The 57,671-nt window shown below is 39.3% G+C and carries 54 protein-coding genes, 1 tRNA gene, 1 pseudogene and 1 riboswitch (2 of these 57 only partly in view); of the genes and pseudogenes, 8 read left to right on the top strand and 48 right to left on the bottom strand.

Translation table 11 applies throughout. The features are described 5' to 3' along the window. From rexB to HMPREF8571_RS07205, 3 genes are all read right to left on the bottom strand, one after another. On the bottom strand, nt 1-307 hold the 5' end (the start) of the coding sequence (gene rexB / locus HMPREF8571_RS07215; protein WP_000772317.1) for an ATP-dependent nuclease subunit B. 2,969 nt of this gene lie to the left of the window's left edge; 307 of the gene's 3,276 nt are visible here — the first part of the coding sequence; it begins with the start codon at nt 305-307; the stop codon falls past the left edge of the window. 106 nt (nt 308-413) lie between these two features. Continuing rightward, nucleotides 414-833 carry an EVE domain-containing protein gene (locus tag HMPREF8571_RS07210; RefSeq protein ID WP_001138499.1) on the bottom strand — a complete coding sequence of 140 codons (420 nt, stop codon included), beginning with the start codon at nt 831-833 and terminating at the stop codon, nt 414-416. After that, entirely contained in the window at nt 826-1,287 is a 462-nt protein-coding gene (locus HMPREF8571_RS07205; RefSeq protein ID WP_000049863.1) for a MarR family winged helix-turn-helix transcriptional regulator, read from the bottom strand. The genes HMPREF8571_RS07210 and HMPREF8571_RS07205 overlap by 8 nt, the downstream gene beginning before the upstream one ends. A 146-nt stretch (nt 1,288-1,433) precedes the next feature. Here HMPREF8571_RS07205 and HMPREF8571_RS07200 point away from each other — a divergent pair, with 146 nt between their 5' ends. The 3 genes from HMPREF8571_RS07200 (at nt 1,434) to HMPREF8571_RS07190 (ending at nt 4,057) form a co-directional block, all read left to right on the top strand. Beyond that, nucleotides 1,434-2,243, top strand: coding sequence for a Cof-type HAD-IIB family hydrolase (locus HMPREF8571_RS07200; RefSeq protein ID WP_000593584.1), 810 nt, complete (start codon nt 1,434-1,436; stop codon nt 2,241-2,243). Nucleotides 2,244-2,385: 142 nt separating this feature from the next. Beyond that, nucleotides 2,386-3,294, top strand: coding sequence for an ABC transporter ATP-binding protein (locus tag HMPREF8571_RS07195; RefSeq protein WP_000859674.1), 909 nt, complete (start codon nt 2,386-2,388; stop codon nt 3,292-3,294). Between the two features lie 10 nt (nt 3,295-3,304). Then, a complete protein-coding gene (locus HMPREF8571_RS07190; protein WP_000581974.1) occupies nt 3,305-4,057 on the top strand; it encodes an ABC transporter permease in 753 nt (250 codons plus the stop codon). A gap of 38 nt (nt 4,058-4,095) precedes the next feature. On the opposite strand, the gene HMPREF8571_RS07185 is transcribed toward HMPREF8571_RS07190, so the two are convergent. From HMPREF8571_RS07185 to HMPREF8571_RS07035, 32 genes and pseudogenes are all read right to left on the bottom strand, one after another. Then, a complete protein-coding gene (locus HMPREF8571_RS07185; protein WP_000639365.1) occupies nt 4,096-4,974 on the bottom strand; it encodes a sensor histidine kinase in 879 nt (292 codons plus the stop codon). Continuing rightward, a complete protein-coding gene (locus HMPREF8571_RS07180) occupies nt 4,974-5,672 on the bottom strand; it encodes a response regulator transcription factor (protein WP_000146580.1) in 699 nt (232 codons plus the stop codon). Before HMPREF8571_RS07180 ends, HMPREF8571_RS07185 begins: the two co-directional genes overlap by 1 nt. 106 nt (nt 5,673-5,778) lie before the next feature. After that, on the bottom strand, nt 5,779-6,516 hold the full coding sequence (locus tag HMPREF8571_RS07175) for a TraX family protein (RefSeq protein WP_000759205.1): 738 nt from the start codon (nt 6,514-6,516) through the stop codon (nt 5,779-5,781). Nucleotides 6,517-6,660: 144 nt separating this feature from the next. Next, nucleotides 6,661-7,536 carry an N-carbamoylputrescine amidase gene (gene aguB / locus HMPREF8571_RS07170; protein WP_001246742.1) on the bottom strand — a complete coding sequence of 292 codons (876 nt, stop codon included), beginning with the start codon at nt 7,534-7,536 and terminating at the stop codon, nt 6,661-6,663. 9 nt (nt 7,537-7,545) lie between these two features. Beyond that, nucleotides 7,546-8,631, bottom strand: a complete 1,086-nt coding sequence (gene aguA, locus HMPREF8571_RS07165; RefSeq protein WP_000969478.1) for an agmatine deiminase — start codon at nt 8,629-8,631, stop codon at nt 7,546-7,548. Beyond that, nucleotides 8,628-9,755, bottom strand: a complete 1,128-nt coding sequence (gene nspC, locus HMPREF8571_RS07160) for a carboxynorspermidine decarboxylase (RefSeq protein ID WP_000764373.1) — start codon at nt 9,753-9,755, stop codon at nt 8,628-8,630. Before nspC ends, aguA begins: the two co-directional genes overlap by 4 nt. Beyond that, on the bottom strand, nt 9,755-11,014 hold the full coding sequence (locus HMPREF8571_RS07155) for a saccharopine dehydrogenase family protein (RefSeq protein WP_000088769.1): 1,260 nt from the start codon (nt 11,012-11,014) through the stop codon (nt 9,755-9,757). The genes nspC and HMPREF8571_RS07155 overlap by 1 nt, the downstream gene beginning before the upstream one ends. After that, a complete protein-coding gene (gene speE, locus HMPREF8571_RS07150) occupies nt 11,011-11,871 on the bottom strand; it encodes a polyamine aminopropyltransferase (RefSeq protein WP_000366713.1) in 861 nt (286 codons plus the stop codon). Before speE ends, HMPREF8571_RS07155 begins: the two co-directional genes overlap by 4 nt. After that, the gene (locus tag HMPREF8571_RS07145; protein ID WP_000732153.1) at nt 11,872-13,332 is read right to left on the bottom strand and encodes an aminotransferase class I/II-fold pyridoxal phosphate-dependent enzyme; all 1,461 of its coding nucleotides are present in this window, start codon (nt 13,330-13,332) and stop codon (nt 11,872-11,874) included. Between the two features lie 641 nt (nt 13,333-13,973). Further along, complete coding sequence (locus tag HMPREF8571_RS07140) at nt 13,974-14,528, bottom strand: hypothetical protein (RefSeq protein WP_000411073.1); 555 nt, start codon at nt 14,526-14,528, stop codon at nt 13,974-13,976. A gap of 190 nt (nt 14,529-14,718) precedes the next feature. After that, complete coding sequence (locus HMPREF8571_RS07135; protein WP_000708294.1) at nt 14,719-15,432, bottom strand: alpha/beta fold hydrolase; 714 nt, start codon at nt 15,430-15,432, stop codon at nt 14,719-14,721. A gap of 3 nt (nt 15,433-15,435) precedes the next feature. Next, the gene (locus HMPREF8571_RS07130) at nt 15,436-15,747 is read right to left on the bottom strand and encodes a hypothetical protein (RefSeq protein ID WP_000420549.1); all 312 of its coding nucleotides are present in this window, start codon (nt 15,745-15,747) and stop codon (nt 15,436-15,438) included. An 83-nt stretch (nt 15,748-15,830) separates the two neighbouring features. Beyond that, nucleotides 15,831-17,609: a glycoside hydrolase family 13 protein gene (locus HMPREF8571_RS07125; protein ID WP_000423957.1), complete on the bottom strand. Its 1,779-nt coding sequence runs from the start codon at nt 17,607-17,609 to the stop codon at nt 15,831-15,833. 176 nt (nt 17,610-17,785) lie between these two features. After that, nucleotides 17,786-18,277: a nucleotidyltransferase domain-containing protein gene (locus tag HMPREF8571_RS07120; protein ID WP_001086578.1), complete on the bottom strand. Its 492-nt coding sequence runs from the start codon at nt 18,275-18,277 to the stop codon at nt 17,786-17,788. A gap of 63 nt (nt 18,278-18,340) precedes the next feature. Beyond that, a complete protein-coding gene (locus HMPREF8571_RS07115; protein ID WP_000710094.1) occupies nt 18,341-19,222 on the bottom strand; it encodes a diacylglycerol/lipid kinase family protein in 882 nt (293 codons plus the stop codon). Nucleotides 19,223-19,362: 140 nt separating this feature from the next. After that, a pseudogene (locus HMPREF8571_RS11445) lies at nt 19,363-19,452 on the bottom strand (hydrolase); the annotation flags it as partial. A gap of 17 nt (nt 19,453-19,469) precedes the next feature. Continuing rightward, nucleotides 19,470-20,087 carry an SAP domain-containing protein gene (locus HMPREF8571_RS07110; protein ID WP_000573116.1) on the bottom strand — a complete coding sequence of 206 codons (618 nt, stop codon included), beginning with the start codon at nt 20,085-20,087 and terminating at the stop codon, nt 19,470-19,472. A 631-nt stretch (nt 20,088-20,718) separates the two neighbouring features. Beyond that, nucleotides 20,719-22,161 carry an LlaJI family restriction endonuclease gene (locus tag HMPREF8571_RS07105; protein ID WP_000843547.1) on the bottom strand — a complete coding sequence of 481 codons (1,443 nt, stop codon included), beginning with the start codon at nt 22,159-22,161 and terminating at the stop codon, nt 20,719-20,721. Between the two features lie 5 nt (nt 22,162-22,166). Then, nucleotides 22,167-24,584, bottom strand: a complete 2,418-nt coding sequence (locus tag HMPREF8571_RS10995; protein ID WP_000579591.1) for an AAA family ATPase — start codon at nt 24,582-24,584, stop codon at nt 22,167-22,169. Beyond that, a complete protein-coding gene (locus HMPREF8571_RS07095) occupies nt 24,574-25,743 on the bottom strand; it encodes a DNA cytosine methyltransferase (RefSeq protein WP_001286132.1) in 1,170 nt (389 codons plus the stop codon). Before HMPREF8571_RS07095 ends, HMPREF8571_RS10995 begins: the two co-directional genes overlap by 11 nt. Next, nucleotides 25,736-27,112, bottom strand: a complete 1,377-nt coding sequence (gene dcm, locus HMPREF8571_RS07090; protein WP_000649651.1) for a DNA (cytosine-5-)-methyltransferase — start codon at nt 27,110-27,112, stop codon at nt 25,736-25,738. Before dcm ends, HMPREF8571_RS07095 begins: the two co-directional genes overlap by 8 nt. A 403-nt stretch (nt 27,113-27,515) precedes the next feature. Beyond that, nucleotides 27,516-28,874, bottom strand: coding sequence for a 23S rRNA (uracil(1939)-C(5))-methyltransferase RlmD (gene rlmD, locus HMPREF8571_RS07085; protein WP_000914610.1), 1,359 nt, complete (start codon nt 28,872-28,874; stop codon nt 27,516-27,518). A gap of 74 nt (nt 28,875-28,948) precedes the next feature. Beyond that, a complete protein-coding gene (locus tag HMPREF8571_RS07080; protein WP_001227373.1) occupies nt 28,949-29,923 on the bottom strand; it encodes a DUF1002 domain-containing protein in 975 nt (324 codons plus the stop codon). 86 nt (nt 29,924-30,009) lie between these two features. Next, nucleotides 30,010-30,612: a lysozyme family protein gene (locus HMPREF8571_RS07075; protein ID WP_004240129.1), complete on the bottom strand. Its 603-nt coding sequence runs from the start codon at nt 30,610-30,612 to the stop codon at nt 30,010-30,012. Then, entirely contained in the window at nt 30,612-31,586 is a 975-nt protein-coding gene (locus HMPREF8571_RS07070) for a nucleoid-associated protein (RefSeq protein ID WP_000356098.1), read from the bottom strand. Before HMPREF8571_RS07070 ends, HMPREF8571_RS07075 begins: the two co-directional genes overlap by 1 nt. Before the next feature lie 7 nt (nt 31,587-31,593). After that, nucleotides 31,594-32,850, bottom strand: a complete 1,257-nt coding sequence (gene glyA / locus HMPREF8571_RS07065) for a serine hydroxymethyltransferase (protein ID WP_000575495.1) — start codon at nt 32,848-32,850, stop codon at nt 31,594-31,596. Between the two features lie 61 nt (nt 32,851-32,911). After that, on the bottom strand, nt 32,912-33,343 hold the full coding sequence (locus HMPREF8571_RS07060; RefSeq protein ID WP_000942955.1) for a GNAT family N-acetyltransferase: 432 nt from the start codon (nt 33,341-33,343) through the stop codon (nt 32,912-32,914). A gap of 1 nt (nt 33,344) precedes the next feature. Next, nucleotides 33,345-33,947 (bottom strand): L-threonylcarbamoyladenylate synthase, encoded by a 603-nt coding sequence (locus tag HMPREF8571_RS07055; RefSeq protein ID WP_000969286.1) that lies wholly within the window; start codon nt 33,945-33,947, stop codon nt 33,345-33,347. Then, the gene (prmC, locus tag HMPREF8571_RS07050) at nt 33,931-34,767 is read right to left on the bottom strand and encodes a peptide chain release factor N(5)-glutamine methyltransferase (protein WP_000761889.1); all 837 of its coding nucleotides are present in this window, start codon (nt 34,765-34,767) and stop codon (nt 33,931-33,933) included. Before prmC ends, HMPREF8571_RS07055 begins: the two co-directional genes overlap by 17 nt. Continuing rightward, entirely contained in the window at nt 34,767-35,846 is a 1,080-nt protein-coding gene (gene prfA / locus HMPREF8571_RS07045; protein WP_001028815.1) for a peptide chain release factor 1, read from the bottom strand. Before prfA ends, prmC begins: the two co-directional genes overlap by 1 nt. Nucleotides 35,847-35,855: 9 nt before the next feature. Further along, the gene (locus tag HMPREF8571_RS07040) at nt 35,856-36,335 is read right to left on the bottom strand and encodes a GNAT family N-acetyltransferase (protein ID WP_000151340.1); all 480 of its coding nucleotides are present in this window, start codon (nt 36,333-36,335) and stop codon (nt 35,856-35,858) included. Next, nucleotides 36,325-36,924, bottom strand: a complete 600-nt coding sequence (locus HMPREF8571_RS07035; RefSeq protein ID WP_000068148.1) for a thymidine kinase — start codon at nt 36,922-36,924, stop codon at nt 36,325-36,327. The genes HMPREF8571_RS07040 and HMPREF8571_RS07035 overlap by 11 nt, the downstream gene beginning before the upstream one ends. A 122-nt stretch (nt 36,925-37,046) precedes the next feature. Here HMPREF8571_RS07035 and HMPREF8571_RS07030 point away from each other — a divergent pair, with 122 nt between their 5' ends. Both HMPREF8571_RS07030 and mnmE read left to right on the top strand, forming a co-directional pair. Further along, on the top strand, nt 37,047-37,229 hold the full coding sequence (locus tag HMPREF8571_RS07030) for a 4-oxalocrotonate tautomerase (RefSeq protein WP_001117401.1): 183 nt from the start codon (nt 37,047-37,049) through the stop codon (nt 37,227-37,229). Nucleotides 37,230-37,361: 132 nt separating this feature from the next. Then, complete coding sequence (gene mnmE / locus HMPREF8571_RS07025) at nt 37,362-38,735, top strand: tRNA uridine-5-carboxymethylaminomethyl(34) synthesis GTPase MnmE (protein ID WP_000632759.1); 1,374 nt, start codon at nt 37,362-37,364, stop codon at nt 38,733-38,735. Nucleotides 38,736-38,779: 44 nt separating this feature from the next. Here mnmE and dapA read toward each other — a convergent pair whose 3' ends face one another. The 4 genes from dapA to HMPREF8571_RS07005 all read right to left on the bottom strand — a co-directional run bounded on the left by dapA (nt 38,780) and on the right by HMPREF8571_RS07005 (nt 41,870). Then, nucleotides 38,780-39,715 carry a 4-hydroxy-tetrahydrodipicolinate synthase gene (gene dapA / locus HMPREF8571_RS07020; RefSeq protein WP_000121868.1) on the bottom strand — a complete coding sequence of 312 codons (936 nt, stop codon included), beginning with the start codon at nt 39,713-39,715 and terminating at the stop codon, nt 38,780-38,782. A gap of 51 nt (nt 39,716-39,766) precedes the next feature. Further along, nucleotides 39,767-40,843 carry an aspartate-semialdehyde dehydrogenase gene (locus HMPREF8571_RS07015; RefSeq protein WP_000542459.1) on the bottom strand — a complete coding sequence of 359 codons (1,077 nt, stop codon included), beginning with the start codon at nt 40,841-40,843 and terminating at the stop codon, nt 39,767-39,769. Nucleotides 40,844-41,182: 339 nt separating this feature from the next. Further along, nucleotides 41,183-41,255, bottom strand: a tRNA-Thr gene (locus HMPREF8571_RS07010). A 105-nt stretch (nt 41,256-41,360) separates the two neighbouring features. Then, entirely contained in the window at nt 41,361-41,870 is a 510-nt protein-coding gene (locus tag HMPREF8571_RS07005) for a QueT transporter family protein (RefSeq protein ID WP_000737308.1), read from the bottom strand. Then, nucleotides 41,868-41,964: riboswitch (PreQ1 riboswitch) on the bottom strand. (Overlaps the previous gene by 3 nt.) Nucleotides 41,965-41,992: 28 nt before the next feature. On the opposite strand from HMPREF8571_RS07005, the gene HMPREF8571_RS07000 reads away from it, so the two are divergent. Then, entirely contained in the window at nt 41,993-42,445 is a 453-nt protein-coding gene (locus HMPREF8571_RS07000) for a GtrA family protein (protein WP_004240123.1), read from the top strand. Between the two features lie 64 nt (nt 42,446-42,509). After that, nucleotides 42,510-42,890 (top strand): large conductance mechanosensitive channel protein MscL, encoded by a 381-nt coding sequence (mscL, locus tag HMPREF8571_RS06995; protein ID WP_000910201.1) that lies wholly within the window; start codon nt 42,510-42,512, stop codon nt 42,888-42,890. 41 nt (nt 42,891-42,931) lie between these two features. Here the strand turns inward: mscL and hemH are convergent, their stop codons facing one another. The 6 genes from hemH to pitA all read right to left on the bottom strand — a co-directional run bounded on the left by hemH (nt 42,932) and on the right by pitA (nt 50,468). Beyond that, a complete protein-coding gene (gene hemH, locus HMPREF8571_RS06990) occupies nt 42,932-44,026 on the bottom strand; it encodes a ferrochelatase (RefSeq protein WP_004240118.1) in 1,095 nt (364 codons plus the stop codon). Between the two features lie 77 nt (nt 44,027-44,103). Further along, nucleotides 44,104-44,976: a class B sortase gene (gene srtB, locus HMPREF8571_RS06985; protein ID WP_000858438.1), complete on the bottom strand. Its 873-nt coding sequence runs from the start codon at nt 44,974-44,976 to the stop codon at nt 44,104-44,106. A gap of 75 nt (nt 44,977-45,051) precedes the next feature. Further along, on the bottom strand, nt 45,052-46,050 hold the full coding sequence (gene srtB, locus HMPREF8571_RS06980) for a class B sortase (protein ID WP_000695086.1): 999 nt from the start codon (nt 46,048-46,050) through the stop codon (nt 45,052-45,054). Nucleotides 46,051-46,066: 16 nt separating this feature from the next. Continuing rightward, nucleotides 46,067-47,332, bottom strand: a complete 1,266-nt coding sequence (locus HMPREF8571_RS06975; RefSeq protein ID WP_004240116.1) for a DUF7601 domain-containing protein — start codon at nt 47,330-47,332, stop codon at nt 46,067-46,069. Continuing rightward, nucleotides 47,332-47,883, bottom strand: a complete 552-nt coding sequence (gene sipA / locus HMPREF8571_RS06970) for a PI-2 pilus system signal peptidase SipA (protein ID WP_000924792.1) — start codon at nt 47,881-47,883, stop codon at nt 47,332-47,334. Before sipA ends, HMPREF8571_RS06975 begins: the two co-directional genes overlap by 1 nt. Further along, nucleotides 47,883-50,468 carry a PI-2 pilus tip adhesin PitA gene (gene pitA / locus HMPREF8571_RS06965; protein WP_001020811.1) on the bottom strand — a complete coding sequence of 862 codons (2,586 nt, stop codon included), beginning with the start codon at nt 50,466-50,468 and terminating at the stop codon, nt 47,883-47,885. The genes sipA and pitA overlap by 1 nt, the downstream gene beginning before the upstream one ends. 357 nt (nt 50,469-50,825) lie before the next feature. Here pitA and pepT point away from each other — a divergent pair, with 357 nt between their 5' ends. After that, nucleotides 50,826-52,049: a peptidase T gene (pepT, locus tag HMPREF8571_RS06960; RefSeq protein WP_000222020.1), complete on the top strand. Its 1,224-nt coding sequence runs from the start codon at nt 50,826-50,828 to the stop codon at nt 52,047-52,049. A gap of 36 nt (nt 52,050-52,085) precedes the next feature. Here the strand turns inward: pepT and HMPREF8571_RS06955 are convergent, their stop codons facing one another. The 3 genes from HMPREF8571_RS06955 to HMPREF8571_RS06945 form a co-directional block, all read right to left on the bottom strand. Beyond that, a complete protein-coding gene (locus tag HMPREF8571_RS06955; protein ID WP_000694275.1) occupies nt 52,086-55,139 on the bottom strand; it encodes a pneumococcal-type histidine triad protein in 3,054 nt (1,017 codons plus the stop codon). 7 nt (nt 55,140-55,146) lie between these two features. Then, entirely contained in the window at nt 55,147-56,064 is a 918-nt protein-coding gene (locus tag HMPREF8571_RS06950; protein ID WP_000747435.1) for a metal ABC transporter substrate-binding protein, read from the bottom strand. 196 nt (nt 56,065-56,260) lie between these two features. Then, nucleotides 56,261-57,671 carry the 3' portion of a pneumococcal-type histidine triad protein gene (locus HMPREF8571_RS06945; RefSeq protein ID WP_000700237.1) on the bottom strand. Its footprint extends 1,127 nt past the window's final position, so only the last 1,411 of its 2,538 coding nucleotides appear in the window; its start codon lies beyond the right edge, outside the window — the gene reads right to left on this strand; it ends in the stop codon at nt 56,261-56,263.

The raw sequence follows: 57,671 nt of genomic DNA, 5'->3' as shown, positions 1-57,671 counted from the left end.
GTAACTCTTTGGGATCAAGTTCCGCAAGGCACTTATAAAAAGCCATCCCAAGCCCGATGTCATCAAGACTGGTCTTAGCAGGCAAATCATTTAAAACCAGGTAACGAGCCATTTGAGCGAAACGCGTGACGGTAATCGCAAAAGAAGCCTGCTGGGACAAGCATTCCAGCACGGCGCGTTCCTTTTCAAATGAAAGAGAGTTGGGGGCGATGTAGAAAACCCGCTTGCCTGCAGCAACTAGCTCTTCTGCCTCTCTCGTTAAAATTTCAGTCAAAGAAGTCCGAATATCAGTATAAAGTAATTTCATCTCAGCCTCGTTTGCTTTATCAAAGTTTCTTACTCTATTATAGCAAAGTTCGCTTCACAGTCCAAATCCAAAATTCTAGTTGACAATCATTTAATTAGCAAATCAATCATGCTTCATCATCCACTTTCATATGCTGAAAGATATAGAGGAAAAAGTCTTTGGAAACTTCAAAATGTCCATAACGAAGTCGAGAAGTATAGTCTTTCCATTCAGGATGTCGTCTGGCTATTTCTATGGAACAATCTTTGACTGGTTGATAATACTCGACATTTCGTCTAAAGGGAAAAAATCCTTCAAACTGCTCTACTTGATAAGCTTTGTCATCTGTAATTTTACCTACGGCCACAAAAGCCTGTAACTTATCTTGACCGTTCATATCGTATTTTGGACTATAGTATAAAAGATAGTCACCTTTTTTCATACGGTTTAAGGGGCCACCCTTTCCATGACAGACCTGACAAAAATTCCCTTCAACTCCTCTTAAAACATGGTTCTTCGAAACAACTCCGACCCAATATCTAGGCATTTTTACCCTCCAACTCTACTAACATGCGATTAAAACTTTCTCTATCGTTAGAAAGTTTTTCAAAAAAATCTTCATCAACCCCTTCTACTAAAGGTAAAGCTAGATTGACCTTCTCCGCGCCAGACTTCGTCACTGAGACCAGTTTTGCCCGACTATCCTTTGGGTGTTGATCACGTTTAATGTAGTCTTTCTTCTCTAATAGTCTAACAATCTGGGAAACCGTCATAACATCCATACCGGTGAAGCGAGCAATATCAACTTGCGTTACATATTCCTCTCTATTAGACAGAAACAAAAGCGAAGTCAAAACGATAAATTGGGGCAAAGTGAGATCAACTGATTTCAAGACTCTTTTCAAATTGCTTTCCCACTTGTTGTAGACTTTGATGAAAAGAAGACCTGTAGACTCTGTTTCATCATTTTTGTAAATTGAATTAAATTGATACTTTGACATTATTTCTCCTTGAATATTAAGTATACATATTATATAAGAATTTATTTTGTTTTTCAAGAAAAGGAAAGTCGAATGTTACAATTCTGTCAGACATTTTATAGTCTATATGCTATAATAAAAGCAAAACACCTAGAAAAGGAAGTCTTATGATTAAACTACTAGCCTTGGATATGGACGGAACCCTCCTCAATGAAGCCAAGGAAATCCCACAAGCTCACATTACTGCCATTCACCAAGCTATTGAAAAAGGTGTCAAACTGGTTCTCTGTACAGGTCGCCCGCTTTTCGGTGTCCTTCCCTACTATAAAAAACTAGGACTGGACCTTCAGAATGAGTACGTCATTGTCAATAATGGTTGTTCAACTCACCAGACCAGTGACTGGGCTCTAGTTGACTGGCAAGAACTTAGTCCAGCTGACATTGAATACCTCTATGACTTAGCAGAAAAAAGCGACGTCCAGTTAACTCTTTTTGATGAGAAACATTATTTTGTCCTCGGTGGCAAGCCTAATCAAATCGTTCAAAATGATGCTAAGCTAGTCTTTTCAGACCTGACTGAAATCTCCCTTGAGGAAGCGACCAGTGGAAAATATCGAATGTTCCAAGGTATGTTTTTAGGAACCAAAGAGCAAACAGATGATTTTGAGCAACGGTTTGCTGAGGAACTCTGCCAACGATTCAGTGGAGTTCGTTCGCAGCCTGTTATTTATGAAGCCATGCCACTTGGAACGACAAAGGCTACTGCTCTTTCTCGACTAGCAGAGATTTTGAAGATCGAGCCCTCAGAGATTATGGCCATGGGCGATGCCAATAACGATATTGAAATGCTTCAGTTTGCAGGGCTTGGCATTGCAATGGGAAATGCCAGTGACCATGTCAAATCCTTAGCCAATGACGTTACAACCAGCAATGAAGAAGACGGCGTTGCGCGTGCCATTGAGAAGTATATCTTATAGTAAAAAAGCCCAGTTCAATGTCAACTGGGTTTTGTTTTTTTAAGAATCACAAAACTTTAGAAACTCTTTAGAATTACTTGATATTTCTTTGATTTCTATACCTTATACTAAAGTTAGTAAAACAAATCAAAAGGAGAAAATCATGAAAACAGTACTCGAAATTCATGGACTGACCAAACAATTTGGTAACCAAGCTATTCTTCAAGATCTTAGTCTAACCATAAAAGAGGGAGATATTTATGGACTAATCGGAAAAAACGGAGCTGGTAAAACTACTCTTATTAAAATCATTACACAATTATTGTTTGCGGACAAAGGTACAGTTTCCCTCTTTTCTAGCCAAGAAGAAAATGAGTGGACCAAGGCTTTATCTCGAGTTGGTTCTGTTATCGAATCACCTGTAGCCCATAATCACTTAACAGCTTATCAAAATCTGAAATATTATTGTATGATTCGTCATATCCCAAATGCTGATAAGGTGATTCATGAGACCTTGGACTATGTTGGCTTGTCAGATACAGGGAAAAAAGTCTTTCGTGATTTCTCACTAGGAATGAAACAAAGACTTGGCATCGCCATTGCCCTCCTATCAAAACCCGACTTCCTGATTCTTGATGAACCTATTAATGGTCTCGATCCGATTGGAATCAAAGAATTTCGTCTCATGATCCAGCGGCTCAATCAAGAAAAAGGCATAACTATCCTCATCTCTAGCCATATCTTGTCAGAGCTCTATCTCCTAGCTAATCGCTTTGGTATTCTGGATCAAGGTAAGATTATCCGTGAAATCAGTAAAGCTGAGTTTGAAACACTGAGTGAGGATTATATTGTGCTTAAAACAAGCGACAAAGAAAGAGCTTGTCAGGTATTGAAAGAACAAATCCAACTCCAGTTTAAGGTTGTCAATCCTGACAATGAAATCCATATCTTTGGTAATGAACAAGATGTCAAACAGATTCTTAAGCAACTAACTTTGTCCGATGTTGCTATTGATGAGATTTACTTTGCCCGTCAAAACCTAGAAGAATACTTCACCCAATTGGTAGAATAGGAGAAAAATCATGATACATACTATTCAAGCAGATTTTTACCGTCTTTTCCGCTCCAAAGGATTCTGGATTACAGAATTCATTCTCTTTGTACTTATGTTACTGGGTGCTACTATTGGCGCTACAGGACATCTAATGTCAGTTCAAACAGCACCACCTGAGACTCCTACCCATGGTTGGAATGGGATAGAAGCTCTAATCAACGCGTCAAATAACGGCTCAAACCTCGTTTTCCTCTGTATTATTCTAGTATGTTTAGTTCTTGGGGTCGATCTAATCGGCAAGCTCTATAAAAATAGTTTGACAGTCGGCGTTTCTCGTACAGAATTTTTCCTTGCTAAATTCTTTGTACTAGCAAGTATCGCTCTCTTACAACTCATCACCAGTCTTGTGATTGCCTTTATTCCCGCGACTCTACTAAATGGACTTGGTACGATACCTGATGGTTTTGTTACTAATCTCCTCTTGACGATTTCCCTTCAATTTCTCTGCCTTCTAGCTTGGCTTTCGATTGTCTCCTTTATTCTCTACCTAACTCATTCTTATCTTGCCGTATTTATTGGTTATCTGATTAGCTCTATTGTCGTTTCTATTCCAATTCTTGTTTTCCCAGACATTGAAATTCTACGATATTTAATTCTAGATTTTGCCTATGCTATGACTACTAATAGTCAAGCTATTCTCTATACCATCACGGTTTGCGTAACAGTCATACTTTTCTTCTCTTTCAGTGGACTGATTATTTTCAAGAAGAAAAGCTTATAAAAAGGACCTCCTCTAGGATATAGAGGAGGTTTCTTCTGTTAAAGATAAATAAAGACTGAAAACCATTCTCCATCAGTGGCTAGCTTAATTTCCGCTCCAAGAAGATGAACTAATTCCTCGGTAATATAGAGACCTAAACCAGAGGATTCTTCAGTATCTGACATATTTTCAGAATAAAAACGATTGCTGAGATTGTCAATATTCTTGATAGATTTTTTGACAAGATTATCAATTTCCAAAACAAGCCTATTGTCTTCCTTCTTCAAAGAAAGTCGAGCCTTCTCCTTGCCGTGCTTGAGAACATTTCCAAGGAGGTTTTGTATAATTCGATCAAGCAAGTCCTCATCAGTCGTCGTTTTCAATCCTGGTTCAACATTAAAATCAAGAACAATCTGTGAAGATTGAAAAACGTCGTAATAAGCTAAAGTCTTTTTCGTTATAAAAGTTGATAAATCAAGTTCTTCCAGTTTCGGTTTGACTGCTCCTTCCATCAAATGACGGTATTCGAGGAGAGCCTCCAACCGTTTGGAAACCAAATCCTGATGATGGGCTATTTTATTTAAGGTTTCTGAACTATTATCGGGGTGTTTTATTAGTTGCTGAGTATATCCTGATGCGATTGTCAAAGGTGTCCGAATATCATGAGCAATGTTACTGATTGCCATATCTAGGGTGCGTTTTTCACGCTTCATGATTAGCTGGTTTTGCTCCACTTCTTGAAATAGATTCTCAATTTGGTTATGTAGATGCAAAATGGTCTTTGAAAAGAAATTTACCCCGATCCTCTTCATGCTACCAGAGCGAATCTTTTCTTCTATTTGTCTGCTTAAATCTCTAATTGCTATATGATAGCGAATCAAAGAAATCGCCAAAATGATGTTAATGAGGAGTAATATTGATATCAAAATGTAAATCATTACTTGTCTCCTTTTAATCGAACACCAACTCCCCAAATGGTTTCGATGTACTCATGATTTGGATCTAGTTGGTGCAGTTTTTTACGGAGATTGCTTAGATGAGTGTTGAGCGTATTGTCTCCAGGCAGGTAACTTTCTTCCCAAATCAATTCATAGAGTTCTTCTTTGGTGAAGATTTTTTTAGGATGCTGGAGCAACATTTGGAGAATCTGACACTCCTTCTTTGCAAGGCGAATGGTTTCAGTTGTGCTACTTATTTCAAAACTATCCGCATCGAACTGGATATTTTTAAAGTTTTGTACGAGGTTATCAATTTCTCTTCGATCTTCTGACTGATGTTCACCACTTTGGCGTAATTGCACGGTGACTCTGGCAAAGACTTCGTCCAAATCAAAAGGTTTTACTACATAATCATTGGCACCATCTAAGAGATATTGGCTGATGAGCTTTTTATCACCCAAAGCAGTAAGCATGATGACCGGAGTCTGACTAGTTTGTCGAATAGCTTGCAAGACTTGGTCGCCATTTTTCCCAGGGAGCATGATATCTAGCAAAACGAGATCGATGCCACCTTTATCAAATTGCATGATACCTTCTGTCCCAGAAAATGCTTGAATCACCTCGTGTTCCTCTGCAAGAAGGGTTCTTAAAATTTCCTGGATTTCATTATTATCTTCAACTACAAGTATGCTCGCCATAAACCTCGTCCTTTCTAAAACTATTATAACATGTTTTGTTGGGAATTCCAGATACAGAAAAGCTCCTCTCGCATTTTAAGCAAGAAGGAGCTAATGAATATTGAATCTACTTAACCAAATAAGCAATCAGGGTAATAATCCATAAATGAGCTGGGTAGAAAATATAAAAGAAAAATTTACTCCAACTAGTTTCTTTCCCTCGCTGTCCATTATACAAGGCCATAAAAGGAAATACGGTGATAAAGAGCCAGTCAGAATTGAAAAGCATCATTTCCAGTGTTTGGTACCATGTGTCGTATATTTGGATGGAAGTCACTAACAGAAAGGCCCAGAGAAAAGCATAAAGGAGATTTCGCAATCCCTTACAATTTCGGCAAGAGTAACTAATCAAGAGAAATGGCAGCATGGTGATACCACCCTCAGTAAAAAGACAACCGAAAATCAAGAGACCAGCAACCCCAATCCGACGCCACAACTTCTCCTTTTTATCCAGCGCTTTGCTGGGAAAACCAAGCCAAAGCATGGTGACACCGATGGCCAAAGTAAAGAAAATATTATTATTGACCATTACTCCTTTGGATGCAAATAGGGCGTTGAGTAGGCTATTTCCAGCAAACATGATAAGCGCCCAAGACCAGAGACGGATGAGGTAGTTTTTCAAATTTCGAGTATGGATGAAGCCTTCCATAGCCATATAGGCAAACCAAACTCCCACACAACGGGTCAAGGCGTGAAAGATACCTTCCCACAAAGGAGAAACGATTCCGGTAATATGCGGAATATGGTCTAGAACCATTACTGCCGCCATCAGATACTTCAACTGTGTCGCATTCCATTTTTTCATAATAAACCTCTTTCTTTTTGATCTACATAGAGTATAGCATACATTTCCGCGTATAATCGTACACCTATCTTACATTTAAAAAGCCTATCTTACATTTTTGTAAGACAGGCGTGAATATCAAAAGTTTATTATGAAAGTTACCTTCTAGTCCGTAATTCGTTGGTACATTTCTGGTCTTCTATCACGAAACAGTCCCCAGTTGAGGCGTTCACTTGCTCCCTTATCAAGGTCATAAGTTGCTAACAGAACAGCTTCTCCTTGTCTTTCAGCTCTCTCTAGAATAGCTCCTGTTTCATCCGTCATAAAGGAGGAACCGTAGAAGTCAAGACTGGAACTCTGTCCACCATTTTCCTCACTAGGAGTGACTTCTTCCAAACCGTAACGATTGGCTGCAATGACTGGGACAATATTTGCTGCTGCGTGCCCTTGCATGGTACGTTGCCAGTGACCACAACTGTCTGTATCCAAAATTGGCTCTGAACCGATAGCGGTTGGATAAAAGAGCAATTCAGCCCCATTCAGAGCAAGACAGCGCGCTGTTTCAGGGAACCATTGATCCCAACAGATACCGATCCCAATTTTAGCGTAGCGAGTATCCCAGACCTTGAAGCCAGTGTTACCGGGCGTAAAGTAAAACTTTTCTTGATAATAATGGTCATCTGGTATGTGGGTCTTCCGATAAACGCCAAGAACCTCACCATCTGCATCAATAACGGCAATAGAGTTATACAAGACATTGCCATCTTTTTCATAGAAACTGATTGGTAAAACAACCTGTAGTTCCTTAGCAATCGCTTTAAAATGCTGAATGGCTGTATTTTCTGTCACCGACTGGGCATACTGGTAGTAGTCATACTGACGCTCCTGACAGAAATAGGGACGTTCAAATAATTCAGGCAAGAGAATGATTTGTGCGCCTTGTTTTGCAGCTTGGCGAACTAAGCGTTCCGCTGTTTGGATATTTGTTGCCACATCCTTAGCACATTGCATCTGGATCGCTGCAACTCTTACATTTCTCATCTTTTTCTCCTATTCTGGGATTTGTTGGGTGATACAGTGGATATTGCCACCACCTAACAGAATATCTCTGGCTGGTATTCCGACAACTTTACGGTCTGGGAAACACTTGCTGAGAATATCTAGGGCCACTTGGTCGTTTACATCCTCAAATTGGGGCACTAAGACAGCCTTGTTGGCAATATAGAAATTGACATAGGAAGCTGCAAGACGTTCGCCTGCATAACGCTCCTCTTCGCCTTCTTCATAAGTATAGCCCGGCAAATCCTCCTCTGTAACTACTTGATGAATAGCTGGGATTGGAAGTTTATGGATGGTGAAACTCCGGCCTTTTGCATCCCTTTCCTTCTCTAAAAGAGCTAAATCAGCTGCAGACATGGCATACTGGGGATCGTCTTGGTCGTCTGTCCAAGCTAAAACAAGCTCTGCAGGACCAACAAAGGCAGCAACATTATCGACGTGTTCATTTGTCTCGTCTTGATAAATACCGTAAGGCAACCAAATGACTTTTTCGGCACCAAGGCTCTCTAGTAAGTTCTTTTCAATCTCCTCTTTAGTCAGGTGAGGATTACGACCAGGACTTAGTAAACAACTTTCAGTCACAAGAATAGTTCCTTGACCGTCACTGTGAATAGCTCCACCTTCCAGTACAAAAGGTTTGGCATCATAAACAGGCATTTCCAACGTCTCAGCAAAGCGACTGGCTACTTGGTTATCTGCTTCATAGTCTTGGTAAAGACCGTCAACAGCACCACCCCAGGCATTGAAAGACCAATCTACCGCCAACTTTTCCCTTTGATCGTTGAGGAGAATAGTTGGACCAGTATCACGTGCCCAGGCATCATTTGTCTGAATATCTAGATAAACAACATTGTCTCCAAGATAGGATCGTGCTTCAGATAGATAGTCCTCCTCAACCAAAAGGTAGACTGTTTCCCCTTGGGCAATGGTTTGGATAATCTGGCTAAATGCTTTTTTTGCAGCCTTTCCTTGAAAAGGCCAAGATCCGGGTCGAGTCGGCCATATCATGAGAGTTCCATGATGGGGTTCATACTCTGCAGGCATTCGATAGCCTAATTTCTTTGGACTGTCCATCATGATAATCTCTCCTTAAAGTCTTGATAGCCAAATGCTTTGACTAAGCTACAGTCCCCCTGCTCGTTCATAAGATAGAGACTTGGCAAGCCAATACCGTTAAAGGTATTATTTTTGACAAATGAGTAAATAGCCATATCTTCGAAATAGAGTCTATCTCCAATTTCAACTGGATTTTCAAAGCTATAATCTCCAATGACATCCCCTGTTAGACAGGTATTGGATGAAAGTCTATAAGTATGGGGTTTTTCCTGAGCCTCAAAGCCATTTCTCAAAGGTGGGCGATAAGGCATTTCAAGAACATCTGGCATGTGGCAAGTTGCCGAAGCATCTAAAACTAGAACCTCAATCTCATTTGCAACGATATCTAAGACTTCAGTCGCTAGATAGCCCGCATTGAGCGCAATGGCTTCACCCGGCTCGATGTAGACTTCAAGATTGTAAGTTTCTCGGATACGCTTGATTTCAGAAATCAGCAAATCCACATCGTAGTCCTCTCTTGTGATGTGGTGGCCACCACCCATATTAAGCCATTTAACTTGATGCAAATAGGGTCCAAACTGCGCTTCTACTGCTTTTAAAGTTGTCTCTAAATCATCTGAACCCTGCTCGCAAAGGGTGTGAAAATGAAGTCCGTCCACTAAATCCAACAAATCACTAGGGATTTTATCAAGTGTCACACCAAAACGAGAACCTGGTGCGCAAGGGTCATAGAGCGCGTGATCTCCTTGAGTTGAACACTGAGGATTGATACGCAAACCAACACTGATACCAGCCGCTCGACAACGAGGACCATGTTTACGCAACTGTCTCTCCGAATTAAAGACAATATGGTCTGTAATTTCAAGCAATTCCTCCAAGTCCGCATCCTTGAAAGCGGGCGCAAAGACATGAACTTCTCCCGAGAATTCTTCTCTAGCCAGCTTAGCTTCATAGAGACCACTTGCAGTTGTACCAGATAGGTACTGGCTAATCAAGGGATAGGTTTTGTAGAGGGAATATGCCTTCTGGGCTAGCAAAACCTTGCAACCGGCTTCTTCTTGTACATATTGCAAAATGCGGCAGTTGGCTTCTAACTTTGCCAAGTCTATGACATAGGCTGGTGTTGGTACTTGTTCTAGCTTCATTAGTCCACCATTTGTGGATTTTCAACCACAACCCAAGGCAAACCATACTCATTCAAAGCTTCCATGAATGGATCTGGATCTAACTCTTCAAGGTTGTAAACTCCAGGTTGTTTCCAAGTACCGTTCATAACTAATTTTGTCCCAATCATGGCTGGAACTCCTGTTGTGTAAGAAATAGCTTGTGAACCAACTTCTGCGTAACATTCCTGATGGTCGCAGACATTGTAGATGTAGATGGTCTTTTCAACACCGTCTTTGACACCTGTAAAGATACAACCGATATTGGTTTTACCAACAGTGCGCGGGCCAAGGCTGGCTGGATCTGGAAGCAAGGCTTTCAAGAATTGGATTGGAACGATTTCTTGGCCGTTAAAGTTAATAGCATCTGTACGAAGGAGACCAACGTTTTCCAAGCATTTCATATGTGTTAGATAAGATTGGCCAAAAGTCATAAAGAAACGAATGCGTTTAACTCCTGGAATGTTTTTGGCAAGTGATTCGATTTCTTCATGGTGTAGGAGATACATGTCTTTCTGTCCAACTTGTGGGAAATCGTACTCACGCTTGATAGACATAGCTTCGACTTCGACCCATTTTCCATCTTCCCAGTAAGAACCTGGCGCAGATACCTCACGTAGGTTTATTTCTGGGTTGAAGTTAGTCGCAAACGGATAACCGTGGTCACCACCATTACAGTCTAAAATATCGATGTAGTGAATCTCATCAAAGTAATGTTTGAGAGCATAGGCTGAAAAGACGCTGGTTACCCCTGGGTCAAAACCAGATCCAAGCAGAGCTGTCAAGCCTGCTTCTTTGAATTTTTCCTGATAAGCCCACTGCCATGAATAATCAAAGTAGGCTGTAAAACCAAGTTCCTTGCAGCGTTTTTCGTAGATGGCACGCCACTCAGGATCTTCTGTATCCTCTGCCTCGTAGTTAGCTGTGTCGATATAGTGAACTCCAGTCGCTAAACAAGCGTCCATAATGGTCAAGTCTTGGTAAGGTAAAGCTACGTTCAAAACGGCTTCTGGCTTGTAGCTTTCAATCAAAGCAATCACTTCTTCAACCTTGTCAGCGTCAAGGGCAGCTGTCTCAATCTTTGTACTTGTTTTGCCTTCTAATTTAGCCTTCAAGTCATCGCATTTTGACTTGGTACGGCTAGCAATCATAATCTCTGTAAAGGTTTCGCTATCTTGACAAATCTTGGAAATAGCAACTTGGGCAACGCCCCCACATCCAATAACTAGTAAACGACTCATTTTTTTCCTTCCTCTTCTTCTAAAATGTCCTCAACATACTTGGGCAACATAAAGGCCCCCACATGTAAGTTTGCGGTGTAGTATTCTGTGAAAAGCTGGCGTTTTTTCCAGCCTTCCTTGTCAAAGTCTTTGACAGGGTGGTATTTTTTCGATGCAAATCCAAACAACCAATAGCCAGCTGGGCTAGTTGGAATATGGGCCTGATAAACCCGACTGATTGGAAAGGCTTGATTGACCTTGCGGTGCATGCTTCGGCAAGCCGACTCATCCTCGTCAAAGAAGGGACTCCCATGCTGGTAAATCATGATACCGTCTTCTTTCAGGGCTCTGTAACTGTTTCCATAAAATTCCTTGGTAAAGAGCCCTTCCGTATGTCCAAATGGATCTGTCGCATCGTTGATGATAATATCGTAGTCATCTTCGCAGTTTCGCAAAAAGCGTAGCCCGTTTTGGTAGTAAATGGTAACACGGGGATCATCTAGCCCCGCAGCAAAATCTGGGAAATACTCACGACAGACTTCAACCAGCATCTCATCCGGTTCCACAATATCGATTTGTTCCAATTCTGGATACAGTGTCAAAACTTGGGCAACACCACCGTCACCACCCCCAATAACCAAGACTTTCTTGGGATTTGGGTGGACAGCCATGGGAACGTGTACGGTCATCTCATTGTAAACAAAATCATCCGCATCTGAAAACAAGACGTGCCCATTTAAAATCAGTATTTTCCCAAAAGCTGGCGTATCCAAGACTTCGATATCCTGCCATTCACTTTTTCCAGCATAGAGTTGCTTGGCAGTTCTCAAGGACAATTTCACATCTGGAGTATGGACTTCAGAAAACCATAAATCCATCTAGTTCTCCTTTCTCTTAATGACGTTAATGTGATTGACCTCAGGATCTTCCGTCCCTTGGAGGGAACAACCACGTTCCTTGGCAAATTGGATATAGTCTACAATTTCTCGTGTAATGCGTTCACCTGGAGCCAAGATAGGAATCCCTGGAGGATAGCACATGACAAATTCTCCGCAGACCTGTCCAACTGACTCGTCTAAGGTCAAACTTCTTCTCTCTGAATAGAAGGCTTCTTGCGGAGACAGAACCAACTCGGGCTGAATATATTCTCCAGCAATCAAATCTTTTCCATCTCTTGAGTAGAGTCTCTTGATATCCGCCAAAGCACCAACCAAGCGCTCGATATCTTGGATACGATCTCCAATGGAAATATAGGCCAAGATATTACCGATATCACCAAATTCAATTTGAATATCGTATTCGTCTCGTAGGAGGTCATAAACCTCAATACCTGTTAGCCCAATTCCCTGAGTGTAAACGGACAGCTTGGTCACGTCAAAATCACAGACGGACACTCCGTCTATTAACTCTTTTGAGTAGGCATAGTAACCACCGATAGCATTGATTTCACGACGAGCGTACTCGGATAGCTCAATGACTTTCTCAAACGACTCTTTCCCGCGAAGAGCTAGGTTGCGACGTGAAATATCCAAACTAGACATTAACAAGTAAGAGGCAGATGTAGACTGGGTCAGGTTGATGATCTGACGAACGTACTCAGGATTCATCTGATTCCCGATAAGTAAAATGGAGCTTTGGGTCAAACTCCCACCAGACTTATGCATAGAGACCGCCGCCATATCAGCCCCTGCATCCATAGCAGAAATTGGAAGCTTATCTGTAAAATGCAAATGCGCTCCATGGGCTTCATCTACTAAAACCATCATGCCAGCTTCGTGAGCCATTTCCGTTAAACCCTTGAGGTCTGAACAAATCCCATAGTAAGTTGGATTGTTGATGAGGATAGCCTTGGCATCTGGATGCTCCTTAATTGCCTGCGCAACACGGTCATTTTCAAGACCTAAAGCGATGCCAATTTTAGGATCTACACTCATCTCGATATAGATGGGAATGGCACCACATAGAACCAGCGCATTGATAGCAGATTTGTGGACATTACGTGGCAGAATAATCTTATCTCCCGCCTTGCAGGTGGAAAGAATCATGGTTTGAACAGATGAAGTTGTTCCACCGATCATGAGAAAGGCATGCGCTGCTCCAAAAGCATCAGCTGCCAAGTCCTCTGCATCTCGAATAATCGAAATAGGATGACCAAGATTATCCAAGGGTTTCATCGAATTGACATCAATGCCAACACATTTTTCTCCCAACAATTCAACCAGTTCTGGATTTCCCCGTCCGCGTTTGTGACCTGGTACATCGAAGGGAACAATCCGTTTCTTTCTTAGCTTTATCAGCCCTTCATAAATAGGGGCCTGATTTTGATCTAACTTTTTCAATACATACTCCTTTACCGTATTTTTAACTCCTCAAAATGATGAGGGCGACCAAAGGTTGACTTATGAAAAAAGAGCAGGTTTTCACCTGCTCTGCAATCTTCTGACGTGTTTATTTTGGTTTCTGTTGAGTATGTCTGTTCCCGATGTTTCCTAACTCTCTAGTAGCAAATATTACGTACTTTATTGATCGTTTCACAAGATGACGTGTGCTTTCACCACACTAAAATTTATGAATTAGGACAAGCGTCCTAACATCAACTTATAAAAGTAGGCTTTTAACCCTATCAATAATGTGGCTTTTCAACCACGCTTCGGCATTCAACCCTGCCTGTCCGTAGGCATTTTTTACTCGGGTTTATATTTGCTAGAAAACATCATCTCATTTTCTAAGCCTTATAACTATATCATGTTTACAAGAGCTTGTAAAGTGTTTTGTGAAAGTTTTTTAAAGAATTTCATTTTTTGTTCGCAAAATGGTATTTAACGATAAAAGGAAATCGTTTTAAAATGTTATAGGTATAAGAAAAATGAACTACAACCATTACATTTAGACTGTCGGTCTTCCTAATCCGATTTTCATCTTAATAAGCTATAAATTGCTATAAATAAGGTTTTCGGTTCCGCTTCATAAAAACCTCGGTTTAGGAAGTAGAAATCAACTGCTCTAATTCTAATCCTGAAAGATGTCCTTGATTGTATAGTTTTCTAAGTAAGTTCTCGTCTACAGTAATTGAATAATAGTCCGTCACAAACTCTTGAAACCGCTCAAAACTTTCAAAGAAATAGGATAATAACCATTCACCACCGTCCTGATCTTGGTAGGTATTTTGATGCTCTTGTCCGTCATACCAGATAAAGAGGGTTGTTTCATCTTTTTGCTCTTCTGAGTATAAGTTTTGATACTTTTCATCCAGTCCTTTATAAAATCCGTCTATGACGTCTTGATTCCACTCGTCCGCAGCAAACTGACTTAAATTGCTTTCATGATCAAAGCCTTTTACAAAAATCATTTTATCAGTAAATATCACATCTAGAGAATCACCAGAACCGTTGTCAATAAGGTAACGGATTCCATAGCTTTCCTCACTCTTAACGATCAATCGAAGCCAGTTCTTGTCTGGATCTGTTTGATACTCATCAATGACGAGCAAAGCGTCTAAGCGAGTCTTTACCTTGTCCCATTCAATTTTTTCCATCTCTTTAATCCTCCATCTTAAAGTTTAAAATCTATTATGGTTACAAATTCTATAACCAATTTCTATCTATTCCGTCTGGCTATACTGTGGAATATTTCCTTCACCAGACAAATCATCAGGTGTACGATTTTTATTGAATCTGAGTAGACTGTAATCTTATATTAATTATCATAGTTCAATCAATCGTTCGCTAAGAATAAGAGAGCCACTCATTAATCAAAGAAGCAATTTCTTTAGGTGCTTGAGTATAAAGCTCATGACCAAAGTTATCTAGAAAAATAGTATCAAAATAGTCTGGCAATTCTTTTAGAGCCTCCTTTCTCCATGCTACTTCATTAGGATATCGAGGACTAATAAACAAGGTATTTCCCACTTTTCTCTTAAACGCTTGTATTTTTCTCCGTAGCTGTAGTAACGTTTCTATATTTTCATAATTTATAGCTAACTCATATCTATTATACTGCACATTCCAATGATAGGAATGTCTTACAGCTTCTTCCATATTTTTTGACCAATGCTTTGCTTCAGATTTTTCTTTAGAAATAAGAATATCTATGTCAGAAAGGTTTTGAGACTTGATATAGTTTTTGGTTTCCTCTAACTCTGTATCTAAAGGTAAAATCTTATCTAAATCTAAATAGCCACCATCCAAAAGAATCAGTTTTTTCACTTCTTGAAATTCCGATGCGAAATAACGAGCCAAATCTCCTCCGAGAGAATGGCCTATCAGACAGATAGATTCTTCCCCAACTATCTCCTTTTTAAACCATGATTTCAACTCTATTTCATCTCTAAAATACTTTTCATATGGATTTATAAAACAAGCAATCGAGTCTAGCTCTTGAAGAAAATCCTTGCTATGACAGACATTACTTCCCAAACCGCCAATAAAATATATTTTCATTCTCTAATTAATACTATGCTTATTCATCTTTTGTTCAAAGATAGTCGTGATAATCTGACGCAATTCTTCACGTTCTTTTTCTGGGATTTCACCACTTGTTTGGGCTGCAGCGTAGAGTTCAGGGTGTTCAATTGAAATGCGTTTAATAGTACGTGTTGTAGCATGTTTTCTGACAAAAAAAGGGATGCGCTTAATCAAGTCTTGTGGGACAAGCGCAAGAATTTTCTCAGCAGTTTCCTTGTCACCAATCTTAGACGTAGTCAGCCCCTTCTTAATCATTTCCTGTTCTTTTTCTGTAAAATCTTTTAATTCCATCTGATTAATCCTCCTATTCTCTCTAAGTTAAATTATATATCAGTTGTAGCAAGACACCAAATAGTCTGTTTGTAAAATGCTTTCTATACTAGAATTTTCTTTTCACTTTTAATTTCTCCCGAGTAAAAAATCACAAAACCTTTAGGCAAAATCGCCAGTTGCTGCTCCAATTCTTGGCAATGACTGGCTAGCGCTACAGAATCACGGTCTACAAGATAGTTTTCACTTGATTGGTTAAAAATAGCTTGGATTTTTTGTCCATCATAATCCCATGCCAGAGATACCACATCTGGCTTGATTACTTTCAGTCTATAGGTCCCATGCTGGATTATATCTGAGACACTCTTGCGAAGCTGAATCAATTTCTTCATAAAAATCAACATCTCATTGGTATCGGAAACACGTTCCCAAGGCATGACACGACGACAATCTGGATCTGGTCCTCCACCTAACTCCAACTCCGTTCCATAGTAGAAACACGGTGTTCCCCTTTGCAAAAAGAGGCAAGCAAGGGCAGACTTCACAAGTTGGGTATCTCCCTTGGCAGTAGCCAAAATGCGTTCCGTATCGTGAGAATCTAGAAGATTAAACATCACTTCCGAAATCTGCTGTCTATAGTACATAGACTGGCTATTAATCTCATCTATAAATTGATGGGACTTCTTAACCTCACGCAAGAAATAATCCTTGATACTGTCAGAGAGAGGATAATTCATGACTGCGTGGAATTCATCGCCATTTAGCCAGGGCTGGGAAGTGTGCCAGACCTCTCCAAGAATATAAAGGTCAGGCTTTTTAGCCAGGACAGCCTTCCGGAAATCTCGCCAAAATTGGTGGTCCACTTCATTAGCCACATCCAAGCGCCAAGCATCGATATCAAACTCTTCAATCCAGTAGGTCGCAACACTCAACAAATAGTCCCTCACTTGAGGATTGGCCGTATTGAGCTTGGGCATATAGCTGGCAAAGGCAAAGGTATGGTAAGGGAGCTTTCTTGGATCTCCCAGCTTATCCTTGGTCACTGGGAACTCTTGAACATGGAACCAGTCTTTGTAAACAGAATCTTCACCATGTTTGAGAACATCCTGCCATTGTGGCGATTGGTCACCAATATGGTTGAAAACAGCGTCCAGCATGATCTTCATGCCTCTCTGATGGGCTTGGTCCACCAGTTGACGGAAGGTCTCCTTGTCTCCAAAATGACGGTCGATTTCGAAATAATCTGTCGTATTGTACTTGTGATTGCTTGGGGATTCAAAGATTGGACAGACATAAAGTCCTGTAATCCCCAAATCTTGCAAGTAATCCAGATGGTCAATAATACCTTGTAAATCACCGCCAAAGAAATCACTCGTCTTTGGTTTGATAGAGGAATCCCAAGCTAGCGCACCTTCAGGTGAAATCTCAGAATTGCTATTAGCAAAACGTTCTGGGAAAATCTGATACCAAACTGTATTTGCCACCCAGTCAGGAACATGGCAAGCATCAATCTCATGGATATAAGGAATTTTGAATCCATTTCCTTCGTAATGAAGATTTGCTAGCGTATTTTCAACACAGCCCTTATCTCCATACAAAATACTCTGAGCCTGCTTATCTTTAAGTTCAAAGAGATACTGGAGTCGGGCATAGCCAACCGTTACTTCCGCTTGCCAGTAATCAAACAAGGCATCAGAAGTTACTTTCCTCATCTCCTTACTATCTTCATAACGGTCCTCTATAAAAATAAAAGGATCTCCATAATGCAAGTTGATGTTTTCAATATCATCTTTCTTGGTTCGGAGGCGAATGTGCATTGTATTATCTTTATAAAGATAGGCGTACTCCGACTCTGGTCTGTGGTAAATGGCTGTTAATTCCATTGTTCTGTCTCCTAGTTTACTTTTATTCATCTCATTGCGCAAACGTTTTCATAATTGTGATTCTAGTATACTACTTTCGAATTTTATTTTCAAGGCTTGTCCGTAGTTTCGAGTGGTTTGTTGCTAGAAATAAAAAAGCAGCCAGTCTTACAACTTACTACTTTTCATATGATGATTTACAACTGACTTTCCAGCCACTCGATCTTTTTAAAATCCTTATTGTTATTGTGGTCATTTCTATAAGAATCTTGGGAAGAAGCCTTGTAAATACTTAAATACTGTTCTAAACTTGGAACTCGAAAAGTGGTGTTTTCGAGATGAATCAGCTCAATATCCGATTCCGATACCCCTGCAAAATCAGGTAAAGAATCGATACTTCCGAATTCAACGCTCACACCATCCTTTTGGAATTCATGCTCATGAATATCTATTAAGGCATAGCCTAAGTGTTTCATCACTTTCATTATCTTGTCCCACTCATAAATTCTGAGATGATCAGGTGCTTCCCAACCTCTAGGGTCACCAGGCACATGAATGTCAATGTCAGATGGCTGCCATTCTTCATTTGAACGGTATTCAAAACCCAAAGACCCCATGAGCGTCGGAGTGATTCCGACTTGGTTTAAATGAGAACAAATTGTTCGAAATTCATCAAATAGAGAGTTCATTCCTCCTCCAATCGTTGATATGAAACTTTACTTCGCAGTGAAAAATAAACTAATTATTAATTTCTACTCTTTCGGTTTTGAAAATACTTCTACTCGTTGAGCTAGGACTTTGATTTCTACAGGTAGGTTATCCGATTTATCGCCGTCAACATCTGACTCCAATTCACTATCTGAAGAGATCTTAATATTACGCGCTCTGATATACTCAATATTATCATTGCCGACAACATCTCCTTTTAGTAAATCAGGAATGACGGATAATTTAGAGAATATAGAAGCATCTTTTAGAATCAAGATGTTGGCATAGCCATCTTTGTCTTCTTCAAAGATTTTCTTATCAGCGAAGTAATTTATCAAGAGAACCAAAACATGACTAGCTTCACCAACATAATTTCCATTTTCAGTCTCAACCTTAATGTTAAAGACCTGATCCGTCATCACGGACTTCATGGTATTTACAGCATAGGCTAAAATACCGAATTTTGTCTTGTCCTCGATTTCAACATTGTGAATCGCCTCAGGCAGAGAACCGATACTAAAAATATAACCAAAATAGTTATCATTTGCTTTACCGATATCAATCTTGTTGGTTAAGTTAAAATCGAGTTCATCAATCGCACCATCGATGTCTTGATTGATTTCCAACAGTTTCGTAATGAGGTTACCAGTACCGCCAGGGATAATCCCTAACTTAGGAATGTAGTCTCTCTCAGCAATACCTGAAATAACTTCATTGACAGTCCCGTCCCCTCCAAACACAACCACTGCATCGTACTGCTCACGTGAAGCTTCCTCAGCAAAGTGTGTTGCATCCAGCGCTTTTTCGGTAATTTTGGTTTCCACGTGCTCAAAATAATCTTTTGCCTTATTCTCCAGCTTGACCTTATAATCCAAAGCCTTCTCCCCACCAGAGGTAGGGTTGATAATTAACATTGCTTTTTTCATTGATAATACTCCTTAATTTTTAAATAGAAATGTTAGTGTAACTACATCAGTCATTACATATAATGCTATTATATAATGAAACCTCAAAAAATAGAAATCAGACGTACTGGAGATTAATATAATTTTATTCTATTTTCCCATCACCTAATTACAACCTTTAAGGATTCATCCAAATCAGAATAAGCTTTATCCTTTATCCAATAAGGAATACCATAAGCTACCTCTGCCACCAAGTGAGATGGCGTTTCTACTTACAATACTCTTTTATTCTATCAGCATATTTAGTCAAAAGATTCTTTGAATATAATTTTTCATTTTTTGAATTTCTAACTTCTTTCCAAAGAATAGAAGCAACTTTTAACTTGTTTGAGTAGTTACGACTATTTTCGTCTGCACAGAAGTCCTTTAAAAATCGGTTCCATTGACAAACCGAATAGTCATACTTGGCATAATCTGAATGTCCATAATAAACTTTTATCATATCTTGGATTGTAAAACTCAAATCATTTTCTCTTTTTACTTTTCTCCAAGCAGTCGCCATATCAGCAGTAAATTTAAAGGGTGAAACATCTGTTAAAGTTGAGAAATATTCTCTAAAGTAAGTGTTAAAGGAGAATCCACATTCAAGTAAGGGCGTATCTAAGGCAATAGCTTCCACTCGTTTCTTATTTCTTTTTGTTGATGATTTTTTAATCAAATTCCCCTTAAAGTACTGCTCGATAATATGATTGAGTTCTTGTTTTGTACCTCTATATTCAAGTTCTAATAACTTGCATATTTGTGAAAGTTCATCACGATACCAGTAGTATTTATTAAATTCATCAAAGGATGCAATTTTATCAAACTCAGGTCTGCTTTCTATCAATATAATACCTCCTTAAAAACAGTTTAGGTTTTCATTTCTAAATAATGGAGTTTTAGTTTCTTTAGTTTGAGGATTAACTATGTTTCACTAACAAGCTTACAAACTCGACATTTGATGCTAGCAAAGTTATATATTATAGGGCGAAAGTAGAAAAAAACAATATGTAATAACACTTTAGAACGAAAGCATATACTGTCTTGTACCAAATGCCTATTTAAAATAAATGTGTAAAATGATTTATTACTACAATAGTTAATCATTTACTTCAATAACACTACACTCTGTAAAAAATATAAACACAGAGTTACCAATAGTACATTTTCTCATTTAGATATTGTTCTTTTTGTTCTCAAGAATTTACATTATCAAATACAGTTTCAACTACTGTTTTAGCTTTTACATGTACTAGAAGTTTAATCTGATGATACTCGTTTGAAATTAGACTACCTTGATATTATATATTTTTGAGGGAGGAACTGAAAGAAAAAGTATTGGTACTTTTTCTCCATAATCCTTATGTAAAAATGTCTTACACTCTATCATTCACTCTAGATGCACCTACGAATAACATACTGGGTAATTAGCATTAAGTTCCCTCATTTATTAATTACTAGACTATTCGATTAATCAACTATACACTACTGCTACCTTTTAATGTTTCAATTACCCCCTTAAGTGGGCTTTCCCTTAAATATGCACGATAAACTTCAGCTACATTCAACTTAATAATATAAACGGGACTCAATTCCAAAGGTTTACCTGTAAACATCTCCATGGTCACTGAACCAAAGTCGAGATCTGTTTCTGACTCAGTTGGCATCACAAAGAAATTTTTCACAACTAGATCTTTTTCTTGGGCAGAAACAAAATCTTTATAAGCTAATTGATACAAGAATTGCTTCGTGACATCCCCAATCCCTGGATTATTGTACAGCCCCTTTTCTTCAACTTTTAAGAGATAATACTTAGCATCGAAAATCATAAATAATGAATCTTGTATAGATATTGTATCGGGTTCAAGAGTTTTAGAACTATACTGAATTATTCCTTTAGATGTCCATTTTGGTTTTTCTAGAAACTCCTTCAAAGACTGTGTGCTATCGCCCAGCCCAAGAGACTTGAGTGAATGATCAAGGTGGTTTTCAAAAGCCACTGCACAAGCTTTCTCCCAAACTACATGGAATGAGTTTGTTCCAAAGAAACTGATATCACTTTTTTCTGATGATGTATCCTTCTTATCAACATAGATATACAGAGCTTTCAGTAACAATTGGTTTCTAGTATTAAACTCTACTGAAAGTTGCTGCTCGATCTGATAAAGAATATAGTCTTTTTCAGCTAAATCATCCAGCTCCTCCTCTGCCAAAAGAAGTTCTGGTAAGCCTAACAAATCATGTAAATTAGCATCCTGCAAAGTATTAGTCACTTTAGTCAAAATAATTTCATGAAGCTGTTTGATAAAGTGTGACTCATCATGAATCTTCCGTCGAGTAACCAACTCCGGATAATAAGGTCGATTATTCGAAATAATGGCAAAGGAGTCATTAATAGTTTTATCCCAGTTAATATCCCCATAGCCATTAATTTCTATAATTGAATCCTCAACATTATACAAACCATACTCAAAATAATCAGTTAAGAGATACATAATTAGGGCTAGTTCATTGAAAGAACTGCTTGAATCATACTCTGAATAAATCAGTATTTCTTGTTCCTTCTGATCAGCTTTCTCAATGACTTGGATAACCTCTTTGAGCTTGATATCGAGGTCTTCTTCCTTATCGATATACTTAGGATAACACTTAAGAACGAGGTTCTGAATCATCACAAGCCCAACAAAGGTAAAAACATAGAGCGACTCACTTCCACCAGAAGAAAGTTCCTCTAGTTCAGCATCTTCTTCAAACAAGTCAGATAGTTCCTGTTGTTCCTTACTATTTTTTACATTTTTTAAGATACCAAAAGATTTCAAGCGTTGGAGTAATTTTTGAAGTGGATCCTTATCCAGATTAAAACTAAATTGAAGTTCATGAAAGGTATATCTCTTTTGTTCACGAATAAACACTGATTTCATATAGTCTATTCCTTATCGTTTGAAACAAACAATTCATAATTCTTAGAGACTTTATGATCAAAAATTTGCAACCCATTCTGTTCAAACTCTTTACAGATAACTGAGTATCTATTGGAATTCTCTACTCCTTGGAAGAAATCTTTCCTCTTTTGCTTAGCTGCATCATCAAAGAGATACATCAAGACCTTGTTCTTGAAGGCATCAAGGAACTTGTCATTCAGGATATAATCATAAGATTTTTTATCTGACTCGGATGAATTACTATTATCTGCTTTAATCTCTATCTTATATGAATCAAGTTTAATGAAGAATGGCCCCATCAACTTATCTTCATTGATTTTGTAGACCTCAGATAAAACTTCATTAAGAGCCTTACGAAGTGCATTCCACTCATAAGTTTGACCCGCAACATTAAATCTATATCCTTCAATCTCAGCTTCTCCGCCATCCAGTTCTAGATACTCAAAATCCCAGCGTCTCTTAAAGGCAGTATCCATAGGGAAAACACCTTGGTCAGCACTATTCATTGTAGCCCATATATATAGGTTATCTGGCAAAGTCAATGTAGCTACTTGATCTTCTGATACTTTCAGTTCGTTTGCAAGATACTGTCTCAAATCCTCAGAAGTACGGATTGGATACTCACTGACACCATCTGTTCGGTCCAATAATTGAAAAATGTCACCAAAGACTGCTGCAATCTTAGCTCGGTTAATCTCCTCGATTAGCAAGAGATAAGGCTTAGGATTATCTGTTTGAGCACTCTTAAGTGCTTTTACATAAGAACGGATGAACGGCCCAGGGACATATTGATAAGAGATTTCTTCTTTTCCATCCTTATTTATAATTGGGACTGGTTTATAAGTACCGACAAACTGAGAGAAGGTATAATCTGGATGGAAAGTTACCCTTTCATAGTCTTTTTCAGCATTTTCAAGTAACTCGACCATATCTTTACCTAACTTATGACTCTTACCAGTACCAGGTGCACCAAAAAGAACACGGTTCAGTGAAAAAGCACTCTTATGAGTTGTTTCATATTCTAAATTTACATCGTTAATATTTTCATTTATTTCTGAGTCATCTTTAATCAAGACTCTCTTGAATTCAAAATCAAAATTCATATCAGTATTTTTTTCATCCATAATAATAGCTCCTATAATATTTAAATTAGGTGGAATAATTATTTCATTCGGTGACAATATAGATTTAGCTTCTTTTGAGTTCTTAACTAAATACTGGTATAAAGCCTCATCTTCAACAGGTGTTCTTGAATAACCATTATCATTATCGAGGAAATTATTAACCCTATTCATCAATTGAGCATATTTACCAAATGTTTTATAAAGTGTATCCTCATCAATTCCCTCAATAATAAGATAAATGTTGTTTTTACTATTATTAAAGGATTTTAATAGTGCTTTTTCAAATAGGAATGGCTGAAATTCTTCATCTGAATCATAAGCAAATAACAGTCTCTCATGATTGTCCGACTGATACCTGTACACAAATGTCTCATCACTTATTCTTCCTAATACTGTATCATTAATCCAATGCTTTATAGATTTAAGATTGTCATTTGAGTAAGCAAAAATCTGTAAGGGTTGGAAAGTAGCTGGTATAGCTTCAATTTGTTTTTTATGAACAGCTTCCAAGTTACCACTCAAAGAATAGTATATTTTTTTACTATTCTCATCTCTTACACTTGTTAATAAACCTATACTTGGATCAGTAAAAATATTAATAATTTTACAGTCATTGACAATGTTTTCAATTTTCCACTGTTCAATGAACTCACTATAGTCATCAATACTATTTGCTCTATTTGCTTTTATTGTTTCGATGGCCTCCTTGAAAGATGAAACAGGACTATCAGTCTTACCATCTGTCCCTCTATTCAAACCGTAAATTACAAAGCAAATCTCCTCTGCAGTAGCCGAGCCAAGCTCATATACAGTCTTAAAAACAAGTTTAGCTGGTTCAATATCTGTATTTGACTGTTCAGCACCACAGTTATTTTTTCCAAAAGTATCAAAAATTACACTTTCAAAGATTAGGTTAATAAATTCAGAACGGTTCTCTTCCTTAATCTTAAACCTTTTTTTAGATTCAATTTCAACACCAGAATCTTCAATATAGTTATTAAGAATTTCTCCTCTATGAGTTAATACTAGTAACTGTTCATTATTGGAATCCATTTTTACATCTACAAATCCAAAATAGCGAGGTAGTTTACTCTTATTAAATGGAGTTCGATTTTCTCCACCATTTGCGTTAACAGAAGGTTGACCTATAAACTCCCCCATCTGCATACCAAAATCCCTGCGACTTACACTACCGTTATTAGATGAAATAATTCTAATTGTATACAAAAAGTAACTTAAATTCATACTCGCTTTATCAATGGTAAGTTTACCTATCATAATATCCCTCCTTTATAAGAGAAATGACTGCTTTTTTAATAAGTAATGGAGGAATACCTTCTCCAATAACTTTGCGAATAAGAACTTCTTTTGCCCATTTAGGAATATTCCAATCTAGTGGTAATGAAGAAAGAATGATTAATTCATAAATAGATAGAGCTCGTGGATCTGAATATTCACGAAGTTCCTCATTAACACTATCTACAATACATCTTCCTGGATGCACAGTAGAAAATGCTGATATTACACCACTATTTTGCATTATTGTTGTTGCGGGCTTTTCCCAAAACATTCTCATGTATGTTCTAGGTGCTCCCTTAATTCTTCGCCCTTTTGTCATAGGGAAGAATTTATCATTTTTGAATGCTGAAGTTCCGCTAGGAGTGTGAATCATCCACTCAACTTGTCTCCAGCTATGAGTAGGAGGATAATGCCATTTTGACACTTTTAAACCCTCTAATTTCTTTTTTTCATAGTCAGGAAATCGCCACTGCTCATCCTTTTCTCTTATTTGTGGATCCAACGAAGGAAGTGAACCTATAGCATCTTGCAACGTTATAATTTTTTCTTCTTTTGGAGGAAATTCCCATTTAACTCCTTCAGATTTTAAGGTCATTAGATAGATATACCGCTGTCTTGATTGTGGGATTCCATAATCCATTGTATTAACAATACGATCTGTATTGATATTGTAAATTGCACCTAACTCTCGCTCTATATAGTCAGGAATAAAAATATACTCATCATTATATAATATCTGCGTATGTTGCTGCATTGTGACATTTTCAATAATGACAAATCTAGGTTTCAATTCTTTTATTGCTTCTACCGCATAGTGGACAAGAAAATTCCTAGAATCTTTAGGATCTTTTCTACCCGCATTTGACATCCCTTGACAAGGGGGAGTAGCAATAACCATTTCAACACCAGCTTCTTTTGCAGTCAACATCACTTTATCGAAAACTTCACTATCTGTTATATCACCTTGGATAATACTAACATCTGGATATAAATGTGAATAAAACCTACATCTTTCCTCTAAGAGTTCATTAGCAACACATACGTCCACACCTACATCCGATAAATAAGTCTCTGCTATACCAACATTTGAAAATAGGGAAAGTGCTTTGACTCTTTTTTTAAATTTTACATCACTCACTTAATAATTGCTCCAATCTTATTATTGCTTGCTCAATTAACTTCGGTGGAACTCCCTCACCAAGAATTTCACGTATTAGATTACTACTAGCATTATCAGGAATATTCCAATCATCAGGTAATGAAGACACTCTCATTAATTCGAAAATCGATAAAACCCTAGCATCGGACCAAATTCGTTCTTCTTCATTAGCAGAATCAACAATCACAAATCCAGGATGCCCATTTTCTTGAGAGCCAATCCTACTTGTATATTTAGTTACAGTATATGCCGGTTTATCCCACCACTGTCTTTTATAAGTATTTTTATATCCTTTAGATTTTGTCCCATCTGCCAAAGTAGGATAGTACTTTTCATTTTCCCAAGCTGAACACCCCTCTGGTGTGTGCATCATTGCAATAACATGTCTATACTTATGCTTTGGTGGAAAATGCCATTTCGATACAGCAAGTCCTCTTTCTTTTTTTATATAGTAATCTGGGAATAGTTTAACTCTTTCTTCCTCACTAATATCTGTGACATCAGGATCCAATGATGGTAAATCCCCAATGGCATCACGCATAGTCACAATTTTAGTTGATGGCTCTGGAAATTCCCACTGAATGTTAGTATCAATTCTCGACAAGAGATACACACAACGTTCTCTTGACTGAGCAACTCCGTAATTTTTAGCACTGACAACTTTATTCTCATTAAATCTATATTCCTCTCCCAACTCTGCTACAAGATAATCATTAATTAAAACCCACTCACCATTGATTTCAATCATCGTATTTAGCATCTCTGGGACGTTTTCAATAATTACGAATTTAGGTTTAAGTTGTTTGATTGCTTCAACTACAACCATGATTAATCTATTTCTAGGATCATCTTTAAGTTTCTTTCCAGCAGTACTCATCCCCTGACAAGGAGGAGTTGCTATTAAAAAATCACATTTTTCGTCAATAGCTGCTTTGATCACTTCATCATAAACTTCTTTATCAGTTAAGTCTCCTTGAAAAACATTTACATTAGGATAAAGATGTTTGTATATCCTCACTCGCTCAGGTAATAGCTCAGCAGCAACCTTCACATGAATACCATGCTTTTCAAAATAAGTTTCTGCTACTCCAGCACTCGCAAATAATGAAATACCTCTAAAATTTATTCTATCCTGCTCCAATTCTTCTTTTGTTCCTTCTAGGGTAAGTAAGTCTCCAATCTCACAATCAAATAACTTACACAATTTTTCAATAGTTTCAAAATCTATCCTAGTAGCTCTATCATGATAGAGTTGAGTAATAGTACTTCTAGCTAACTTAGTTTGTTTATGAACATCTTGTATGCATAATCTTGATTTCCCCATCAAAGTGGAAAGATGACATTTCATTAATTACTCCTCCAATAAATATATCTTTAGATATTATACCACAAATAAAGCGGATGCACTACAATTTAAATGGCTTTTAGTTAGTTGTCTTTTATTAAAGTACATAAAAAAGGTTTTTAGTTGAAAACATTATTTTCTTTTGATAAAACGAAAAACCACTGTTACCAGTGGTTTCAAAAAGCCTTTTGTTCAAAGGTTTCTAGGCTTTTACGAGCAAAGCAACACACTCAACGGTTCGGACTTACCGTATCATTTCGTCGGTTTCCCTCCTCATTCTACAAGTCCTATCGCATGGGAGATTATTTACTTCTACTTTGCTGATGCCTCAACTCGTACAAGCAGCGATACTGCCTCCACGTGTTGCGTCTGTGGACCTCAAAAGGTTCGGGGAACCTTTTGAGGTTTAACTGCGTTTCACTAACAAACTCACACACTCAACATGATGCGTCTGCGGAAACAAATCCACCGGCTGGACTTTCTTTAATTCATAACCCAATTCTTGGTAGAGTTTGATATCACGCGCCATGGTGGCGACATTACAAGAGATATAGGCAATACGATTAGCTCCTGTTTGAGCGCTTGCTTTGATAAAGCTTTCAGTGAGTCCTTTTCTCGGTGGGTCCACTAATATAACACTTGGTTGGATACCTTCCTTGAACCAATTCTTCATAGCATTTTCAGCTGTGTCGCAGACATAGTGGGCATTTGTGATATTGTTTAATGCAGCATTCTTCTGGCTATTCTCAACTGCTTCTGCAATCACTTCAACACCGTAGACTTCTTTGACATGCTTGGCAACGGATAATCCAATCGTTCCAATCCCAGAATATGCGTCAATCACCACATCATCTTCTCTTAACTCCGCAAAGTCAATAGCTGTTTGATAAAGTTTCTCTGCCATTTCTGTATTGACCTGGTAAAAGGCTGGCCCAGATATCTGAAAGTCATTTCCCAACATCTGGTCCGTAATATAGTCTTGACCATAAAGAGTCTTCCACTCCTTACCAAAAATCGCATTGGTATTTCGGTCGTTGATATTTTGCATGACAGACACAATCTCTGGGAACTGCTTGATAAGGTGTTCAATCAACTGTTCCACTCGGAAAACTTTAGGACGAGTGGTCACCATAATAACCATGATTTGTCCGGAATGATGTCCACGACGTACAACAAGATTCCGAATCAAGCCAGACTGTTCCTTTTCGTCATAAGGTTTCAAATCATAACGACGAAGCAAATCTCGAAGAGCTACTACGACTTGGTCAATGACAGGATCCTGGATAAAGAAATCTTCAAGGGGCATGAGGTAGTGCGAATTCTTACGGAAAAAGCCAGTTTCCAAGATGCCATTCACTCGACGAACGGGCACCTGAGCCTTATTTCGATACTTGACTGGATGGTCCATGCCGAGCGTTTCAGCGACCTCTATATCTCTAATACCAGCAATCTTGTAGAGACTGTCTTTGACTTGCTTGGTTTTAAACTTGAGTTGCTCTGAATAGGCAAGATGACCCAAATCAGCGATACCCGAGCGTAGATAAGATAGATCAAGGTCTTGGTTACGATGCGGTGACTGAACAAGGTATTCTTCAACCTTCCCATAGCCGATCCTTTTATTGACCTTAAGGACTCGCATGAGGATTTTCTCAGTTGGTAGAGCATTTTCTACAAAGAAAACCAAACCATCTACCTTAGCAACTCCTGCCCCTTCATGGGTCAAATCAACAATTTCAACTTCTACAATATCATTTTTCTTTAACATATTTTTCACTTTCTAGTAGCCGACAAAAAAAGACGGCAACATTTCTGTTACCATCTATTATATCATGAAATGACTTAAGCACCAAAACTCTTGAAGAAGTTGACAATGGCTTGCCAAAGGGAGCTAAAGAAATTGCCCCCGTCTTCTAGCGCTTTATTGGCATCAAAGTTGAGGTTGATATTTTTAAAGCTATCTCCAGCTTGGGAAACAATACTTTCCTTGAGGTCATTGAGGGTTTTAGTGAAATCAGCATTGTTCAAAATATCACTCTTTGAGAGGTTAAGGGCAAAATTGATGATAATATTGACCTGGTTTCCTGTTATAACCTGATCGAGTTTGTAGTTTTTTAGCGTGTCTTCAACGATTTTGCGGACATCTTCTTCTGTCAGATTTCCTTTGGCTTCTTTTGCCTTTGCGATTCCTGCCTTGATATCTGCCAAAGCTACATTGAGTTTATTGGCATCATAACCTGACTTGTCCTTGTTTTCAGCATTGATATCGGACAAGGCTTTTAACTCTTCTTGAGCCAAGTCTTTATTGGCTTGTGGTACTTTAGCTCCATTGGCCTCTAACGAGTAATAAATCCCTGCTAGGGCGCTCTCACCTGTAACTGGAATAGGAGCTGCAACTGTGATTTTAGCATGCTCAACTCCCAGCGTCACTGCTGCGTTACGGTACATATCCTGCGTCACCTTGGTGATATTTTCAGGCGTTTCAATCTTAACTTCTAGAGGCGACTTATCACCTAGCTTTTGAATCTTAGCTGACGAATAGAGCTGTAAGCTAGCATCATTAGCCACATTCATGATTTTCGAATAGATATCAGGGGTCATAGTTTTGATATCTTTGGTGTCTTTTGATGCGTCATAGCCAAGTTTGCTAAGAGTTTGGTTTTTCTGGTCTTCAGATAGAGAAGATCCTAGAACATATTCAGGTTGAACATAGGTTTCATCGATTACTTTTTGAACATCAGTTGCTGCGTGGACGCTTGTCATAGCTGTTGCGGCCCACAATATTGCAGCACTTGTTAGAAAGAATTTCTTTCTCATGGGATATTCCCTCCTTTACCTTTCTAGGGTAATAAAACAATCTTAAAGAAAACTTATAGTGAAAAACACCTGGTCAAACCAGATGTTTAGAAGAAATTAAAGAATTTCATGATATAGAGATTAAAGCGAACCTGTCTCGAGTAGTAATAATTTCCACCATTTTCATAGAGTTCGGCTCCGTGAAAGATAGAAATTGGGTTGATGTAGGTGTAGGTCTTCCCTGTAGTATTACCAAGAATTGGAGCGACCGTTTCTCGGGAGTAACGCTTGGCTAGTGCCAGAGTATTTTCCTTGCCATTCTGAGCGATAAAGTCGATATAGGCAGGTCCAAAATTATAGGCTTGAACGGCGGTCCAGACATCTACTCCTTTGCTCTGTGCCAAATAGAGATTATCTGTTAAAGTCTGTACCCCTTGGCGAATACTAGAGGCATCGTCTTTGATGGTATTGGTAGCGCCACTAGCAGACTCACTAGACTGCATGACATCTCGCTCTTTTCCCTTCGTTTCGGTATAAATCATGGCGAGAACTAACTCTTCATTGGCTGGAGTATCTCTTTCACTGAGGATTTCTCGCACCATGGGTTGGTAGGTCATGACTTGTTTAACATCCTGATGGATATGATAAGCTTTGTATCCTGCGAAAAGGAAGACTGCTAGCACAAGCACTCTTCTTATAAATTTAAACATTATTTACTTTGAATGTCCTCGATATTTTTGATTAAGATAGAATAGGTTCCATTGTCATTTTGGATAAACTCAACAGACTCCGCGTCTTGATAAACATTGTTGGGAACGATGAGTTCGATTCCGTTTGACAAAGAAAGTTTTTGGTTTTCAAATTTCTTGAGCTGACGACTGGCATCAATTTCATCAAACTGGACTGGTTCTGGTACGGCTTCCTTGACTTGGTCGATAAAGCTCAAACGAGCTGTCAGATTGTTGTCAAAAAGGTCGTTAGCCAATTTTTCAGGCGACAGCTCATTGCTTTCTTCAAGATTGTTGAAAATAGCTGACTTAACCTTGGATTGAAACTGAAAATCATCTGTGTTAAAGGACTCAGCAATTCTCTGGGCTGTTTTTTCCAATTCCTTGATGGATTTCTTGGGAGAAATCTTAGGAGCGACAGCTAGGAGATTTTCTGAAAAATAGTTCAAAAAAGTCCCATTGTACTTGATTCGTTTCTCAATCAGGTGGTACTTGCGACTTTGAAGATTGACGACCAAGGCCTCATCAGCCCCCGTTCCAAATCCCGGCAGGTTATTCTGAGTCAGCTTGATTGGATTATCAACTTCTCCACCGAGGTGGGTCAAGGTTTCCCGCAAGGCAATTCGCAAGAAAGCAAAATGTTCAACGCCTTCTTTAGAAAACTGAACAAAAACCAAGTCATTGGTCTTGAGATTTTCTGAAATGCTAAACTCCTCTTTCCAGAGGTTAGCCAGAGTTACTGATGTATCCAACAAATCGTCTGTGATGTGATTGAAGAAGGGATTTTCTTCCTCGAAAATCCCCGTCTTGGCTTCATCTGAATACACACGCTCGATTTTTTTGCGCAGGTATTCTTCGATTTTTGGCGTGATATTGAGAAATTTATCCGCTAGAAACAGCTCGGTATCATCTGGGCTGAACTGATGGATAATAGCTTTCTTAATATAAATGTCCATAAAAGTATTAGTCCTCGTATAGTGGGAAGGCATCTGTCAACGCTTTGACTTCACTTCTCACTTCTTCTAAGACAGCTTCATTTTCTGCATTCTTAAGGGTTTTAATGATGAGTTCAGCAACTTTACGGCATTCTTCTTCACCAAATCCACGTGCAGTGATGGCTGCTGCTCCGATACGAATTCCACTTGTCTTGAATGGTGACAAGGTTTCGTATGGAATTGAGTTTTTATTTAGGGTAATATTGACTTCATCCAGCAAGTTTTGAGCCACTTTTCCGTTTTCTATAACCTTGGTTACATCCACTAGGAAGAGGTGATTTTCAGTACCACCAGAAATGATACGGAAATCAGGGTCTTGCAAGAAGACACTAGCCATAGCCTTGCTGTTCTTGATAACATTGGCAGCATATTCCTTAAAGGCTGGATCCAAAACTTCTTTGAAGGAAACCGCCTTAGCAGCCACAACATGCTCCAAAGGACCACCTTGAATACCAGGGAAAATAGCTGAGTTGATTTTCTTAGCTAGGTCCTCATCATTTGTCAGGATCAAGCCACCACGAGGTCCACGAAGGGTTTTGTGGGTCGTTGTTGTCGTGATATGAGCGTATGGAACTGGGCTTGGATGTAAACCGGCTGCAACTAAACCAGCGATATGGGCCATATCGACCATGAGCTTAGCACCAACGGCATCTGCAATTTCACGGAATTTTGAGAAATCGATAATTTGAGAATAGGCTGAAGCACCAGCTACAATTAGTTTTGGTTTTACTTCTTGGGCTTGTTTCAAGATTGCATCAAAGTCCAAGAGTTCCGTTTCAGGATCCACACTATAAGAAACAAAGTTGTAGGTTTGACCAGAGAAGCTAACTGGAGCTCCGTGGGTCAAGTGTCCACCTGCTGCCAAATCCATCCCCATAACGGTATCACCTGGCTCAATCAAGGCCATATAAGCAGCACAGTTGGCTTGGCTTCCTGAGTGAGGTTGAACATTGGCGAACTTAGCACCGAAAATTTCTTTTGCACGTTCAATAGCTAGAGTTTCTACCACGTCTACCACATCAGTTCCACCATAATAACGGCGTCCTGGGTAACCCTCGGCATATTTGTTTGTCAAGATAGACCCTTGAGCTGCCATAACAGCCTTGGAAACCACGTTTTCCGAAGCAATCAACTCGATATTGTTTTGTTGGCGTTCTTCTTCTTTGGCAATAGCATTCCAGAGATCAGCATCGTATGCTTTAAAATCGTCTTTATCAAAAATCATAGGTCTTCTCCTTTATAGTGTGACTGGTCCTTTAGTTTGTTTTTACAAGGAAGAAAATAAACTAAAGAATGCGAATAAACCGTTTCTGCATTTTATCACAAGTATAACCAACTTTTTCATAAAATGCATGAGCACCCAGACGATGATCAGCAGAGTTTAAGCGGATAAACTCATAACCCCGTCTTTTTGCTTCTTGATCCAACCCTTGCAGTAAGCTTTTACCGATACCTTGCCCTTGTGCTTGAGGCGAAACTGCTAAGCCTAAGATATTAAATCCTGCTTTGGAATAGAGGGATTCATAAACTTCAGCATGGACATATCCAAGTAGGACATGGCTGACCTCATCCTCATAGCCAAGTAGGAAATGATGAGAATCCTGAGACAGTCTAGCTAGTTGACTAGCTGTGTCCTCTGGACTAAAAGAATAGCCCAAAGCCTCTTGGTTAATCTCACATATAGCATTCACATCTGTTTCTTGCAAATCTCTTAGCATCTCACTCCTCCTCAAAAGAAATCTCTGGCAACTGTGCAAGAATATCTTCTCGCTTAATCGCCCCTTGGCGTAGGATTTTCACCTTGTCTCCAGACAAATCCAAAATCGTCGAATCCTGTCCAGTTAGAAAAGCATCGTCTTCCAGACCCAGAACCTCTTGATCAAAATCCTTTAGAATTTGAGCAAAGGTCACTCCACTCGCCTGACCCGAGATATTGGCAGACGGCCCAATCAAAGGACCTGTCTCTCGAATCAAATCCAGTGTAATGGGGTGACTCGGCATCCGAAATCCGACAGTTGCAAGACCAGAGTTGACCCAATAGGGAACTCGGTCATTGGCTTCGAGGATAATGGTCAAGGGACCCGGTAAAAAGGCCTCTACAAGCTTTTGTAGATAAGTTGGCTGATTCTTTGAAAAGTGCAAGATATCCTCTAGAGAAGCGACATTAAGATTGAGTGCCTTGTCTCTGGGACGACGTTTGAGTTGGTAAACATGGTCGACAGCTTTTTCGTCTAAGGCATTAGCAAAGAGACCATAAACTGTCTCTGTAGGCAAAACAACAGCTCCGCCTTTTTCCAACTCTTGTCTAATCCTGTCCATCATCAACTACAACCATCCTATCTTGACCAAATTGGTCCTTGAGTGTTCGTACCCGTTTTTCAGGAAGATGTTTCCTAAAAAGCGCAGGAACACTTTGACCTTGCTTGTATCCAATTTCAAGGTAAATCTTACCACCATCTGTGAGATAGTCTTTTGCATCTTCCGCAATTCTGCGGTAAATAGCCAAGCCATCCTCATCTGCAAAGAGAGCTAGATGAGGTTCTGAATGCAAAACATTCAAACCAACCTCTGACTCATCTTCACGAGAGATATAGGGTGGATTGGATACAATTATATCATATTTTTCAGAAATTTCTGCAAAACAATCAGATTTTTTAAAAAATATATTAAGATTTTGATTGCTAGCATTCTCTGATGCAAGCTCTAAGGCGACTTGAGAAATATCTGCTGCTGTCACTGACCAATCTGGTCTGTTTTTAGCTAATGCGAGAGCTATGGCGCCACTTCCAGTCCCGATATCTAGAATCTTAAGACTTTCCTCGGGATTTTCTGTGAGGATGAGATCCACCAACTCTTCTGTCTCTGGCCGAGGAATCAAAACTCGCTCATCCACTTTTAACTGCATTCCAAAGAAATCTGCCTGTCCGATGATATACTGTGCCGGTTTGTGGGCTGCTAACTGCTGATAAATTTCTTCTACAAAATTTTCTTCCTCTTTTGTCACTTCCTGCTGAAGGGTAAAAACAAAGTCCGTAAAAGAGAGATTTTTCAGGCTACGATAGACAAAAGAGAGGCTTTCAGCTTCCTCTCCTTGTCTAACCAACTCTTCTTCAAAATCTGAAAATAATTGAGCTAATTTCATTATTTGTTTAATTCTTCTAATTTCTGTGTTTGGTCATAAAGAACCAAGGCATCTACAACTTCATCCAGTTTACCAGACAAAATAGTATCTAGTTTTTGGAGAGTCAAGCCGATACGGTGGTCTGTGACACGGTTTTGTGGGAAGTTATAAGTACGAATCCGTTCTGAACGGTCACCAGTACCAATAGTAGACTTACGTTCAGCGTCTTGTTCGTCTTGTGCAATCTGAGCAAAATGGTCAGCAACACGCGCACGAATGATTTTCATAGCCTTCTCACGGTTCTTCTGCTGGGTACGTTCTTCCTGCATCTCAACCTTGATATTGGTTGGCAAGTGAACGATACGCACGGCAGTCGCAACCTTATTTACGTTCTGTCCACCAGCACCAGATGCGTGGTAAATGTCAACACGAAGGTCTTTTGGATCAATATCGTACTCTACTTCTTCCACTTCAGGCATGACTAGAACTGTCGCTGTTGAGGTATGAACACGGCCTTGACTTTCTGTCACAGGGACACGTTGAACACGGTGGGCTCCAGACTCATACTTGAGTTTAGAGTAAACGGATTGACCAGAAACCATAGCAACCACTTCCTTGAAACCACCGACACCGTTCATAGAAGCTTCCATGACTTCAAAGCGCCAGCCTTGGGCTTCCGCATACTTTTGGTACATAGTTAGCAAATCTCCAGCGAAGAGCGCTGCTTCGTCTCCACCAGCCGCCCCACGGATTTCAAGGATGATGTTCTTGTCATCGTTTGGATCCTTTGGAAGAAGCAAGATTTTCAGTTTTTCTTCGTACTCTTCTTTTTCAGCCTTTGCATCTTTGAGCTCTTGCTTGGCCATTTCTTCCAAGTCTGCATCTCCGCCTGATTCCTTAATCATCTCTTCAGCATCAACGATGTTTTGAAGGACTTGTTTGTACTCACGGTAGGCCGTTACTGTATCACGGGTTGAAGCCTCTTCTTTCGAAAGCTCCATGAAACGCTTGGTGTCTGAAACGACATCAGGGTCACTCAGTAATTCTCCTAATTCTTCATAACGGTCTTCTACAGCTTGTAGTTGATCATAGATGTTCATTTTTTCTCCTTATTTCTCAATTGATAAATCATAGATTGCTACTACATCGTTCTCAAATGTTTCACCAGTTTCTTTAAATCCATAACTGAGGTAACAAGATCTTGCATGTTCATTTTTTGGTTCATAAGACAACCAAAGTTTATTGCCAAAACCTGCTGGCGCTGTCCGAACATAGTCCAGCACTTTATCCATAATTGATTTAAAATATCCTTGATTTTGAAAATTCTTATCAATCATAAAACGAAATAGTAAATAATTTCCACAACTAATTCCGATCTTTTTATCATAAGCTATCATCACAAAACCTATAATTGCATCCTTATCATAAACTGCCAATGGAGCTACAAAATCTCCATTTTTAGTGTAGACATATGCTTCAGTCAAACTAATTGCGTTGGTTGCAATGAATTGTTTTTGATATTCCTTGACATCCAAATTCAAAACATCAAAATAATTTTCCATTGTAACATCTCTCAGTTCAATAGTCATAGTTGTTCTCTTGGTTAGATGTTATCATTGGCGCAAAATAATGTTTACGACAAACCGAGATATAGGTTTCATTACCTCCAATCTGAATTTGTTCACCTTCATAAGTAGGTTTACCGTCTAGGGTTCTGAGAACCATAGTCGCCTTTTTCTTACAATATTGGCAAATGGTCTTAATCTCGTCAATTTTATCCGCTAAGAGCAAGAGGTATTTTGAACCTTCGAACAACTCATTTCGAAAGTCATTCTTCAAACCAAAAGCCATGACAGGTATGTCTAACTCATCAACAACACGAGCTAGGTCGTAAACATGGTGACGCTTTAGAAACTGGGCCTCATCGATCAACACACAGTAAGGTTTTTCACGTAAGTCTCGAATATAACCAAAGATATCCGTCGTTTCCTCAATCGCAAGAGCTGGTCGTTTCATGCCGATTCGACTAGATACATAACCAACACCATCACGTGTATCCAGAGCAGAGGTCATGATGACAACACCTTTTCCTTGCTCCTCATAGTTATAGGCTACCTTGAGAATCTCAATCGTTTTACCTGAGTTCATAGTCCCATAACGATAATACAACTGTGCCATGCTTCTATTTCACGTCCATTTCTAAATTTTTGCTACATTCTAGTATACCATATTTTCCAAAAGCTTTAAATGGCAAAATGTGGTAAAATAGAAGAAATCAAAAACTAGTGGAGGAAGCTATTATGCCATTTGTTCGCATCGATTTGTTTGAAGGACGTACGCTCGAGCAAAAGAAAGCTCTTGCTAAGGAGGTTACTGAAGCAGTTGTCCGCAACACAGGAGCACCTCAGTCTGCTGTTCATGTCATTATCAACGACATGCCTGAAGGAACCTATTTTCCTCAAGGTGAAATGCGTACCAAATAAGCAAGCTTAAGCAAATTTGCTTAGGCTTTTTCAATCTTTAAGTAGCTTCCATTGAAGAAATGGTTTAAATTTGTTACAATTTGAAAAGAGCCTTGGAGATATTTCCAAGAAAAGTGTTTTAAAGGAAGAAATATGATTACACGTGAATTTGATACCATTGCTGCTATCTCTACCCCTCTTGGAGAAGGGGCCATTGGTATTGTCCGCTTGAGCGGAACAGATAGTTTTGCTATTGTGCAAAAGATTTTTAAAGGAAAAGACCTGAGTAAGGTTGCTAGCCACACGCTTAACTACGGTCACATCGTTGACCCTCAAACTGGTGAGATCATGGACGAGGTTATGGTTGGGGCTATGAAATCTCCAAAGACCTTCACTCGTGAGGATATTATTGAGATTAACACTCATGGTGGGATTGCGGTGACCAATGAAATTCTTCAACTCGTAATACGTGAAGGAGCTCGCATGGCAGAACCTGGTGAATTTACCAAACGGGCCTTTCTAAATGGTCGTGTGGACTTGACACAGGCTGAGGCGGTGATGGACATCATCCGTGCCAAAACAGACAAAGCTATGAATATTGCAGTCAAACAACTCGATGGTTCCCTTTCTGATCTTATCAATAATACCCGCCAAGAAATCCTCAATACACTTGCCCAAGTAGAAGTTAATATCGACTATCCAGAGTACGACGATGTTGAGGAAGCCACTACTGCTGTTGTCCGTGAGAAGACTATGGAGTTTGAGCAATTGCTAACCAATCTCCTTCGAACAGCCCGTCGCGGTAAAATCCTCCGTGAGGGAATTTCAACTGCCATCATCGGTCGTCCCAACGTGGGAAAATCCAGTCTTCTCAACAATCTCCTTCGTGAAGACAAGGCCATCGTAACAGACATCGCTGGTACAACCCGTGATGTCATCGAAGAATACGTCAACATTAACGGTGTTCCCCTAAAATTGATTGACACAGCTGGTATCCGTGAAACGGATGACATCGTGGAACAAATCGGTGTCGAGCGTTCGAGAAAAGCCCTCAAGGAAGCTGACTTGGTACTTCTTGTCTTAAACGCTAGCGAACCACTAACCGCTCAAGACCGCCAACTCTTAGAAATCAGTCAGGATACCAACCGCATTATTCTACTTAATAAAACTGACCTACCTGAAGCGATTGAAACTTCTGAACTTCCAGAAGATGTCATTCGTATTTCAGTTCTTAAAAATCAAAATATCGATAAGATTGAAGAGAGAATCAACAACCTCTTCTTTGAAAATGCTGGTTTGGTTGAGCAAGACGCCACTTACTTGTCAAATGCCCGCCACATTTCCTTGATTGAAAAAGCTGTTGAAAGCTTGCAAGCAGTTAATGAAGGCCTGGAACTGGGGATGCCAGTTGATTTGCTTCAAGTAGATTTGACCCGTACTTGGGAAATCCTAGGAGAAATCACTGGAGATGCAGCTCCTGATGAACTCATCACCCAACTCTTTAGCCAATTCTGTTTAGGAAAATAAGAAATCCATGATCGTTCTAGCGGTCATGGATTTTATTGTCTTTATTAGTAATCTGGTCTTAAGACACCTGTTACAGTTGCCTTTGTTGCTTCGTAGTCGCCATCTACAACAACCTTGATAATGCGTTTGGCATCTTCTTCTGGTGCTGGAACTAGAGGTAATCGAGTTGGTCCAGCTTCAAATCCCATATAGTTCAGAACCGCCTTAACTGGAGCAGGACTTGGATAAGAGAAGAGGGCATTGACCTTAGGAATGAATTTACGCTGAATAGCTGCGGCTTTCTTCATATCGCTTTCTGCAATGGCAGTAAACATTTCGTGCATTTCATCTCCATTTGTATGAGAGGCAACAGAAATAACTCCATCTGCACCAAGATTCATAGCATGAAAAGCATCTCCGTCCTCACCTGTATAAATCAAGAACTCTTCTGGCTTATGCTCAATCAAGTAAGCCATATTTGCCAAGCTGGTACATTCTTTAACACCGATGATATTTGGGTGGTCAGCCAAACGAAGCATAGTCTCAGGAGTCAATTCGACAACCACACGCCCTGGAATGTTATAAATGATAATCGGCAAATCTGAGGCATCAGCAATAGCCTTGAAATGCTGATACATCCCTTCTTGAGAAGGTTTGTTATAGTAAGGTACGATTGCAAGCCCAGCTGCAAAACCACCAAATTCTGCAACTTCTTTGACAAACTCGATCGAGTCACGTGTGTCATTGGTACCTACACCCGCAATCAAAGGAACACGTCCCTTGACAACCTTTTGTACAGCAGCAAAGAGTTCCAACTCTTCATCGTGGGTCAAGGTTGGACTCTCAGCAGTCGTCCCTGCAAGAAGAATTCCATCTGTATGGTGGGCCAATAAATGCTCTATAAGGGCTGGGATGGCATCAAAGTTGATGGAACCATCTTCATGGAAAGGAGTGATGAAGGCAGTAATGATTTTACATTCTTTTAGATTTTGGTAAGACATGAGAAACACCTCTCTATTTCAAAGAAGGAGTTCATTCGAACTCCTAAACCATTATTTCAATTCAAATTTCAGCTCAGCTGTTGGACGGACCAAACCACGCTCATGAAGCGTTTCTGCGATCTGTACAGAGTTCCAAGCAGCACCTTTAAGAAGGTTATCTGAAACAATCCACATGTGAATTCCTTTTTCAGCATCCAAGTCCTTACGGATACGACCTACATAGGTATCTCGTGAGCCAACAGCATTGATGGCTTGAGGATAGATTTGATTTGCTACGTCATCCTCCAGAACTGCACCAGGAAAGGCTGCAATCGCTGCTTTCACTTCTTCGATTGGAGCTACTTCTTTTGTTTCGATGTAAACAGACTCAGAGTGAGCTGACAAGACTGGAATACGCACACATGTTGCAGACACTGCGATGCTATCATCTTCCATAATTTTCTTAGTTTCTTTAGTCATCTTCATCTCTTCGTAAGTGTAATCATTATCAGTGAAGACATCGATTTGTGGAAGAGCGTTAAAAGCGATAGGATAGTGTTTCTTATCTCCACCTGAAGGCAAGATTTCCGCTTGCAAATCACGTGGATTCACACCGTCATTCAAGACTTCACGAAGTTCACGTTGTGTTTCAAGAATCGCTCCCATACCAGCACCTGAAACCGCTTGGTAAGTTGAAACGATGATGCGGTCCAAGCCCCATTTTTGACGAATAGGCTCAAGAGCCACCATCATTTGGATTGTTGAACAGTTCGGGCAGGCAATGATTCCGTTGTGGGCATCAAGTGCATGAGCATTTACTTCTGGGACAACCAATGGTACATCTGGGTTTTGACGGAAGTAAGATGTGTTATCAACCACTACAGCACCAGCCTTAACTGCGTAGGGAGCATACTTAGCAGATGTCGAACCACCAGCTGAGAAGAGTGCAATATCAACACCCTCAAAGGCTGTTTCAGTTGTTTCCTCAATCGTAATATCTTGATCTTTAAATTTCAAAGTCTTACCAGCTGAACGTGCAGATGTAAGGTAACGAATTTTATCAATAGGAAGTGATGATTCTTCCAACATTTTTATCATTTGAGCTCCGACAGCACCTGTCGCGCCGACTACAGCAACTGTATATCCCATAAATAACCTCTTTCGGAATTTTCTAAAAATTTCTATAATAGATGTATTATACTACTTTTTCTAAAAATTGAAAAGCATTTTTGGGTTATATTTTCTGAAAATAAAAAATCCCTAGTCATTGACTAGGGACTAAGAGGCATCTTCATGTGATGAGCAGGTTCACACAACTCATCAAGGTCCGCTCCTGCGTTATGACCTCCTTATGCTCAATAGTAGTCCGAAGACTACCTATCGACTCATCGCAAGTTTAATTCTACTATGCTTTGCTGACTTTGTCAAGGCTAATGCGGGGTAAATATAAAAAACTCTCGAATATCAAGAGTTTTCCTGTCTAAATAATGCTAATTGCCGGGATTGAACCGGCGACCTCATCCTTACCATGGATGCGCTCTGCCAACTGAGCTAAATCAGCTTACCTAAAAAGTATACTATAGTTCTATGTTTTTGTCAAGCGCTCTCTTTTAATTTTCTGGAATGAAAAAAGCTAGATTTATCAAGTATCTAGCTTATAAACTTCTTATTTTGTTAAATCGATTCGCTGTCCCAGTTTTCCGATTAGGATTGCACCAACGATAAGGGATGCAAACTCTCCAATCCCTGTAGAAAACCAAGTGAAAAAGAATGGAGCTTCAGCAACGATATGAAGTTCTGCTGCAATGGTAATCATTGAAATAGAGAAGAGGATTGAAAATAAGAAATGATCTTTTCGAATCAAACCATTGAACAAATAGTCTTTCTTATACTTGCTAAAGAGCCAAACACCTAGACTAAGAAAAACTAGGGTAGATCCGCCGCCGACAAAGACATCAATTAGGCCAAAGCTAAAGAAATTAGCAATCATACAACCAATCGTCACACCGATGATATATTTAGGGTTGTAAAAAGCCAAAAAATTCATCATCTCAGAGATACGAAACTGATAGGCACCGTAGCTAATAGCATTTAGTGGTGGGGTAATGGTTAAAACCACATAGATAGCAGCAACGATGGCAATATCTGCCATGTCACGAACAGTTAATTTTTTCATGTTTTCTCCTTTGGCGGTTTCCCGCGTAAAATATGCTTGGTGAAAGAAGCTAAGCACCAAGGGTTGAGTGAATCAACCTTACCAGTATAGCACATTATATGACTTTATGCTATACTAAAATCATGAAAAAACTAATAAAGGCTTTTTTTGATAGCGAAATCCTCTCCTATCTATTTTTTGGTGGTGCTACTACTTTAGTATCTATTTTATCACGTTTAGCTATCTATCATATCAGCCGTCAGGAAATCCTAGCAACTGCACTGGCAAATATTATCGGGATTCTCTTTGCCTTTATCACAAATGATACATTTGTTTTTAAACAAGAGAGGAAGAATTGGCCAATTCGACTAGTTAAATTTTTCTTAGCTCGTCTGTCTACAATTGGACTGGACGTACTTTTAACTTATATCTTTGTTACAACCTTTCCTGATGTTATTGGCCAGTTTGTTAAATATAATATAGATAAAGTTAATACTATCGAGACCATATTAGCACAGATATTGATCATTATTTTAAACTATATTCTCAGTAAAATCTATATTTTTAAAAAGGACAATTCATCTCAAAAGCATTAACCTTGCAATTCGTTCGGTTTTAAGTTATAATAAGAATGAAATTTTTGGAAAGGAATTTATGAAAATGTTAAAGGATCTTAAAGCATTTTTGCTTCGTGGTAATGTCGTTGACCTCGCTGTCGGTGTGATCATTGCCTCTGCATTTGGTGCTATCGTTACTTCATTTGTTAATGATATCATCACTCCACTTCTATTGAACCCAGCTTTGGAAGCTGCGAACGTACAAAACATCGCTGAGCTTGCATGGAATGGTGTTACATATGGTAAATTCTTGAGTGCTATTATCAACTTTCTCGTTGTAGGTACTGTTCTCTTCTTCGTTATTAAAGCTATGGAAAAAGCGCAAAACCTTCGCAAGAAAGAGGAAGTGGTTGAGGAAGCACCTGCTGCTCCAACTGAACTCGAAGTTCTTCAAGAAATCAAAGCTCTTCTTGAGAAAAAATAAGACAGATAAAGGATCTAGCTTAAAGCTAAATCCTTTTTTCTTTAGTCTTTTGGTAACTTCCCAGCCTTTTCGAGCATTTTCTTAATCAAGTAAGGCATCTTCACATTTTCACGACCTTTTTTCTCAATGAGCTTTTTGACAAATTCTGGCATCTGAAGATCGTCTGTCTCCTCCATGATGTCCTTGGTAGTTGCTGAAGGAGCTAACTCATCAAAAGTTTCTTCTTCTGGGAGAAAAGCTTTAAATTCTTTGTGTTCATTGGCTCTTACAGTAGCAACTAAAGCGTCAATTAAACGGCTATCCGTATTTGGCATAGGTGGGCGATGGTAGGTGACACCTAATTCTTGACACAACTCATAACATTCTACATCGTTGTCAAACAAGACTTCGATGTGCTCACTGATAAAACTAATCGGGATAAAAATATAATGCTCGGGATGTTGCTTTTGTTCTCGTAAATACTCTAAGACATCTGGCTTGATCCAAGGGATTCCAATATCGCTTTCACTCTGCCAAGTATTGGTATACTGGTCGGCTGTTAGGCCGAGTTGTTCAGCGATTAGCTTGCTATTATCGAAAATCTGATCGATATATGGATCTCCATAGTCCAAGGCAAAAATGGGAACACTGTGTGCTGAAAAGATTACCTTGAAAGACTCTTCTCCAACATGGTTTCGTAAAATTTTGCTAATCTCATCTGTCCAAAAGTCCAACAAAGGCTGTTGTTGATACCAGTCCTTAATTACTAAAAATCGGATCTGTTGGCTTTCCAGAAACTTTTCATACCCCATGACTGAGTAAAAAGAATAATGAGGTTCCAAAATCAAGCAGATACATTCTTCAACACCATCAGCCTCCATCTGTTGGATGACGTCTGGGATAAAGGGACGAGAAAATTTGTTGGCAAAGTAGATACCGTACTCCTCGCCTAAACATTCCTTGACTAAATCAACCTCCTCACGTGTAATCCGCTGCAAGGGCGTCCCACCGATAAGGACATAGTTGTCATAGAGAGTCTGAATCTCGTGATCCTGGGGTCTAACTCCACGACGAATGTTTGTAAAGAATTCTGCTACTCCTTCAAAACTAATCTCCTCTGGAGATCCAAAGGTCATCATTAATATTGCTCTTTTCATGTTATCATCCTTATGTTATTATTTTCACTATCTATTCTATCATGAAAGAAAGAAATAGTAAACGCTTCCGACGTCTACTATTTCTTTTTTTCTTTAGTCTTTTTATCTCGTCTCATGATTAGGATGATGAGGATAAGAAGTAAGAGGACGATAAGCAGGAGTAGAAAGGCTAGGATGTAAATCCAATGGCTGGGAATTCCGTGATCGAAATACCGAGTTACTACTGCTTCCCCACTCTTATCCTGTGCTGCTTTTACCGGTGCATCCGTTATTTTAGCTAAGAGGATATGTCGTCCGTTGGTAATATTAAGGAAACAGGTGCTTAATAAAACAATCTTGTCCGTTGAGGTCAAGGAGACATCCCGCTTGTACTTGGCTTTACTTAGCAGATATTGATAGTAGGCCTGGTGTTCCTCGTCATTGGAACTCAGGGTTCGATAAATCTCCGTGTCATAAGCATCCACTTCTAAAATCCCAAAAATCTCAAGCCCTCGTTCACGACCGTTATAATAGATAGAGCCATAACGGTGATTTTCAAAAAACTCTTGGTTAGCAAACTTTTGTATCTCACCAAACATAGCACCAGAGGCCATGGAGTGACCGTATATGATGGTGTTAAAGTCGGTAAAATTTGGATTAAAACGATAGTCTAGAAAAATAGACCCCGACACAGTATAATCACCAAAGGCATTTCGGTCAAGGTATTTAACATTATCCTGACTCTGCAAGAGGGGATAGTCTACCTTGGTCCCATCTAGGCTAATCCAACCACAAACATCCTTGTTGAGGTGCTGCAAGGTTTCAAAGCCCGTACTGCTGGCATCCTTTTCAATGGGATTATAGTGATCGTAGTCGCTCGCAAGGACCCTATCACCAGTAAAAAGACAGAAAAAAGCTAGAAAGAGGGATAGAATGACGTTTATGACTTTGCGACTTGTACTTGTTTTCATGTTTCCTTCTTTCTCCTTTCTAGCCTTGAAAATAAAAGAGCAAGAGAGTCTGTCCCTTTCTCTTTTATCAGTAGTTTAGTCAGTAATACTATCTGCTTCTTCTTTCGCTTCTTTTCTTCGTCGCAAGATCAAGTAGAGGATAATGAGCAAGAAGATCAATAGCAAGAGCAAGATAAATACGATGATGTACCATATCCACAAAGGAATCGATGAGAGAAATCGTCCGAGCGACGAATCATCAAAGACACTGTAAGGGAATGGTTTTGATTTTTTCGTATGGAAGGTGGTTTTTGGAATTGTATCCGTAATCTTGGCAACTACGATATGTCTCCCATTTGTTACGTCTAGGAAACAGGTACTGAGGAGGATGATATGGTCATTTGGCCCCAGTGTAATATCTCGTTTGTGGATGGCAACCGAGAGTAAGTGATCGATATATTCTTGGCGCCGATCATCTCCATTAATACCCGGATCGTAGATGTTAAAGTCATAGGCGTCCACCTCGAGCATCTCAAAGATCTCAAGACCTTTTTCAACGCCATTATAGTAAATACTGCCGTAGCGATGCTGGTCAAAGAATTCCTTATCAGAAAACTTTGCTACATCTCCAAACATAACCCCATTTTCTACATGATGTCCGTAGATGATGGTATTAAAGTCCTCGAACTTGGATTCATTTCGAGCCTCAAGGAAAATAGCTCCTGTAGCTGCAAATTCTCCTTTGGAGTCCTTGTTCAGGTACTTTTCATTATCTTTGGCTTGGACTAAGGGATAGTCGATATTGGTGCCATAGACATTGATCCAACCGAGAACCTCTGGATTGACTTGCTGTAGCTTGTGAAAGCCAGAAAAACTAGCAAGCTCATCTTTCTCAGTAGTACTCACTGGTCTATAGGCCTCATACTCACTGGATGAAGCCTGAGAATAAACCTGATTGGCATCCCAAAGGGCGTAGAAACCAAAGAGAAAGACTAAGGCCGCTAAGAGAAGCAAGATATGATTTATCAACGCATCTACAGCAAGTACCAGACGTCTAGAAAAACTCCTCTTTGGTTTCTCACGCTTGATTTTCATAAGTCAAACCACTTGCTTAAGCTTGTTTGCGTTTTTTAGACAAAACAACAAATCCAGCCAAACCAAGACCAATCATCAAGATGAAAGGAAGGTTGTCAATCAAGAGACCAGTAGGGGTAACGTCTGGTAAGCTATTTGTGATAGTGTTATCGTTTGGTTTTTCACCAACAAGAATACTATCTTGAGTGAAATTTGTAGAAACTGTACCAGCTTGATTTTTTGATGCTCCGTTCTCCTTATATGCAGCTGAAGCTGTGTAACCTTGAGATCCTGTTTCAACCAATTTATAACGAGTACCAGCAGGAATTGTGTCAAACACCAAAGATTGATCGTGGCGTAGTGTTATAGTTGTTTCTTGACCATAGACAAATGTTTTTGAGGTTTCACCGATTTTACCAGTGATGGATTGTGAAGTTTCTGTAGATGCTTTTGTGAAAGTAAGCTTGAAAGTGAAATCTTTTGATTTATCTGCAGTAGCACCTGACACAACTTTTTTAATTACTAAAGATTTAGCATTTGGGTCAACTTTTGAAACATTTGGTTTATTAGGGTTTGGTTCATTTGGATCTGTTATTTTACCAGCATTTTTACGATAGATGTTAGTGAAAAGATCATATTTGTAAGTAGTTCCACTTTCAGATGGTTTTACTTTTCCATTCACACTTGGGGATACTTGTTTAAAATACACAGAAGAAATATAAGTTCCTCCAGTAGTTTTGTTCTTAACAATAACGTGCATTTCATAGTTGCGATTATCATATGTCATAAAATCAATAGGTGAACCATTTTTTTGAATAACTTTCCAACCAACATTTTGTTTTTCAGCAACAGTATAGACATATTCACCAGCATGTGTATAGTTCACTTCTCTAAAAATATCGCCGGTATCTTTCTTAATGTTAGTTTGGCCAGTTGCTAAAACGTCTGTTCCAGAATAAGATACATTTTTATCTGTAATTTGACCATTAGAAGAATCAATCGTTTCATAAGGTGCACCATTTGATGATGTACCAGTTTTAGGGGTGAAAGTAAATGTAAAGGTTGCTTCAGGTGTTGTAATTCCTTCCGCAATATTCAATACCTTATTAATAGAAACTTTTGCACTTGTTTCACCATTTGCTTTGGCAGTTGCCACATCATTATCATCCGCAAATGTTGGCACTCCTCTAAAGACCGACAAGGCGGTTACAGCTGCAATACTTGCAGTAACTAATTTTTTCAAAAATGTTTTTTTCATGATTATTCCTTTTATTTTTAAATTTCTTTTTTCATAAATTGTCATCAAAAGCCCCGTCGCCTTAGGACTGTTACCACCTTACCATGGGTATCCTGTATAGGAATGGTTCCAAAAGCACGACTATCTACAGCCGTTGTTCGATTGTCTCCGAGGACAAAGAGTTGTCCTGCTGGGACTTTCATTGGGAAGGTAGCCCCTTCCTTATAGAGCAGCGTTTCTTTGTAGATATCCTGCTCTTGCTGAGGAGAACCGTTGATGATGAGACCATTTTCGTTTATATCGATCGTACTTCCTTCGGTTGCAATGACACGCGCCACTCTTTCCTTACCCTTATAACTATAGACGAGCAGATCACCAATCGAATAACGTTTATCCAACCTATAATAGACAACCAAGTCGCCATCTTTTAAGGCTGGCTTCATGCCATCGTCATTGTATCTCAATAGTCCAAAGACAAAAAAGTAAAGGGTGGCCAGTACAAACCCAACCATCAGAAGCTTACTGACTAAGTAGAGGATATCTCCCCATACACTCGGCGGAGACTTATCCCGATTGACTTGTGTTACTGTTTTCTTATATTTCTTTTTAAGTAGCATTATTTTCTCCTATGTACCACTAGATATCCGAGTAGGATTGTAAAGAAGATTCCTCCTAGAGGAAGGATTATTCCTAACACGAGTGTACTGCTGAGGAAATCAACTCCGGTTTCAGGTACACTATTCTTATTATTCGTGACTGTCGCAGACTTGTCCCCATCCAGTTTACCTTCTTGATTTTCATAAGAAACCTGATATCCAAGCGAAGAGCTTGATTCCTCTTCTACGGTATAGTGACTATCGAGTGGAAGTCCATCAATTTTTATGGTTTGATCTTTGTTGAGATCAATAGACGCTCGACCATTCGTAAATTGCAGAGGGGTTCTTTTATTATTCACCGTTGCATTATAAGTTCCATTCAATGGACTGTTCTGAGCATCCCTGATGTTAATGGTAATCTTGAAGGATTTTAATAGGTTGGCAAATACGCCTGTAACTTTTTTTGTGACTGATAAACTTGGAAGCCTGTGATTCGTGACAATACTGGTTTCATCTTTATTCAGATCACCCTCTTGATTCTCATATGTAACGTGGTAGCCGTTCGTTGATGCCGCTTCTTCTTTAACCTTATAATGGGTTCCATACGGGAGATATTTTAGAGATTTTTCGGCATTATGTGTTAATGGTATTTGAGCACGTCCATTAGTAACTTTGATATCACCAAAAGTACCATTTATAGGATTTCGTTCTTTATCAGTTAGCTCGATGTTAATATTAAAACTCTTATTCGATGTATCTTCAGGGACTAATATCTTCCTTAACGTCAAACTAGGTAATTGACGATAGAATACTTTAAAGGTTGGCGATTGGTCCGTTCCTTCTTTTTTTACTTCCTTAGTAAAACCTGGAACATCAGGGGCTGTAAGATCATATTGATAACCCTTAGCTACTTTTTCAAAATTGGAAGTTTCACTTAGCTCACCTGCTTTTACTCCAACACTAGTTTTCCTGTATTCATTCTTGTCAGTTCCACCACTCTTGCTCTTTTGAATTAATTTAAAATCTAAAGCCTTAGGTTGACTAGCTGTTACTGTGCTACTTCCATTAACACCTTCCCACTTCACTTCCACTGGAACCGTTAATGGATCCGAAGGCTTGAAGGTTGGTTTGTCAGAGTAATCTTTGGTCTTGGTTTGAGATGTGCCTATTCCATAGGAATATGTGACACTGGCACCTTTATTGGAATAGAGTTTATTGACATCAGACCCCTCAGCATCACCAGCCTCTATCTTCTTATCACCAGCAATAACATCTAAGGCTTCTTGGCTTGATGTAACAGTGAATTTGAGGACATATCTAGCGCCATCTTCCAAGGAATAATTAGGAGAAAAATTAGCCGTAACCTCCACTAAACCTTCTGAGCTTGTCTTGGTTTCAAAAGTTACTTGCTCTTTGCTTAATGTTTCACTGCTACCATCTTTCTCTTTAACGACACGAAAATCTGAAGATCCATTCGGTAATAACTGAACATACTTAGAAAGAACATCTTTGATGGTCACGTGGTGGATCCCCAGTGGCAGAATCTTATCAGTGATATCTTTGAAACTGTCTCGTAATTGGTCTTCATTGTTTGCGGATAGGATTTCATTAGGAATGGAAGAATTGTGGTACCTGATATAATACTGCAGACTAGTAATACTGTCGACATTGTTTGAATAACGAAATTTAATGGAATAAAAACCATCAAGTTTTGGAGCAAGACTATAGGCTAGATTATTGATAGATACATCTAAATTATTCCAGAACCATTCAGGCGCCGTTTCTGATCCATCTTGATTATTATAGTTATAAACAGTATAACCACTGTCGTTGTAATACATATTGGCAAAACCATCTGATAGAACAATAACAACCTTCTTTGCATTTGGTCTTGCACTATCTATCAATTGATTGGCAATACGAATACCCGCGCTAATATTGGTTCCTGTACCGATTCCTGATTCAGTCCCTATTGATTGACCACCAGCAATTCTCATTTTACTGACTGCAGTCTTTGAACCACTAGCATCGTTATTCCAATTTAAAATTGTATCTGCATCATCCCATGGGGATACACCATCATAAAATGCTGTTCTCTCTTCATACGGCCAATACCGATACCCCCACTCCCATTTTCTGTAGTAGGAATTCCATGATTGTTCCGCAAACTTATTATCGATTTTTCCACCAAAACCTACCATGGACAATCGATTATTTGAATTGGATAAAATGGTATCAATTAAGCCCTGACGATCTCGAGTTCCTTTAAGGGTATTTTTTAAAGCATCCAATCTTGTAATTGTTCTGCCAGTAGAAGAAGGAACATCTCTCTTATTCATACTTCCTGAGAGGTCGGCTACCAAAACAACATCTAGGGGTTCTGACTGGGTCTCCGTTCCAAGCTTGGAAGTAATATCCAAGGACAACTCATACTTGTCTTCTTGTCCTGATATCGGAGTAATTATTTTATGAAGAATTGTCTGGGGTTCTATGGTAGAATCAGCATTTAACAGACTCATCGGAGCACACAAAAAGAGAATAGCTAACAGTGTAACTAAACGGCGTACAATAATTTGAACTTTCTTAAACTCGAAGTGAATATTCATTTTATTCTCCTTAAGTAAGATACTTTAGACCTATTGTTATATCAATCTAGTTATTCGCAAGATTATTGTACAATAAACTTCACGCAGTGTCAACTAATATGATTTTAAATATATTATCATAATCGAAAAAAGAGTATGATTCTTCTTTGTCTTTCAAACTATTCTATGGTAAAATGAAAAAAGAATAAAAAAATCTCATAAAATATCGATGCATATATTTTAATCTAAAATATCCAAGATTTCATTTAAAAGTCTATTGAATTTGAATTATTATATTTTTTCAAAATTCGTGAAATTTTCAGAATGAGGATTTTTCCGAAGTTTGCATTCTATTTTATGATTGTTAAAGGAGTTTTTATGACTTATCCGAACCTTTTAGATCGTTTCTTAACCTACGTTAAGGTCAATACGCGATCTGACGAACACTCTACTACTACTCCAAGTACGCAAAGCCAGGTAGATTTTGCGACCAATGTTCTTATTCCTGAAATGAAACGTGTTGGTTTGCAAAACGTCTACTACCTTCCAAATGGTTTTGCTATTGGTACCTTACCAGCTAATGATCCAAAGCTCACTCGCAAAATTGGCTTCATCTCCCATATGGATACTGCTGATTTTAATGCTGAGGGAGTTAATCCGCAAGTCATCGAAAATTACGATGGGGGAGCTATCGACTTGGGTGATTCTGGATTTAAACTAGATCCCTCTGACTTCAAGAGTCTTGAAAAATATCATGGCCAAACGCTTATCACAACTGATGGCAGGACCTTGTTGGGTGCTGATGACAAGTCAGGGATTGCTGAGATTATGACTGCTATTGAATATCTGACTGCTCATCCCGAAATCAAACACTGTGAGATTCGTGTTGGTTTTGGTCCAGATGAAGAAATCGGTGTTGGAGCTAACAACTTTGATGCTGAAGACTTTGACGTTGACTTTGCCTATACTGTTGATGGTGGCCCACTAGGGGAGCTTCAGTACGAGACTTTCTCAGCAGCTGCTGCTGAGCTTCATTTCCAAGGGCGCAATGTCCATCCTGGTACTGCCAAAGGACAGATGATCAATGCCCTTCAGCTAGCGATTGATTTTCATAATCAACTTCCAGAGAACGATCGACCTGAACTGACAGATGGTTACCAAGGTTTCTATCATCTCATGGATGTGTCAGGTAGTGTCGAGGAGGCGCGTGCAAGCTACATCATCCGTGACTTTGAAAAGGATTCCTTTGAAGCTCGTAAAGCAGCTATGCAGTCTATTGCTGATAAGATGAATCAAGAGCTTGGGAATGATCGCGTTACACTCACTCTCACTGACCAGTATTACAATATGAAAGAAGTCATCGAGAAAGATATGACTCCTGTTACCATTGCCAAAGCCGTAATGGAAGATCTGGGAATCACGCCAATTATCGAACCAATCCGTGGTGGAACAGATGGTTCTAAGATTTCCTTTATGGGGATTCCAACTCCAAATATCTTTGCTGGTGGTGAAAACATGCACGGCCGTTTTGAATACGTCAGCCTTCAAACTATGGAGCGCGCAGTAGATACCATCATTGGTATTGTATCCTATAATGACTAAAAAAGACGAGGTAGCTCAGCTACTTCGCCTTTCTTTTTATTCGTTTGGTTGAGCACTTGGCTCAGACTCACTTTGCGCTTGCTTTTCTGTTGGTTGAGAAGCAGCTGTTTCACTGTCTTTCTCAGACTTAGATTGGTCTGCAGTTTCACTTGCTTTTGAACGGAGTTCCTGGTTCAAGCTAATGATTTCTTTAGCTAGAGTGAGGAGACCTTCTTTATCACTACTTTTAGCTGCGAGTTGATCAAATAGGGCATCAACACGTTCAAAGTCAGCATCAGATCCTTTGTTATCCTCTAAGTACTTGTGAAGAGAGAGCAAGATATTATAGAGTTTTTGGTAGATAATCACTGTTTGTGGATCTTGTTCTGCTTCTTTTTTCTCTCGTTGGATAGTCGCCGCAATACGATTTAATAGATCCTCAAGTTGTGTTTTGGCTTCATCAAAGTCTGCATTTTCCTTTTCAGTAGCTGCTTTGATATTAGCTACTTCTTCAGCTAGGGATTGTTTGACACCGTCTTCTTTGACACTCGCCAGAAGTTGAACAACTTTTGATAGGAGAGCATCCACTTCTTCCTTCTTGACATGGCTAACCCGCTCTTCTGGCATAAAATCACCGTAGAGTTCTTTTAGGAATTCATAGATAGCTGTCTTAGCAGTTTGACTATCTACTTTTTCCGTATCTAGAATAGTCTTACCAGCTTTTGTAGAAACGGGTTCTTCTTTGAGAGCTTCTTCTACTTCTAGCTTAGTTTGGTAAATAGTTGGGAATAACTTGTTCAAGTCGGTTGCTTTGAGAAAAGATTGTGACTGGTAAAGTTCCCAAGTCAACTTGGCAACACGGTTCCGAAGTTCTTCTCTCAAACGACCATCAGATACATGTTCATAGAAATACTTGATGTACTCTACTGTTGTGACTCCTGTACGATCGCGGAAATCTTGCAAGGCCTGCAATTTCGCTTCAATGGCAGCCAACTCTGTCTCATCCTGTGCTAGTTTTGCTTCCTGCAAATGTACCAAAAGATCTTTCTTAGGCAAGCCATAAGTATCTGTATCCAGTGTATTGATCTTATCTACAAGGGCTTGGTATTTCTTGTCCAAAGGTGATGTTTCAACTGGTGCCACACTTTGATCCACATGGATATATTGCTTATCAAAGAGATCCAAGGCCGCTAGGTAACCAGCGGTTGAGTTGGTCGCCAGTTTTTTCATGTTTTCAGTAAATTGCCCCAAAGCAAGTTCAACCCGTCTTTGCATGATTGGTTGGTCTTTGTAGAGACTTCTGCTATCCGCTAACAGTTGATCAACTTTAGAAAGAACAGTTTGTTCATCAAATGCACCAGGCTGATAGCTTGATTGTAAGGTAGGAATCTTGTTCTTTAAGGCTACTTCATAGCCCTTTGTCTGAACCTTAATGTAGTGATTGTGATCACCATGAGGAATCACAAAGCTACCATTCTCTACTTGCAAACTATAAGGAGATACATTGTCACGTAAAGCAGTTGTAAAAAGTTCATTTAAGAAATCAAGTTCAGGGTCACCTGTCTGCAGCGGAATACGAACACGTTCCTTACGAACAGCATACGGGTGAATATGAGTAGGATCATAGGCTTGATCCGGATTTCCAAATACAAAGAATCCATTTGAAATACGAATCGCTTCGAGCGGTACTCCGTATGTCTGTGAGATATACTTGATTTTTTCTTCATCGCTCGCATCTCTTGAGAAACTTTCCACAGTCTTGGCAAGTGGTTGAACAGGCTCAGACTGATGATTTTCTTTCAAGTGGTTTTGGGCAGCTTTGATTTGAGCTGCAGTCAAGTCCTTCTTAAAGAAATAATGAGCGTGATCTCCGTGAGAAACTACAAATCCTTGCTCATCCTCACTGATGACACGGTCAGCTGCAAAACCATGATCATGTTCTTCGTCATGATGATGGTCATGGTTCTCTCCATCGTGGTCATGATCTCCATGGTTGGTCCCCTGACTTCCGTGTTCACCGTCTTGGTCATGATGATGGTCTTGCTGCCCAGGATGTTCTACTGGTTTGCTTGGTTTTTCCAAAGGAGCTGGCTTCCCACTGTCGCTAGCAAGAGGAATCATACGCGCAATCTTTTCTTCCAAAGCAGAAAGCTTTGTATATGGAATGAAATGATAGTGATTTCCATGAGGAATCGCTACTCCACTTGGTGTTCTGCTTGAAATCTTAGCAGGGTCAAAAATCAAGCCATCTGATTCAGCATAACGTTGATTACTTGGAAGAGCATAAAGTTGCTGCAATAGACTCTGAAGGCTCTCTTCTGGTTTGCTTGGTGTTTCGGTTTGTTGACTAGGATTAGTGGTTTGACTAGTTCCATTTTGACTTGGACGATAGTCAGTCACACTCGGTTGTTTTCTACTTCCAGAGAGGTAGGCTTGAGCAGCTGCTAATTCGCTAGCAGACAAGGAACTCTTTGGAATATAGTGATAATGTCCTCCGTGAGGAACGATATAAGCATCACCAGTATCCTCTATAATATCAGATGGATTAAAGATGTAGCCATCATCGGTAGTATAGCGTCCTTGTGATCGTGCAAATGTCACTGCACTGTTAGAAGTTGGTGCATCGTGTGTATGACCTTGTTTTTGGCGTTCAATTTCGTCCTTCGTACGAACGTTATCTGCATGTGCCGCATCCTTAAGGTAAACATAATACTTCCCATCCACCTTGATAATGTAGCCACCTTTGATTTCATTGACAATATCAGCGTCTTTAAGTTGATAATTGGCATCTCTCATCAAAAGTTCTTCACTGAAAATCGCATCAAAAGGAACTTTACCATTGTAATAATGGAAATGATCACCATGTGAAGTCACATAACCTTGATCGGTGATTTTCACGACAATTTGCTCAGCCTGAATATCTTCTTTTTTGCTAACTTGATCTGGTGTCTGAGTCTCTGTTTTTTGAGAGTCTTGTTTCCCATCAACATAAGACACACGGTTATTATCTTTGTTTCCTTCTACCTGGTGTTGGTTCAATGCATAGATGCAAAGACTTAGGGAAAGGACTAAAGCCGATCCCGCCGCAAGATACTTTTTCTTAATTTTCATAATCTCCTCATTTTAATTCTTCTGCAAGAACATTTATATTTTCTTCTAAATTTTCTAAGTAAGTTTTGTCATTTTCGGGGTCTGCTTCCAAAGGATTCAGTGTTTTCAGACTAACTCCTGTTGATTTGACCAAGGTTTCAGCAACTTTAGAAGAAGCATTGCTCTCAGTAAAGATGGTTTTAACCTTGTAGGTTTTGACAAATTCTTGGATTTCTGTCAACTGTCTCGGACTCGGCTCTTGTTCAGGGGAAATTCCTGCTATACCAAGTTGTTTCAAACCAAAGCGTTTAGCCAGGTAAGAAAAGGCTGTGTGTTGCGTAACAAAAGTCTTTTGACTTGCTTTTTCAAAAATAGGTTGGTATTTCTTGCTTAATTCTTGAGCTTTAGCGATAAAGTCTTTGGCATTCTTTTGATAAGTTTCCTTATTGGCACTATCAAGCTCCGAAAGTTTGTCCGCAATAATCTGTGCCTCTTCACCTGCTTTTTCTGGATCTAACCAAGTGTGAGGGTCGTAGAGTGTTTTTTCATCAATACCATCACCAGCTTCTACATCTTCTAAGCCCGGTACACGCTCCAAGGTCATTCCTTCAGAAGCTTCTAAAACCTTAACTTTTGAATTTTTCAAGTTAGGATCTAGACTTCCAGCCCAAGACTCCAGTGTATGCGAGTGGTAGACAAATACATCCGCGTCATAAATAGCAGCAATGTCATTCGCTGAAGGTTCATATGAGTGAATTCCACTACTTGACTGAATCATCCGAACATCATTCAAGTCACCTGATACCTCTTTGACCATGGCGTAGATTGGGTAAAAACTTGTGACAATCTTCATCCCTTTTGCTTCTTGTTTTTCTTTTTGACTACATGCTCCTAAGACAAGAGCCAACAAACTGGCCATCAATAATAGGATCGTTCTTTTTTTCATCATTACTCCTTAACTAGTATTTAACCATTTAATTAACTAGTAAATAGTTTATCTTTATTTACATTATATGTCAAGTTATTTTGCACATTTTCATGAAAAAAATGAGAACTAGAACTCACATTCTGCTCTCATTTTTCGATTTTATCTTTTCTAGCTCTCCTATCCTGTTTTTAGGAGTTAGAAAATGTTGCTACGACTACTTACTCTCCCTTAACAAAGCCAATAATTTTTCAGCTTCAGCCATAATAGTATTGTTGTCTTGGGCGCCAAATAGCAAGTTATTCTTTAATCCCGTGAGAGTTTCTTTGGCATTAGACTTGATAATTGGATCCTGGATTTTTCCAAGTAAATCTTCAGCCTCTCTCAACTTCGCTTCAACCTTTTCAGTCTCGACCTGAGGTTCTTCTGGTTCCTCTGGTGATTCTTCTTCCGGTTCCTCAGTTGGTTTTGGAGATTCTGGTTTCTCACTTTGAGGCTTCTCTTCGCGAGGCTTTTCTTCCTCAGGTTTGTCTGTCCGAGGTTTCTCCTCTGATGGTTTTTCCGTTTGATTGGTATCAGCTTGACCATTTTGGTTTCTTTGAACATGGTCACTTGCATTGCCCCAACCACTATCTGAATGCGGACGTTCGTTTGGATGTTCAACATAGTACTTCACAGTCGCAAAGAGATCTTCTAGACTATACCCCTTAGGTGCCTCATAAAGACCTTCGTCAAACCACTCAAATTTGATGTTATGGTAATGGTCATAATGAGGAATAATCAAGCTTCCGTTTTTGACTTCCACAGTATGTTGAAGATTGTAAGGCATACGATCAAGCGGTACCTTCTTAGCTGCTTTCACGCGCTTGTAGATAGCTTCTGCTCCCTTAGCCTCAGTATTTCCTGAATTCTGATGGTCTGTCGAAGGAGGCGTTAAACCTTTCTCTTTAGCATAAGCCTGGGCTGCCGCTCTTTCAGCTTCAGACAAACTATCTTTCTTAATCCAATGACTGTGGGTCATATGAGGAGTTACATAAGCATCCCCCTCATCTCTTGTGATATCACGAGGATCAAAGATATAACCGTCTTCTGTTGTATACTTACCTGCCAACTTGGCTACTTGAATCTCATCATCAGTGTAGGCAATTTGCGCATTTGGTTTTCCTAAACGTTCTGGATGACGAATCGGTGCTAGAAAGGCCAGGATATCATCCACCAACTTGACTTTATCACTTGAAGCATCATTGAGACGTTCCAACAGTTTATCCAAAGCGTCAAAATCAGCTTGGCGTCCTTTATTATCAAGTAAGTCTTGATGAACTCTTGCTAGTAAATCATAAGCCTTATTGTAAAATCCTCGATCACCAGATGGGAGGTTGGTTTTCTTAGCTCCGAGTTTATGAGTTAAACTTTCTTGCTTGGCCAGTTTACTATCAATGGCTGCTGCTGTTTCTGCTGAAAGTTCCTTTGCAGGAGTATAACGTGAGATTCCATTCTCCTCAAATACATAGCCATCAGCTACTTTTCGAATCGCCTGTTTAACCAATTTTTCGTCAATTGGATTGCTTGGAGCTGGTTGAGGATTTGGTGCAGGCTGCGGGCTTGGACTAGGTTCCGGAGTCGGTTGT

This window comes from Streptococcus mitis ATCC 6249, assembly GCF_000146585.1.
Taxonomy (GTDB): Bacteria; Bacillota; Bacilli; order Lactobacillales; family Streptococcaceae; genus Streptococcus; species Streptococcus mitis_AZ.
Note: the sequence above shows the minus strand (reverse complement) of the source record. Positions and strands in the feature narration are given on the sequence as shown.

Coding starts and splice junctions, on each gene's coding strand:
- HMPREF8571_RS07210 (WP_001138499.1), bottom strand. CDS start 833: ATGCCTAGATATTGGGTCGGAGTTGTTTCGAAGAACCATGTTTTAAGA.
- HMPREF8571_RS07205 (WP_000049863.1), bottom strand. CDS start 1,287: ATGTCAAAGTATCAATTTAATTCAATTTACAAAAATGATGAAACAGAG.
- HMPREF8571_RS07200 (WP_000593584.1), top strand. CDS start 1,434: ATGATTAAACTACTAGCCTTGGATATGGACGGAACCCTCCTCAATGAA.
- HMPREF8571_RS07195 (WP_000859674.1), top strand. CDS start 2,386: ATGAAAACAGTACTCGAAATTCATGGACTGACCAAACAATTTGGTAAC.
- HMPREF8571_RS07190 (WP_000581974.1), top strand. CDS start 3,305: ATGATACATACTATTCAAGCAGATTTTTACCGTCTTTTCCGCTCCAAA.
- HMPREF8571_RS07185 (WP_000639365.1), bottom strand. CDS start 4,974: ATGATTTACATTTTGATATCAATATTACTCCTCATTAACATCATTTTG.
- HMPREF8571_RS07180 (WP_000146580.1), bottom strand. CDS start 5,672: ATGGCGAGCATACTTGTAGTTGAAGATAATAATGAAATCCAGGAAATT.
- HMPREF8571_RS07175 (WP_000759205.1), bottom strand. CDS start 6,516: ATGAAAAAATGGAATGCGACACAGTTGAAGTATCTGATGGCGGCAGTA.
- aguB (WP_001246742.1), bottom strand. CDS start 7,536: ATGAGAAATGTAAGAGTTGCAGCGATCCAGATGCAATGTGCTAAGGAT.
- aguA (WP_000969478.1), bottom strand. CDS start 8,631: ATGATGGACAGTCCAAAGAAATTAGGCTATCGAATGCCTGCAGAGTAT.
- nspC (WP_000764373.1), bottom strand. CDS start 9,755: ATGAAGCTAGAACAAGTACCAACACCAGCCTATGTCATAGACTTGGCA.
- HMPREF8571_RS07155 (WP_000088769.1), bottom strand. CDS start 11,014: ATGAGTCGTTTACTAGTTATTGGATGTGGGGGCGTTGCCCAAGTTGCT.
- speE (WP_000366713.1), bottom strand. CDS start 11,871: ATGGATTTATGGTTTTCTGAAGTCCATACTCCAGATGTGAAATTGTCC.
- HMPREF8571_RS07140 (WP_000411073.1), bottom strand. CDS start 14,528: ATGGAAAAAATTGAATGGGACAAGGTAAAGACTCGCTTAGACGCTTTG.
- HMPREF8571_RS07135 (WP_000708294.1), bottom strand. CDS start 15,432: ATGAAAATATATTTTATTGGCGGTTTGGGAAGTAATGTCTGTCATAGC.
- HMPREF8571_RS07130 (WP_000420549.1), bottom strand. CDS start 15,747: ATGGAATTAAAAGATTTTACAGAAAAAGAACAGGAAATGATTAAGAAG.
- HMPREF8571_RS07125 (WP_000423957.1), bottom strand. CDS start 17,609: ATGGAATTAACAGCCATTTACCACAGACCAGAGTCGGAGTACGCCTAT.
- HMPREF8571_RS07120 (WP_001086578.1), bottom strand. CDS start 18,277: ATGAACTCTCTATTTGATGAATTTCGAACAATTTGTTCTCATTTAAAC.
- HMPREF8571_RS07115 (WP_000710094.1), bottom strand. CDS start 19,222: ATGAAAAAAGCAATGTTAATTATCAACCCTACCTCTGGTGGGGAGAAG.
- HMPREF8571_RS07105 (WP_000843547.1), bottom strand. CDS start 22,161: ATGAAATCAGTGTTTATTCGTGAACAAAAGAGATATACCTTTCATGAA.
- HMPREF8571_RS10995 (WP_000579591.1), bottom strand. CDS start 24,584: ATGATAGGTAAACTTACCATTGATAAAGCGAGTATGAATTTAAGTTAC.
- dcm (WP_000649651.1), bottom strand. CDS start 27,112: ATGAAATGTCATCTTTCCACTTTGATGGGGAAATCAAGATTATGCATA.
- rlmD (WP_000914610.1), bottom strand. CDS start 28,874: ATGTTAAAGAAAAATGATATTGTAGAAGTTGAAATTGTTGATTTGACC.
- HMPREF8571_RS07080 (WP_001227373.1), bottom strand. CDS start 29,923: ATGAGAAAGAAATTCTTTCTAACAAGTGCTGCAATATTGTGGGCCGCA.
- HMPREF8571_RS07075 (WP_004240129.1), bottom strand. CDS start 30,612: ATGTTTAAATTTATAAGAAGAGTGCTTGTGCTAGCAGTCTTCCTTTTC.
- HMPREF8571_RS07070 (WP_000356098.1), bottom strand. CDS start 31,586: ATGGACATTTATATTAAGAAAGCTATTATCCATCAGTTCAGCCCAGAT.
- glyA (WP_000575495.1), bottom strand. CDS start 32,850: ATGATTTTTGATAAAGACGATTTTAAAGCATACGATGCTGATCTCTGG.
- HMPREF8571_RS07060 (WP_000942955.1), bottom strand. CDS start 33,343: ATGCTAAGAGATTTGCAAGAAACAGATGTGAATGCTATATGTGAGATT.
- HMPREF8571_RS07055 (WP_000969286.1), bottom strand. CDS start 33,947: ATGATGGACAGGATTAGACAAGAGTTGGAAAAAGGCGGAGCTGTTGTT.
- prmC (WP_000761889.1), bottom strand. CDS start 34,767: ATGAAATTAGCTCAATTATTTTCAGATTTTGAAGAAGAGTTGGTTAGA.
- prfA (WP_001028815.1), bottom strand. CDS start 35,846: ATGAACATCTATGATCAACTACAAGCTGTAGAAGACCGTTATGAAGAA.
- HMPREF8571_RS07040 (WP_000151340.1), bottom strand. CDS start 36,335: ATGACTATTGAACTGAGAGATGTTACAATGGAAAATTATTTTGATGTT.
- HMPREF8571_RS07035 (WP_000068148.1), bottom strand. CDS start 36,924: ATGGCACAGTTGTATTATCGTTATGGGACTATGAACTCAGGTAAAACG.
- HMPREF8571_RS07030 (WP_001117401.1), top strand. CDS start 37,047: ATGCCATTTGTTCGCATCGATTTGTTTGAAGGACGTACGCTCGAGCAA.
- mnmE (WP_000632759.1), top strand. CDS start 37,362: ATGATTACACGTGAATTTGATACCATTGCTGCTATCTCTACCCCTCTT.
- dapA (WP_000121868.1), bottom strand. CDS start 39,715: ATGTCTTACCAAAATCTAAAAGAATGTAAAATCATTACTGCCTTCATC.
- HMPREF8571_RS07015 (WP_000542459.1), bottom strand. CDS start 40,843: ATGGGATATACAGTTGCTGTAGTCGGCGCGACAGGTGCTGTCGGAGCT.
- HMPREF8571_RS07005 (WP_000737308.1), bottom strand. CDS start 41,870: ATGAAAAAATTAACTGTTCGTGACATGGCAGATATTGCCATCGTTGCT.
- HMPREF8571_RS07000 (WP_004240123.1), top strand. CDS start 41,993: ATGAAAAAACTAATAAAGGCTTTTTTTGATAGCGAAATCCTCTCCTAT.
- mscL (WP_000910201.1), top strand. CDS start 42,510: ATGTTAAAGGATCTTAAAGCATTTTTGCTTCGTGGTAATGTCGTTGAC.
- hemH (WP_004240118.1), bottom strand. CDS start 44,026: ATGAAAAGAGCAATATTAATGATGACCTTTGGATCTCCAGAGGAGATT.
- srtB (WP_000858438.1), bottom strand. CDS start 44,976: ATGAAAACAAGTACAAGTCGCAAAGTCATAAACGTCATTCTATCCCTC.
- srtB (WP_000695086.1), bottom strand. CDS start 46,050: ATGAAAATCAAGCGTGAGAAACCAAAGAGGAGTTTTTCTAGACGTCTG.
- HMPREF8571_RS06975 (WP_004240116.1), bottom strand. CDS start 47,332: ATGACAATTTATGAAAAAAGAAATTTAAAAATAAAAGGAATAATCATG.
- sipA (WP_000924792.1), bottom strand. CDS start 47,883: ATGCTACTTAAAAAGAAATATAAGAAAACAGTAACACAAGTCAATCGG.
- pitA (WP_001020811.1), bottom strand. CDS start 50,468: ATGAATATTCACTTCGAGTTTAAGAAAGTTCAAATTATTGTACGCCGT.
- pepT (WP_000222020.1), top strand. CDS start 50,826: ATGACTTATCCGAACCTTTTAGATCGTTTCTTAACCTACGTTAAGGTC.
- HMPREF8571_RS06955 (WP_000694275.1), bottom strand. CDS start 55,139: ATGAAAATTAAGAAAAAGTATCTTGCGGCGGGATCGGCTTTAGTCCTT.
- HMPREF8571_RS06950 (WP_000747435.1), bottom strand. CDS start 56,064: ATGAAAAAAAGAACGATCCTATTATTGATGGCCAGTTTGTTGGCTCTT.